Origin of the sequence: Psychrobacter sp. JB385 (assembly GCF_900163785.1) — a bacterium.
Taxonomy (GTDB): domain Bacteria; phylum Pseudomonadota; class Gammaproteobacteria; order Pseudomonadales; family Moraxellaceae; genus Psychrobacter.
The window spans coordinates 576,716-634,386 of sequence record NZ_FUKN01000014.1; the positions used below are offsets into that span (position 1 = coordinate 576,716).

The 57,671-nt window shown below is 42.6% G+C and carries 49 protein-coding genes, 1 tRNA gene and 1 other RNA gene (2 of these 51 running past the window's edge); 36 read left to right on the plus strand and 15 right to left on the minus strand.

All coding sequences use genetic code 11. The annotated features are described in order from the left end of the window. Positions 1-280, plus strand: the 3' end of a protein-coding gene (locus tag CZ794_RS13545; protein WP_087042097.1) for a hypothetical protein. 338 nt of this gene lie to the left of the window's left edge; 280 of the gene's 618 nt are visible here — the last part of the coding sequence; its start codon lies off the left edge, out of view; the stop codon is at positions 278-280. A gap of 91 nt (positions 281-371) precedes the next feature. On the opposite strand, the gene CZ794_RS13550 is transcribed toward CZ794_RS13545, so the two are convergent. Both CZ794_RS13550 and CZ794_RS13555 read right to left on the minus strand, forming a co-directional pair. Next, a complete protein-coding gene (locus CZ794_RS13550) occupies positions 372-1,151 on the minus strand; it encodes a hypothetical protein (protein ID WP_256958991.1) in 780 nt (259 codons plus the stop codon). A 189-nt stretch (positions 1,152-1,340) separates the two neighbouring features. After that, positions 1,341-1,808, minus strand: coding sequence for an Lrp/AsnC family transcriptional regulator (locus CZ794_RS13555; RefSeq protein WP_087042098.1), 468 nt, complete (start codon positions 1,806-1,808; stop codon positions 1,341-1,343). 238 nt (positions 1,809-2,046) lie between these two features. Between CZ794_RS13555 and rarD the strand changes: the two genes are divergently transcribed. Next, positions 2,047-3,069 carry an EamA family transporter RarD gene (rarD, locus tag CZ794_RS13560; RefSeq protein ID WP_256958992.1) on the plus strand — a complete coding sequence of 341 codons (1,023 nt, stop codon included), beginning with the start codon at positions 2,047-2,049 and terminating at the stop codon, positions 3,067-3,069. A gap of 240 nt (positions 3,070-3,309) precedes the next feature. Here the strand turns inward: rarD and smpB are convergent, their stop codons facing one another. Beyond that, a complete protein-coding gene (gene smpB / locus CZ794_RS13565; protein WP_087042099.1) occupies positions 3,310-3,786 on the minus strand; it encodes an SsrA-binding protein SmpB in 477 nt (158 codons plus the stop codon). Positions 3,787-4,048: 262 nt separating this feature from the next. Between smpB and coaD the strand changes: the two genes are divergently transcribed. The 19 genes from coaD to pdxJ all read left to right on the plus strand — a co-directional run bounded on the left by coaD (position 4,049) and on the right by pdxJ (position 23,765). Continuing rightward, the gene (gene coaD, locus CZ794_RS13570) at positions 4,049-4,558 is read left to right on the plus strand and encodes a pantetheine-phosphate adenylyltransferase (RefSeq protein WP_087042100.1); all 510 of its coding nucleotides are present in this window, start codon (positions 4,049-4,051) and stop codon (positions 4,556-4,558) included. Positions 4,559-4,673: 115 nt separating this feature from the next. Continuing rightward, on the plus strand, positions 4,674-4,922 hold the full coding sequence (locus CZ794_RS13575; protein ID WP_087042101.1) for a YfhL family 4Fe-4S dicluster ferredoxin: 249 nt from the start codon (positions 4,674-4,676) through the stop codon (positions 4,920-4,922). 54 nt (positions 4,923-4,976) lie between these two features. Further along, positions 4,977-6,287 carry an adenosylmethionine--8-amino-7-oxononanoate transaminase gene (gene bioA, locus CZ794_RS13580; RefSeq protein WP_087042102.1) on the plus strand — a complete coding sequence of 437 codons (1,311 nt, stop codon included), beginning with the start codon at positions 4,977-4,979 and terminating at the stop codon, positions 6,285-6,287. Beyond that, the gene (gene bioD / locus CZ794_RS13585; RefSeq protein ID WP_087042103.1) at positions 6,284-7,000 is read left to right on the plus strand and encodes a dethiobiotin synthase; all 717 of its coding nucleotides are present in this window, start codon (positions 6,284-6,286) and stop codon (positions 6,998-7,000) included. Before bioA ends, bioD begins: the two co-directional genes overlap by 4 nt. 96 nt (positions 7,001-7,096) lie before the next feature. Next, positions 7,097-7,462: RNase P RNA component class A (gene rnpB, locus CZ794_RS13590), an RNA gene on the plus strand. Between the two features lie 121 nt (positions 7,463-7,583). Continuing rightward, positions 7,584-7,660: transfer RNA gene (locus tag CZ794_RS13595), tRNA-Met, on the plus strand. 218 nt (positions 7,661-7,878) lie between these two features. Then, positions 7,879-8,691: an ABC transporter permease gene (locus tag CZ794_RS13600; RefSeq protein WP_087042104.1), complete on the plus strand. Its 813-nt coding sequence runs from the start codon at positions 7,879-7,881 to the stop codon at positions 8,689-8,691. 35 nt (positions 8,692-8,726) lie between these two features. Then, complete coding sequence (locus CZ794_RS13605; RefSeq protein ID WP_087042105.1) at positions 8,727-9,398, plus strand: ABC transporter ATP-binding protein; 672 nt, start codon at positions 8,727-8,729, stop codon at positions 9,396-9,398. Between the two features lie 67 nt (positions 9,399-9,465). After that, a complete protein-coding gene (locus tag CZ794_RS13610) occupies positions 9,466-10,482 on the plus strand; it encodes a capsule biosynthesis protein (RefSeq protein WP_256958994.1) in 1,017 nt (338 codons plus the stop codon). Between the two features lie 55 nt (positions 10,483-10,537). Then, complete coding sequence (locus CZ794_RS13615) at positions 10,538-12,310, plus strand: polysaccharide biosynthesis/export family protein (RefSeq protein WP_087042107.1); 1,773 nt, start codon at positions 10,538-10,540, stop codon at positions 12,308-12,310. Positions 12,311-12,365: 55 nt separating this feature from the next. Continuing rightward, positions 12,366-14,825 carry a capsular polysaccharide biosynthesis protein gene (locus CZ794_RS13620; RefSeq protein WP_087042108.1) on the plus strand — a complete coding sequence of 820 codons (2,460 nt, stop codon included), beginning with the start codon at positions 12,366-12,368 and terminating at the stop codon, positions 14,823-14,825. A gap of 140 nt (positions 14,826-14,965) precedes the next feature. After that, positions 14,966-16,204, plus strand: a complete 1,239-nt coding sequence (locus CZ794_RS13625) for a capsule biosynthesis protein (protein WP_179207319.1) — start codon at positions 14,966-14,968, stop codon at positions 16,202-16,204. 212 nt (positions 16,205-16,416) lie between these two features. Beyond that, positions 16,417-18,216, plus strand: coding sequence for a translation elongation factor 4 (gene lepA / locus CZ794_RS13630; protein WP_062843811.1), 1,800 nt, complete (start codon positions 16,417-16,419; stop codon positions 18,214-18,216). Between the two features lie 123 nt (positions 18,217-18,339). Next, entirely contained in the window at positions 18,340-19,242 is a 903-nt protein-coding gene (gene lepB, locus CZ794_RS13635) for a signal peptidase I (RefSeq protein WP_087042110.1), read from the plus strand. A gap of 146 nt (positions 19,243-19,388) precedes the next feature. Next, positions 19,389-19,781, plus strand: a complete 393-nt coding sequence (locus tag CZ794_RS13640; protein ID WP_087042111.1) for a DUF4845 domain-containing protein — start codon at positions 19,389-19,391, stop codon at positions 19,779-19,781. Between the two features lie 113 nt (positions 19,782-19,894). Continuing rightward, the gene (gene rnc / locus CZ794_RS13645) at positions 19,895-20,692 is read left to right on the plus strand and encodes a ribonuclease III (protein ID WP_087042112.1); all 798 of its coding nucleotides are present in this window, start codon (positions 19,895-19,897) and stop codon (positions 20,690-20,692) included. A gap of 333 nt (positions 20,693-21,025) precedes the next feature. Beyond that, on the plus strand, positions 21,026-21,991 hold the full coding sequence (era, locus tag CZ794_RS13650) for a GTPase Era (RefSeq protein ID WP_373407941.1): 966 nt from the start codon (positions 21,026-21,028) through the stop codon (positions 21,989-21,991). A 70-nt stretch (positions 21,992-22,061) separates the two neighbouring features. Beyond that, a complete protein-coding gene (locus CZ794_RS13655; protein ID WP_087042113.1) occupies positions 22,062-22,832 on the plus strand; it encodes a DNA repair protein RecO in 771 nt (256 codons plus the stop codon). 153 nt (positions 22,833-22,985) lie between these two features. Further along, a complete protein-coding gene (gene pdxJ / locus CZ794_RS13660; protein WP_087042114.1) occupies positions 22,986-23,765 on the plus strand; it encodes a pyridoxine 5'-phosphate synthase in 780 nt (259 codons plus the stop codon). A gap of 18 nt (positions 23,766-23,783) precedes the next feature. On the opposite strand, the gene CZ794_RS13665 is transcribed toward pdxJ, so the two are convergent. Beyond that, positions 23,784-24,503, minus strand: coding sequence for a Tfp pilus assembly protein FimT/FimU (locus tag CZ794_RS13665; protein ID WP_256958995.1), 720 nt, complete (start codon positions 24,501-24,503; stop codon positions 23,784-23,786). 496 nt (positions 24,504-24,999) lie between these two features. Here CZ794_RS13665 and CZ794_RS13670 point away from each other — a divergent pair, with 496 nt between their 5' ends. From CZ794_RS13670 to mscL, 3 genes are all read left to right on the plus strand, one after another. Continuing rightward, positions 25,000-26,304, plus strand: a complete 1,305-nt coding sequence (locus CZ794_RS13670; protein ID WP_087042115.1) for an OmpA family protein — start codon at positions 25,000-25,002, stop codon at positions 26,302-26,304. A 360-nt stretch (positions 26,305-26,664) separates the two neighbouring features. Then, complete coding sequence (typA, locus tag CZ794_RS13675) at positions 26,665-28,515, plus strand: translational GTPase TypA (RefSeq protein WP_087042116.1); 1,851 nt, start codon at positions 26,665-26,667, stop codon at positions 28,513-28,515. A gap of 269 nt (positions 28,516-28,784) precedes the next feature. Then, positions 28,785-29,228 (plus strand): large conductance mechanosensitive channel protein MscL, encoded by a 444-nt coding sequence (gene mscL / locus CZ794_RS13680; protein WP_087042117.1) that lies wholly within the window; start codon positions 28,785-28,787, stop codon positions 29,226-29,228. 121 nt (positions 29,229-29,349) lie between these two features. Here mscL and CZ794_RS13685 read toward each other — a convergent pair whose 3' ends face one another. The 6 genes from CZ794_RS13685 to cysM all read right to left on the minus strand — a co-directional run bounded on the left by CZ794_RS13685 (position 29,350) and on the right by cysM (position 37,506). Beyond that, positions 29,350-29,805 carry a hypothetical protein gene (locus CZ794_RS13685; RefSeq protein ID WP_087042118.1) on the minus strand — a complete coding sequence of 152 codons (456 nt, stop codon included), beginning with the start codon at positions 29,803-29,805 and terminating at the stop codon, positions 29,350-29,352. A gap of 285 nt (positions 29,806-30,090) precedes the next feature. Then, positions 30,091-31,017 carry a bifunctional DNA-formamidopyrimidine glycosylase/DNA-(apurinic or apyrimidinic site) lyase gene (gene mutM, locus CZ794_RS13690; RefSeq protein WP_087042119.1) on the minus strand — a complete coding sequence of 309 codons (927 nt, stop codon included), beginning with the start codon at positions 31,015-31,017 and terminating at the stop codon, positions 30,091-30,093. A gap of 55 nt (positions 31,018-31,072) precedes the next feature. After that, complete coding sequence (locus CZ794_RS13695) at positions 31,073-33,625, minus strand: bifunctional (p)ppGpp synthetase/guanosine-3',5'-bis(diphosphate) 3'-pyrophosphohydrolase (RefSeq protein ID WP_087042120.1); 2,553 nt, start codon at positions 33,623-33,625, stop codon at positions 31,073-31,075. A 381-nt stretch (positions 33,626-34,006) separates the two neighbouring features. Beyond that, positions 34,007-35,548: a 23S rRNA (uracil(1939)-C(5))-methyltransferase RlmD gene (rlmD, locus tag CZ794_RS13700; protein ID WP_087042121.1), complete on the minus strand. Its 1,542-nt coding sequence runs from the start codon at positions 35,546-35,548 to the stop codon at positions 34,007-34,009. A 72-nt stretch (positions 35,549-35,620) separates the two neighbouring features. After that, positions 35,621-36,445 (minus strand): 3'-5' exonuclease, encoded by an 825-nt coding sequence (locus CZ794_RS13705; protein WP_087042122.1) that lies wholly within the window; start codon positions 36,443-36,445, stop codon positions 35,621-35,623. Positions 36,446-36,552: 107 nt separating this feature from the next. After that, positions 36,553-37,506, minus strand: a complete 954-nt coding sequence (gene cysM, locus CZ794_RS13710) for a cysteine synthase CysM (protein ID WP_087042123.1) — start codon at positions 37,504-37,506, stop codon at positions 36,553-36,555. Between the two features lie 412 nt (positions 37,507-37,918). Here cysM and CZ794_RS13715 point away from each other — a divergent pair, with 412 nt between their 5' ends. From CZ794_RS13715 to tsf, 10 genes are all read left to right on the plus strand, one after another. Continuing rightward, positions 37,919-41,455 carry an ATP-binding protein gene (locus CZ794_RS13715; RefSeq protein ID WP_087042124.1) on the plus strand — a complete coding sequence of 1,179 codons (3,537 nt, stop codon included), beginning with the start codon at positions 37,919-37,921 and terminating at the stop codon, positions 41,453-41,455. 127 nt (positions 41,456-41,582) lie between these two features. Further along, positions 41,583-42,395: a crotonase/enoyl-CoA hydratase family protein gene (locus CZ794_RS13720; protein WP_087042125.1), complete on the plus strand. Its 813-nt coding sequence runs from the start codon at positions 41,583-41,585 to the stop codon at positions 42,393-42,395. 263 nt (positions 42,396-42,658) lie between these two features. Continuing rightward, complete coding sequence (locus CZ794_RS13725; protein WP_087042126.1) at positions 42,659-43,918, plus strand: multidrug effflux MFS transporter; 1,260 nt, start codon at positions 42,659-42,661, stop codon at positions 43,916-43,918. Between the two features lie 331 nt (positions 43,919-44,249). After that, positions 44,250-45,128 (plus strand): ABC transporter substrate-binding protein, encoded by an 879-nt coding sequence (locus CZ794_RS13730; RefSeq protein ID WP_087042127.1) that lies wholly within the window; start codon positions 44,250-44,252, stop codon positions 45,126-45,128. 12 nt (positions 45,129-45,140) lie between these two features. Beyond that, entirely contained in the window at positions 45,141-47,336 is a 2,196-nt protein-coding gene (locus CZ794_RS13735; RefSeq protein WP_087042128.1) for an ATP-binding protein, read from the plus strand. Between the two features lie 74 nt (positions 47,337-47,410). Beyond that, complete coding sequence (locus CZ794_RS13740; RefSeq protein WP_256959003.1) at positions 47,411-47,761, plus strand: response regulator; 351 nt, start codon at positions 47,411-47,413, stop codon at positions 47,759-47,761. Between the two features lie 30 nt (positions 47,762-47,791). After that, a complete protein-coding gene (locus CZ794_RS13745) occupies positions 47,792-48,241 on the plus strand; it encodes a chemotaxis protein CheX (protein WP_087042130.1) in 450 nt (149 codons plus the stop codon). 38 nt (positions 48,242-48,279) lie between these two features. Next, a complete protein-coding gene (locus CZ794_RS13750) occupies positions 48,280-48,729 on the plus strand; it encodes a chemotaxis protein CheX (protein ID WP_087042131.1) in 450 nt (149 codons plus the stop codon). 455 nt (positions 48,730-49,184) lie between these two features. Further along, positions 49,185-49,973: a 30S ribosomal protein S2 gene (gene rpsB, locus CZ794_RS13755; protein WP_087042132.1), complete on the plus strand. Its 789-nt coding sequence runs from the start codon at positions 49,185-49,187 to the stop codon at positions 49,971-49,973. Between the two features lie 203 nt (positions 49,974-50,176). Beyond that, the gene (gene tsf, locus CZ794_RS13760) at positions 50,177-51,058 is read left to right on the plus strand and encodes a translation elongation factor Ts (RefSeq protein WP_087042133.1); all 882 of its coding nucleotides are present in this window, start codon (positions 50,177-50,179) and stop codon (positions 51,056-51,058) included. Between the two features lie 177 nt (positions 51,059-51,235). Here the strand turns inward: tsf and CZ794_RS13765 are convergent, their stop codons facing one another. The 3 genes from CZ794_RS13765 to CZ794_RS13775 all read right to left on the minus strand — a co-directional run bounded on the left by CZ794_RS13765 (position 51,236) and on the right by CZ794_RS13775 (position 53,540). Further along, positions 51,236-52,048, minus strand: coding sequence for a lytic transglycosylase domain-containing protein (locus tag CZ794_RS13765; protein ID WP_087042134.1), 813 nt, complete (start codon positions 52,046-52,048; stop codon positions 51,236-51,238). A gap of 351 nt (positions 52,049-52,399) precedes the next feature. Continuing rightward, positions 52,400-53,089 (minus strand): LrgB family protein, encoded by a 690-nt coding sequence (locus CZ794_RS13770; RefSeq protein WP_087042135.1) that lies wholly within the window; start codon positions 53,087-53,089, stop codon positions 52,400-52,402. A gap of 16 nt (positions 53,090-53,105) precedes the next feature. Continuing rightward, complete coding sequence (locus tag CZ794_RS13775) at positions 53,106-53,540, minus strand: CidA/LrgA family protein (protein WP_087042136.1); 435 nt, start codon at positions 53,538-53,540, stop codon at positions 53,106-53,108. Here CZ794_RS13775 and CZ794_RS14110 point away from each other — a divergent pair. Beyond that, positions 53,473-53,727: a hypothetical protein gene (locus tag CZ794_RS14110; RefSeq protein ID WP_179207303.1), complete on the plus strand. Its 255-nt coding sequence runs from the start codon at positions 53,473-53,475 to the stop codon at positions 53,725-53,727. The genes CZ794_RS13775 and CZ794_RS14110 overlap by 68 nt on opposite strands. 115 nt (positions 53,728-53,842) lie before the next feature. On the opposite strand, the gene hflX is transcribed toward CZ794_RS14110, so the two are convergent. Further along, a complete protein-coding gene (hflX, locus tag CZ794_RS13780; protein ID WP_087042137.1) occupies positions 53,843-55,309 on the minus strand; it encodes a ribosome rescue GTPase HflX in 1,467 nt (488 codons plus the stop codon). Positions 55,310-55,754: 445 nt separating this feature from the next. Between hflX and CZ794_RS13785 the strand changes: the two genes are divergently transcribed. Continuing rightward, a complete protein-coding gene (locus CZ794_RS13785) occupies positions 55,755-56,555 on the plus strand; it encodes a 1-acyl-sn-glycerol-3-phosphate acyltransferase (protein ID WP_087042138.1) in 801 nt (266 codons plus the stop codon). Positions 56,556-56,812: 257 nt separating this feature from the next. Here the strand turns inward: CZ794_RS13785 and CZ794_RS13790 are convergent, their stop codons facing one another. Beyond that, positions 56,813-57,671: the 3' portion of an aldo/keto reductase gene (locus CZ794_RS13790; protein ID WP_087042139.1), read on the minus strand. The gene runs 182 nt beyond the window's last position; 859 of the gene's 1,041 nt are visible here — the last part of the coding sequence; the start codon falls outside the window, past its right edge; the stop codon is at positions 56,813-56,815.

The following is a 57,671-nucleotide window of genomic DNA, read 5'->3' on the forward strand; positions in this document are numbered from 1 at the left end:
ATTGAATGCATCAGAAAGTCGCAGTCTGTTTCAGGCTGTGCACCAAGCTGTCTCGCAGGAACGCACCTTTAAAGGGCATGTTATTCATATGGGTCAGTTTTTGGAGGGCAATCAACCACCTGTGCCTGATGATGAGTATTTGTTGAATAATGTGATTCAGCTGGTTTATGTCTGTCTGTGTGACATTGCAGGGCCTGTCGAAGCAGACGACATTTTGTTTCGAGCCGCTGAGACGGCCAAACAAAGCTACCCAAAATCCGTCGTCGAAAAGCTATTTTGACCTGCCAGTGGGGCACGCTATAAGCACTTATCGAGGTGTCTTCATAACGTGCCACACATACATACAAGCCCTGAATTGGACAAAAATCCTGTTAATTGTCTAACAATTGAAAGGGGAAAGTAACCACGTCAAAGGCGAGCGCAAAAGGCAGTAAGACCAGTTTTTGTGCCGCATTGGTGCCACTGCGGTTGCTCTGGGCTTGCTTCGTTTGGGTATAAAAGCTGACCGTATAAGGTTTGCTCAAAGCGCGATAATTTGATTGAATCATGCTCAAATTACTGACCTGCGGATAAATAGCACCTTTGACAGGAACGCTAAAACAAAAGCGCTGCGCATCAATGCGTTGATCGCTGGCAGAGGTGCAGTCACGGCCGTTGTTTTGCAAAAAGAACTGATAATCTGAACGCTTAAACTCATCCTTTAGTTTGGCGTAAGACAGCTTCATTTCTCCTTGAAAGTAACCGTCATTATTGGGCACATTAAAGCTCATGTCATTATCCACTTGAATGTTCTTTGGCGTCAAGTTGCTCAATAAGCTGACCATCTCAGTACCACCTTGGGTCAACACATAGCTGTTTTTTTCGCCCACGATGACCATCGTTGCATTGGGCATTTTTGGTAGGGCTTGAGCAGGGCGACCAAAGGCGACAATTTGATCTTCGGACAAAACAGCTTTTGTCGTTTGAGTGCTGACTCGACTATTGCTCTCTAGCAATGAGCTGGTAGCACAGCCTGAGCTGGCAAGTAATGCGCTGAATGCTGCGCCTATCACGACGGTTTTTACAGTCAACCGTGCTTGCAACGTCTTTTTGTGTTTGCTGCTATCTGTTTTTTGCTGTTTATTAAAGGAGAGGTCTTTGTACTGTCTCATAATAGGATTTCCTTATCTATACCGATATTATCTTGTAAATAATGCTGATTGATGATGACGAGTAAATATAAATCACTAATGTCGTTTTATTATCAAACTTTCGTTCACATCGTACCCTGTTTGATTGGGATTTATCTACTCATAATTGACAGTGAAGACCCATTATCTTTTATGGTCACAGACGTATTTCTAATCGAGCAAGATTTTTGTGCCGCTCTTGGTAAAGTTCATCACAAACTGACTGGTAAAGTGACGCACATTATTTTCATAGGTTAGTAGGCCGCGCGTAAACTGGTGGTAGTCATTCATATTTCTGGCGTTTACCATCAGCATAAAATCGGCATCACCAGACACCTCATAGCAGCTCATGACTTGTGGCTGTGCATGCATCAAGCGCTCAAATCGATGCTGCATAGAGTTATTGGAGCGCGCCATCTCTATCATCACGACAGCCGTCAGTCCGTAGCCAACCTTGTTTGGATCAACGATAGCCGCTTGCTTGGTAATGACACCATTACTGGTCAGTAATTGGATACGGCGTTGCGCCGTGGCAACAGACACATGAACCCGTTCTGCCACTGTTTTTAATGGCAGCGTCGCATCATCTTGTAGCAGATTTAAAATCGCTTTATCAATTGCGTCCAAATTGTCACTCATTGTGTTTCTCCCAACACGGTAGGGTTGCAAATTTCCATATCATTATAATTTGTCACTATAAATCAAAAGATGATAAATAATTCATATTTCAGTAAAAATATAATAATTTTTCTCATTACTAATAATATATAGAGAAATTTTATCTTGAAGCGTCAGTAAAATAGACGTTAACAACCAATGCTGATCTATCAAAATAATAGCCAGCTTTTTTACCTGTACTCAAACTTATGGTGCTTATATGTCTGCCTCAATGCTATCCAATGTGTTTGCCAATACGTTAGCAACCGCTATCTCGCGTGTGCCTTTGCCAGCCATTTGGACAGCAGGTAGCATTCAGCAACGCACCTTGATAGTGGGCGTGATACTGGCAGTGCTATCCAATGTGTTGTTTGGCGTACTTTACGCTTATAGCAGTTTTTTAGCGCCGTTATCAGGCACGCAAGTATTCATCTGGCGAATGCTTGCGATGTGGGCGGTGCTGATTGGGTATTTATGGGTGAGTGGCAGCTTTGGTCTACACATCAATAAACTCAAAGCGTTACGCACCGTAAAGCAATGGGCTTGGCTGCTGTTACCCACACCGATATTTCTCAGTCAGCTTTGGCTATTTGTATGGGCACCCGTGAATGGTCAAGGCGTCCAAACGGCGATGGGGTATTTTTTATTCCCATTAATGATGGTGATATTTGGCTGTATTTTGTTTGGCGAAAAATTGAGCCGCTTGCAGTGGCTGGCCGTGGCGCTGGCGGTATTGGGCGTGGGCAGTGAGATTGTACGTACGCAAAGCGTGTCTTGGGCAACGCTATGGGTGTGCGGTACGTATCCTATTTATTATATTTTGCGCCGCATGCAAGGTATCGGTGCCATCACTGGGCTGTTGGTTGATTTGACTATTTTTGCCCCCTTTGCTTTGGCCTATTTGTTTTTCTTTGAGCCAAGTAGCTTAACGCTGGTGACAGGGTCAGGTTTCTTTATTGCGATGCTAATAGGTTTAGGTGTGCTCAGTGTGTTGGCGATGAAAACCAATATTGATGCCAGCCAAATGTTACCAGTCAATGTTTATGGCATGATGAGCTATTTAGAGCCGGCACTGTTGTTTATTTTGGCCATAACAGTATTGGGCAATCCTTTTGAGTCGGCCATGATTTATAGTTATGGATTGATCTGGCTTGGTATTGTTTGTTTGATTGTCCACGGCGTCCATCAGTTCCGACAAGCTCATAGAGACATACAACTCACAAAAATGGCGGAAGCGGTTTAAAATACGGTTATCAATTAAAGCATGGCTATAAAACAGGTTTGCCAAATAAAAAAGAACGATTCACTATTAAGTTGAATCGTTCTTTTTGTTATATAGTCGGTGAAAAATAATATCAATTTTCTTGCTTACTGCGTGTGCGCAGACAGAGGCTGCAAAAATTGATATCAGCAGTACCGTATTGCTTTTGAGATATGTTGATTGTAGCGGGGTTTCATTTTTTGAACTGTAATCAATAACCTTTTACCCTAGATGCTGTTTAAAACCACGCTGCTTATCACGCTCCCAATCACGGTCTTTAAGGGTTTTACGTTTGTCGTGCTGTTTTTTACCCAAGGCTAAGCCAATTTGGCATTTGACCAGTGAGTTTTTCCAATAGCATGACAAGGGCACGCAGGCATAGCCTTTTTGATTGACTGCACCAAATAGCTTTTCAATTTCGCGGCGATTGAGTAGCAACTTACGAGTACGGATGCTGTCAGGGCTGACATGCGTTGAGCTGGATAACAACGGCTGAATATGCGCGCCAAACAAGAATGCTTCGTTGTTGCGAAAGATAACGTACGCTTCTGTGATGGTCATCTTGCCCGCACGAATCGCTTTGACTTCCCAGCCTTGCAGCGACAGACCTGCTTCAAATGTCTCTTCAATAAAGTACTCATGACGCGCCTTTTTATTGGCACAAATCTGATTGTCCGGTTTTTTTGATTTTTTTGACATAATTTCTCCATAAGAGCAGATAAAATACCGCGCTCTTATCTAATCAATCTTACTAATTCCTCATACTAATCCTATCATCAAGCTTGTTTTTTGTTTGATAAATAAGACAGATGAGTCGAACCAAGTATTGTAGCAAAGCCGCCAACGAAAAGGTAAGTCAGCTGTTAGGACAAATGTAGGAGATAAGTATTAAGTTTGAGCAAAATTTGCTAGCATATGCCCTAATATTACCGAACCGATTAGCCACGCTATGAGCATTCCTATGTCTTCTGCCAATTCATCAAAACTACACACCAAAATCTTGTATCCTGGTACTTTTGACCCCATCACTAATGGTCATGTGGACTTGGTGACGCGCGCCACCAAATTGTTTGATGAGGTAGTGATTGCTGTCGCCTCAGGACATCATAAAAAACCCTTATTTAATTTTGAAGAGCGCGTGGCCTTGGTTGAGACTGTATTTGCTGATTTGCCGCAGGTATCGGTGATTGGCTTTGAAGGGTTGCTCGTTGACTTTATGCGTGAAAAAAACGCCACCGCTGTCTTGCGCGGTTTGCGTGCCATGTCAGATTTTGAGTATGAGTTTCAACTGGCCAACATGAACCGCGAGCTTGATGAAAACTTTGAAGCCGTCTTTTTGACGCCCTCTCAAAATTACTCCTTCATCTCATCGACCATGATCCGTGAAATTGCCAAGCTTGGCGGAGATGTGAATAAGTTTGTCCCGCCCTGTGTCTCGCAAGCATTTATTGAAAAGTTGCATCTTAAGTAGTTTCAAGCGCTCAGTAAAATTAAGTACTCAATAAAGTATGTATCGATGATATGGATTGAGACAATCAAACATTATCTATGATCAATAATACGATCAAATTAAAAAGGAGCAGTTTATGGCGCTATTAATCACTGATGAATGCATCAATTGCGACGTCTGCGAGCCTGCCTGCCCGAATGAGGCGATTTCAGAAGGAGATGATATTTATGTCATTAATCCTGACCTATGTACAGAATGTGTCGGACATTTTGATGAGCCGCAATGTGTGGTGATTTGCCCTGTTGACTGTATTCCTCATGATCCAAATCATGTCGAAACCGAAAATGATTTGTTGGCCAAATATAAGCGTATCACTGGTCAATAAATGATGGGCAAAATATAGCTAAAAGTAGATATAAAGAGTTTTAGGGACAAAACCATGACGACAGATGTACTTCAGTCAACGAGCGATTTTGATCAACAACACCTTTGGCATCCGTATGCCAGCCTGCCACCAACCTATTCCAATATCGTTATTGATCGCGCTGAAGGTATTTATATCATCACTGAAGATGGCACGCGCTTGATTGATGGGATGTCGTCATGGTGGGCGAGCGTCCATGGTTATAATCATCCCAAGCTAAATGACGCGCTGACTCAGCAGTTGGGTAAAATGGCGCATGTAATGTTTGGTGGTTTAACGCACCAGCCAGCGATAGATTTGGGCAAAAAGCTACTCGACATTGTACCTGCTGGACTTGATGCGATTTTTTATGCCGATAGCGGCAGTATCGCCGTAGAAGTGGCGCTGAAAATGGCACTGCAATACCAAGTAGCCGCCGAGCGCCCAACCAAGCGGCAGTTTGCGTCAACCCATTCAGGGTATTACGGAGATACGTGGCATGCGATGAGTGTCTGTGATCCTATCAATGGTATGCACAGCCTGTATGGTAAGCAATTACCGATGCAACATTTTGTGCCAGCGCCGCCACTCGGATTTGAGCGTGCTTTAACGGCAGAGGATCGTACGGCTTTATCTGAATTCTTTGTAGAACAAGGCACGCAGCTGGCAGGATTTATTATTGAGCCGATTATTCAGGGTGCAGGTGGCATGCGTTTTTACAGTCCTGAGTATTTGCAGCTATTGCGTCAGCTATGTGACGAGCATGATGTATTGCTGATTGCGGACGAGATTGCCACTGGTTTTGGTCGTAGCGGTAAGCTGTTTGCTTGTGAACATGCTGGGATTAGTCCTGATATTATGACGATTGGCAAGGCGTTGACGGGCGGTTATATGACTTTTGCCGCAACGCTATGTACCCGCAAAATTGCCGATACTATCCATAACAGTGATTATCCAGCGCTGATGCATGGCCCAACTTTTATGGGCAATCCGCTCGCGTGTGCCGTTGCCTGTGCGTCGATTGACTTGATACTGTCTTATGATATCGAAACGCGTACTGCCAATATGCAACGCACGATGGAGCAAAAACTATCCTCAGCTGCGCAGCTAGCAGGTGTTGCCGAGGTACGTTGCTTGGGTGCAGTAGCCGTGATTGAGTTACATGAAGCGGTCGATATGCCAATATTTCAGTCTTTATTAATTGATCATGGCATTTGGGTCAGACCCTTTGGTAAGTTGGTATACATCATGCCACCTTACGTGATTACTGATGATGAGCTGACCACCTTATGCCAAGCGCTACTAAAAGTGGTGCGTACGTATTTAGAAAACCGAGGTCAACCATGAGTGTTTTATTTATCTCCGGCATCGATACTGATATTGGTAAAACCTATGCCACTGGCCTACTTGCCAAAGCACTTATGCAAAAAGGTGTGAACGTTATCACGCAAAAGTTGGTACAAACGGGCATCAGTAAACAAGTAGATGGCGAGCTAGGCATTGCAGATGATATTTTAAGTCACCGTCAATTGATGGGAATGCCATTACAGCCGTGTGATCTTGATTTTACCACTTGTCCTTATCGCTATGAAAAGCCCGCGTCACCGCATCTATCCGCAGCACTGGCCAACCAATCTCTCAATATTGAAGTGATTACTGAAGCCACCAAAGTATTGCAGGATGATTACGATGTGATATTGCTCGAAGGAGCGGGCGGGTTGTTAGTTCCCATTACTACTGAATTATTGACCTTAGATTATGTCGCTGAGCAAGGCTATCCTATCGTCTTAGTGACCTCTGGTCGATTGGGTAGCATCAATCATACGTTGCTTAGTTTGGAGGCGATAAAATCGCGCGGCTTAATGATACATAGTGTGATTTACAATCATGTCCATGATGATGCTGAGCAAACGGATGCTGAAATTGCAAACAGTACTATTGATTTCCTGCAAGCCTATTTGGCTCGTCATTACCCTAAAGCGCATTGGCTGGTCTTGGCCAAACAATCAAATGAACATTTAGATAATGCTGACATAGCGTTGCCAACAGCGTTTATCTAAGTTTTTTTAATTTATTCTTGATGCACTGATTGTCATAGCGAAAATAAGCCGAAAAGACATTCCCATACAGGCGTTAGTTTTGCTATACTAGCGCGCTTGGTAGACTAGGCGATCGCCGCTGCACACTGGCAACAGACGAGCAGGGGAGGAAAGTCCGGGCTACATAGGGCAGCGTGCCAGCTAACGGCTGGGCAGGGTAACTTGACGACCAGTGCAGCAGAGAGTAGACCGCCTTTGGTATCCTAGATATCATCGGTAAGGGTGAAAGGGTGCGGTAAGAGCGCACCGCGTGGATGGCAACATCTCACGGCATGGTAAACTCCACGCGTAGCAAGACCAAATAGGCATCGGCATGGCGCGGCCCGCGTTCGATGCGGGTAGGTTGCTTGAGCGTATTAGCGATGATACGCCTAGAGGAATGATCGTCCACGACAGAACCCGGCTTATCGGTTTACCAAACTTTTTTTATCGTTTGTCGTAGTAATATTTGCAATTAATTTGAATTACATTCATTTTTTTGCAAAAAATGCCCATTAGGGGTTGACGTCAGTCAGCAGCTTGGGCATAATGTGCAGCCTAAAACGGCGATGTAGCTCAGCTGGTTAGAGCGCATGACTCATAATCGTGAGGTCAAGAGTTCAAGTCTCTTCATCGCCACCATATATAGCAGTATCAAAAAAGCCAATCTCTCTGGGATTGGCTTTTTTTTGTATCAAATAAACGAGGAGAATACGCGTAGGCTCAGTAAAATAGAATCGATTTCCCTACTGCTTTCTTGCTAAATCATAGGTTTATCTGTTTAGAAACAGATTAATTGTTGTAACTTATGTCCCGCTTACTTATCATAGGGACTGTTTTCGGTAAAGTCCTGTAACGTCATGTCTGTACAACTACCCCCATATCGTCCTATCAAGCATCGCAGTGGCCTTAAAGTCATGGGTGCAGCATTTCACGCTCTGCTCATGCGTGAGTTACAAACGCGCTTTGGTGGTTATCGACTGGGTTATTTGTGGGCGCCGCTAGAAGTTCTATTTCAAGTACTTATTTTCTTAATCATATTTGGTGCCATTCGTGAGCGTTTGGTACCAGGGATGGACTTCTCTTTGTTTTTAGTTGTTGGAATGGTGCCATTTCGCATGTTCCAGAGAATAGCGGTAAGAGCATTAGGGGCAGCCGATGCAAACAAGGGCTTACTAATGTATCGCTCAATCAAGCATATCGATGTCATTATTGCGCGCTCATTTTTAGAGCTGGTTATTTACTTTTTCACCTCTATATTATTACTGGTTGGATTGGCATTTTTTGATATTTATGCAAACCTAGAGAATTTACATATTGTTCTGTTTTGCTGGTTCACGTTATTCATATTCAGCTTCGGTGTTGCATTGATTATGATGGTGATTGGGCATTATGGTGGCGAGATCAGTAAAGTTATCACGATATTCTTTACTATATTATACTTCCTATCAGGTATTGTTTACCCCATCCATATCATTCCTGAACCTTATTTTAGCTACCTGCTCTATAACCCTTTTATCCATAATATTGAATTGATGCGCCATGCCTTTGCTCCTAATTACCCTGCTTATCATATTGATATGGGCTATTTTTTAAAATGGATGTTTGCAGTCAATTTTTTAGGGTTATTGCTTTATAAGTATGCAGAACGTGATATGTTGCGTTCTCGCTAGATGTGATTATATAAAATAAACGGAAAGGTAAATAAATGATTGAAATTAAAAATGTTTCTAAGTCATTTATGACCAAGAAAGGTCGGCACTATCTCTTTAAAGATTTGAATCTGACCATTGGGGATAGACAAAGTGTGGGCTTATTAGGTCGTAATGGGGCGGGTAAATCCACGTTATTACGTATCATATGCGGCCTTGATCAACCAGATCATGGTGAGATCATTACTGATTCAACGATTTCGTGGCCAGTAGGAGTAGCTGGCGGTTTCCAAGGTAGTTTAACAGGTCGCCAAAACGTACGGTTTGTTTGCCGTTTATATTCAAGCGGCCCCTATATTGATGAAAAGATCCGTTTCGTTGAGGAGTTTGCCGATATTGGCAGTTACTTTGATATGCCCGTCAAAAGTTACTCATCTGGTATGAAAGCGCGTCTCACCTTTGGGTTAAGTTTGGCCTTTGATTTTGATTATTATATGCTTGATGAAGCAGGCGCCGTTGGTGACGCTGCTTTTCGTAAGCGTAGTGAAGAGATTTTGGCCGCCCGCCGTGCGCAAGCAGGATTTTTAATCGTGTCACACAATATCGGTGATATTAGGCGCAACTGCGATATTGGTATTGTACTAATGGATCAAACAGCACATGTCTTTGACGATACAACAGAAGCGATTGAGGTTTATGAAAAGCATATCCACAAAGCAAAAAAGTAAGATAATCAACTTCTCGTTGTTTATCGGCTTGGTGATCCTCCCTTGGGTACTTGTGATATTTTATGTCATGACAATTGCGCACCCACGTTTTATCTCGACTGCGGATGTGGTGGTAAAGCAGGTGAGTGATACTAGTGTGCCGTCCGGCGGTGGTTTATCAGCTTTGCTTGGTGTGAATAGTACCAGCAAAGAAGATGCGACCTATCTGACTGAATACATCTTATCCAATGATATGGTGAAGCGACTTGATAATAAATTTAAGTTCCGCGAGGCGTATTATGTAGACGGTTCGGATCCGATCAATGAAATTGATCCTGATGCCACGCAAGAAGAGTTACTGGAGTACTTTAAAAAGCGCGTTCATATTAACTTAGATGAACAAAGTTATGTGCTTTCAGTGTCAACAGAAGCCTTTGATTCAAGATATGCGTTTGAGCTGAATAAAACGATTTTGAGTGAGTCTGAGCAGTTTGTAAACCGCATCTCTCAAGAAGTTGCACGCGATCAGCTGGTGTTTGCTGAAACACAATTAGACGAATCACAAGAACGACTTAATGATGCCAAAGAACAATTATTAAAGTATCAGAATGAAAATGAGATTTATGATCCAGAATCGAATGCTCAAGTGGTTAATCAACTGATAGGCAGTTTGCAAGCGCAGCTTAGCTCGTTACGTACAGAAGAGCGACAACTATTGAGCTATCTGAATCCAGATGCACCGCAGGTGGTGTCATTGAGAAGTCAAATTAAAGCAGTTGAAGAACAAATTGCTCAAGAACAAACCAAATTGACTTCACCAAACACGACTAAATTGAACCGTCAAGCCGTACAGTTTGAGACCATCAAAGCTGATGTTGATTTCGCGACTGAGCTGTATAAGTTATCGTTGTCATCACTTGAAAAAGCGCGCTTAGAAGCATTCAAGAAAATGAAAAATTTGATTGTTATCTCAACGCCTTATGAAGCTGAAGAAGCAACCTATCCACGTCGTGCATATATAATTTGGACATCGCTCGCTTTACTCTTGATGCTTTATGGATTTGTGCGTTTAGTGATGGCAGTTGTCCGTGATCATCGTAGCTAGTTTGGATAAAACAGATATCAGTAATGATCGAGAGATCAGCAAAGGAATATGACGCATGAATATGAAACCACGTGCTATCGTGACAATGATAAGTTTGACAATGGCAGCGATGAGTATGCCGGTCATGGCAGCCACCAGTTATGCTGATCAGATATCAGGCTCTGGCTTCGGTACTAGCAACAATAATATGAGTCAGGACCAAAATCGCAACAATATTAATGTGTCAACACAAGCATTTGCAGGCGGTGTACCAGGACAAGCCACCACACAAGAAGCGGTGAATGCAGCAAGCTTACCAAGTCAGTCAGTCATCAATACCACACGCCCTTATCAGGATATTAATACGCAAGACATGATGTTTGGTGAGCAGCTGTTTCGCGGTGCGTTTTCGACCACATCAGGCTCGACATTTAATGACAGCTATGTGATTAACCCAGGGGATAACGTACAAGTGCGCATGTGGGGCGCTTATCAATATGCAGCGACCATGACCGTTGATCCACAGGGTAATATTTTCTTACCAAACGTCGGGCCCGTGCGTATCTCTGGTGTACAAAATGGTAGCTTGCAAAATGTGGTCAAAAACGCTGTTAGCCGTGTCTATCGTTCAAACGTAGGCGTTTATGCCTCCCTAGAACAAGCACAACCTGTAAAAGTGTTTGTCACAGGATTTGTCAAACAGCCAGGCTATTATGGCGGACTTGCAGCAGATTCAGTCTTGTCATATTTGGATAGAGCTGGCGGTGTTGATCCAACGCGCGGTAGTTATATTGATATTCAAATCAAACGCAATGGTCAGATGCTACAACAAGTCAACCTATATGATTTCCTACTTGCAGGTAAATTGCAGGCATTTTCATTCCGTGATGGTGATGTGATTACAGTAGCGCCGCAGAAGAAGACGTTTGCAGTAAGCGGACAAGTTCAAAACGAATATACGTTTGAATTTGACGTGAACGATTTGACCATCGGTGATGTGCTACAAGTTGCTAACCCAGCAGCCAATGCAACCAATGTCAGTATTACTCGTAGTGCAGGACGGGCGCAAACCGCAGAATATTACTCTCTTGCCGATGCGCAAAACGTGCCTGTTTATAATGGCGATCAAATGGTTGTGACCTCAGATCGCTACGCTGGCACAATCGCTGTACAAGTGCAGGGTGCTCATACAGGCAATGGCGCAATGGTGGTACCATATGGTGCTCGTCTGAAAGACATCATTCCGCAATTACAGCCGAGTCCGCTCGCCAAGCTGACACAATTGACCATTTATCGTCAATCTGTTGCTGAGCAACAAAAACGCATGATTAATGAGTCGCTTGATCGTTTAGAAGAGCTAACGCTTGCTACTCAGTCTACAACTCGTGAAGAAGCAGCGCTTCGTCAAGATGATGCCAACTTGGTCAAGCAGTTTGTGGCCAAAGCTCGTAATGTAGAAACTGATGGTCGCATTGTTGTCGTGCCAAATTCATGGCAGGACATCATTCTACAACAAGGCGATATCATTGAGATACCAGCGCAGACCTCAATCATTACGGTAAATGGTCAAGTGCGAGCACAGGGCGCGCTTACCTTTAACCCAGATTATACAGTTGGGGACTACGTTGCCAATTCTGGTGGGTTCTCCGATAATGCTGATACCAAAGAGATCTTAATTATTCATCAAAATGGTGCTAGTCAAGTGGTCAATACAGCTTACCGTATCCAGCAGGGTGATGAGATTATGGTACTGCCAAAGGTCAAAACCAAGCGCGTAGAAATCACCCGTGGTTTATCGCAAATTGTTTATCAATTGGCAATTGCTGCCAAGGTTGTTTTGGATTTATAACACTTAATAGCAGTGTTGTTGGTTGATGTAAATATAATGAGCAAGGATAGTAACGATGGCAAAAAGCGACGCAGATGAGATAAAGGTCACAGCGATATCTACTTCTGATAATGCAACGCTTTTGTCATCACCTAAGCATTCGGTACCCAAACGCCTAGCAGTCATTGGTAAAGGCATGAGTCGTAACAATCAATTGCTATCTCAGGTACTGCAAGCGGATATCCAGCGATGGTATCCGTGGTCAAGTTTACAGCAAAAAATATCGCATGCTCCAACGAAAAACCCCAATGCTTTTATTGGTTGGGGCCATAAAAAAAGCTATCAGCGAGCCAATAAGACTGCTGTTAAGCACAATTTGGCTACTTTGAGTATTGAAGATGGTTTTTTGCGCTCGTTAGATTCAGGGATTGGCAGCCGTCATGGATTGAGTGTGGTTGTCGATGATGTGGGGATTTATTTTGATTTGACAAAAACCTCACACCTAGAGCGACTTATCATTAGCCGTACTACAAGCGATGCCAACTCTGAGCAACGTGCACAAGATGCTCAGCAGTTGATGTCTCGTATATGTAACGAGAGATTGAGTAAATACAATGCAGTCATGGATTGTCCATCATTAAATGAATGGGTCGATGAACAACATCCCAGTACGCTAAAAAACACTTCCAAATCCCATGTCTTACTCATTGATCAAGTGGCAGGTGATGCTTCTGTTCAAGGAGCTGGTGCAAATAAAGGCCAGTTTAGACGCATGTTAAAAGCCGCTTGTCGCAATCATCCGAATGCGCATATTTGGATAAAAGCCCATCCTGCCGCAAAAACTGGCTATCTGACCAACTTAAAACTGCCCAAAAACGTTCGAATTTTAAGCCAAGCGCTCAATCCAATAGCATTATTAGCCCAGGTAGATCATGTCTATACGGTCAGCTCGCATATGGGCTTTGAAGCATTGATGCTTGGTAAAACCGTACATTGCTTTGGTGTCAATTGGTACAGCGGTTGGGGGCTAACCGATGATAAGGGCGCACCAAAACGTTTGCTAAAAACCGTACAGCAGCGCCGTCAAAATATTGCAAAAACATTGTTAGATAAGAAAACATTATCAAACTCAGCAGTATTCTCCTTATTACCGACCAATAAGGTTCATACAACATTAGAAACCTTATTTTATAGCGTTTATATCGACTATAGCCGATACGTTGATCCAGCCACGAGGCAGGCCTGTGACATTGAAACTGCGATTGAGTGGCTGGTCACCAATCGTCATTGGCAGTCTTGCCTTGACAGTCATTTGACCATATTTGAGTTCAGTCGTTGGAAGATTCCGTTTGTCAAAGCTTTTGTTGATCTACCGCGCACAACCTTATTTATTAAACCCAAACCCCGTCTAAAAAACCTATTGCATCCAGATCATCTCCGAGTCAATTATGAACAGCCGCTGTTAGTCTGGGGCTTAGCCAAACGTCAGAAATTACAAGAAAAGCTACAAAGTAAGGGTATCAGTCCGCCTACTATTTACTGCATGGAAGATGGATTTATCCGCTCAAATGGCTTAGGTGCGACGTTATTGGCGCCCTTGTCAGTTGTGATTGATAAACAAGGCATCTACTATGATGCGACCCAACCATCAGATTTAGAAAGCTTACTGCGTCAATGTAAGCCATTAACCTCGAAACAAAAAACACGTGTCCAAGCACTACAAAGCAAACTATTAACTCAGCGAGTGAGTAAATACAATGTTGGTGCTAGTACCAATAATTTGCCCAATTCTTGGATGCAAGAAGCCAAACTATCTGGAAAACGTCGTATTTTGATCATCGGTCAAGTAGAAGATGATTTGTCAGTACAGTATTGCGGGTCTGCTATAAAGACCAATAGTGGCTTGATTGAGCGGATTTGTAAGGACAATCCTGATGCCTATCTAATCTATAAACCGCATCCCGATGTCGAAGCAGGGCTGCGCGCAGGTCAGGTCACAGACGCTTGTTTGCGTCAGGTACAAGCAGTTGCGTATGATACGGCCATGCCTGACTGTTTGGAGTGCGTCGATGAGATTCATACCATCAGCTCATTGACAGGTTTTGAGGCATTACTTCGAGGATTGGATGTGGTCTGTCATGGCTTACCTTTTTATGCAGGGTGGGGATTAACAACAGATGTTGATGCGCATCTAACGCCAAAAGATAAGTATCTAAAAAGACGTACACGAGACACGGTGTTAACGCTTGAGCAGTTGCTGCATTGTGCCTTGATTTGCTACCCCTTGTACCGTCTGCCCAGTGGCTATGGTCTTTCACAAGTAGAACAAGTGATTGATTATTTATACCCGCTTGTAGATACGTCCAATGAATCCTTGCAATCGGAAAAAACCCATAACAAAATACGTTCAGCCTCTTCACCCATATCGACTTTATCTGCTTCTATTCATCCTACGCAGATCAAACGTCTCGCGGCCACACGTTTTATGCAGCACCGCCATCGCTGGCAGCAGCGCCTACGCAAAATATCTCGTTAGTTCGCTCTACCTAAGTGCTAGAAATCCATTGCGACAAGCAGGGGTTTTTTCGGTATAATCAACCACTTGGCATTTTTGTGCGTGCTCACAATTCAGAGCCACACTCTTTTTTATTCTTCAGTTAATGGTAATTGATTCCTATGGCAGCTTCGATGTCTCACTTGCTCACTCATCGACATGTTTTGCTGTTACAAGGAAAGATGGGCGGGTTTTTCAACCGTTTTTCAACGTTTTTACAAACCCAAGATATTAAAGTTAGCAAAATTAACTTTAATGCTGGTGATGCGTTCTTTTATCATCATCCCAATACGTATGAATATACAGACACGTTGGCGCAATTTTCTGCTTGGTTACAAGCTTTTATTGAAAAGCATGACATTGATGCCGTGGTGTGTTTTGGGGATTGTCGTCCGCACCATACACAAGCAGGCTGTGTGAGTGAGCAGTTAGGTATCTCGTTTTTTGTATTTGAAGAGGGGTATTTGCGTCCTGATTACATTACCTTGCAAGAATATGGGATTAATGGTTACTCGCGTTTGAATACTGCTGACATCAAGGCGCTCAAAAAAGCCAATGACCATCCTCTTTATACTCACAATCGTTTTTATCGTTTGAGCATTGCTGCAATTGTTTACTACATCGTTGCTTGGATATACAAAAGCCGTTATCCGCATTATTCGCATTATCGTGGTATGACCGCATGGCAAGAAGCCATCGCTTGGCTCAAAGCCCCTTGGCGTAAATTGCGAGGGTATTTCCCAGATAAAAAATTGCAAAACATGCTCACGACCCAAGAAGATGAAAATTATTTTCTCATCAGTTTACAAGTGCATAATGACTCTCAGATTACTCACCACAGTGATTATCGTGATGTGGTGCAGTTTATCGACGAGTCTATTGCCAGTTTTGCCAAGCATGCTGATCAAAAACAGCTGCTTGTCTTCAAGCATCATCCATTAGATCGTGGACATCGGGACTATCGTGAGTTGGTGTCTAGCTTGTCAGAGCGCTACCAAGTAGGCAATCGCGTTTTTTATGGCTGTGATATGCATCTACCAACGCTCATGAAGCATAGTATTGGCATGGTGACTATCAATAGTACGACAGGTCTACAATCGGTCTATCATAAAAAACCGACTAAGGTGATGGGGCGCGCCATTTATGATACGCCCAAACTCATAGATCAAAAGGCGCTCAAGGATTTTTGGCAACGACCTGAGAGCCCAGACAATGAGTTTTATCTGCGATTCCGTGAGTATTTGATCGAGCAAACCCAGCTTAACGGCGCCTTTTATGGTCGATCGCCATGGATGTATAAATACTTACAGCAAGCTGAAAATGACGCTATAGAGCTCTCTGAAACGAAGACACCCCATTAGTTGATTGATCATCAATTGTGGCTAGCAGCCATCGCATGATAAATGAATCAGGCTTTGATAAAGGTCAGACTTTCTATCTTTACTGTTTCTCGCTTGTCACTTCATCTGTTAATCACATCTCTCATAATAAAATCGCCTTACTTTGCAGTGGAAAACTGCTAGAATACCCGTTGGTTTTATTTTTCTATCACCCTTAATTTAGTAGGCGCTTTGTGACTGCATTAGCCAATATTCGTAACTTTTCAATCATTGCCCACATTGATCATGGTAAGTCGACGCTTGCCGATCGTTTTATTCAAATGTGCGGTGCCTTGCAAGATCGCGAGATGCAGGCGCAGGTGCTCGACTCCATGGATATTGAGCGTGAGCGCGGTATCACGATCAAAGCGCAGTCGGTAACGCTATTTTATGATCACCCAAATGGTGAGCGTTATCAGCTCAACTTCATTGATACGCCAGGACACGTCGATTTTTCTTATGAAGTATCACGCTCACTAGCGGCTTGCGAAGGTGCCTTGCTGGTGGTTGATGCAGCACAAGGGGTGGAAGCGCAGTCGGTTGCCAACTGCTATACAGCAGTTGATCAGGGCTTAGAAGTCATGGCAGTACTCAATAAAATTGATTTGCCGCAAGTTGAACCTGAGCGCGTCATTCAAGAAATTGAAGACATCATTGGGATTGATGCTGTAGACGCACCCCGAGTATCGGCCAAATCTGGTTTGGGCGTTGATAAACTCTTAGAAGCCTTGGTTGAGTTCATTCCAGCACCAACAGGTGACCGCGAAGCACCGCTGCAAGCGCTGATCATTGATTCTTGGTTTGACAGCTATTTGGGCGTGGTCTCTTTGGTACGTGTACGTCAAGGAACCGTCAGAAAAGGCGATAAAATTTATATCAAATCGACCAAAGAGGCGCATCCAGTCAGTTCTATCGGTGTCTTTACACCAAAACCTTTAGATACAGGGGTTTTAGAGGCGGGTGAAGTTGGTTTTATTATCGCGGGTATTAAAGACATTGCTGGGGCACCAGTTGGGGATACAATCACGCATTCTAAAACGCCTGATGTTGAGCGTATTCCGGGTTTTAAACAGATTACTCCGCAAGTATACGCTGGCATGTTCCCAGTCGATTCTAATGACTTTGAAAAGTTCCGTGAAGCGCTACAGAAACTACAGATCAACGATGCGTCACTATTTTTTGAACCAGATACGTCTGATGCATTGGGTTTTGGTTTCCGCTGCGGTTTCCTAGGTATGCTGCACATGGAGATTATCCAAGAGCGCCTAGAGCGCGAGTATGATTTGGATTTGATTACCACGGCACCGTCAGTTATCTATGAGATTGAAAAGAAAAACGGCGAGGTGATTCATATTGACAACCCGTCGAGATTGCCTGAGCCGAACAATATAGAAGAATTCCGTGAACCAATTGCGCGTTGTCAGATTTTAGTGCCACAAGATTACTTGGGCAATGTCATGACGTTATGTATTGAGCGCCGCGGTGTACAAGTAGATATGCGCTTTATGGGTAAGCAAGTTCAGCTAGTTTTTGATATTCCGATGGGTGAGGTGGTCATGGATTTCTTTGACCGTCTAAAATCTGTCTCTCGTGGTTTTGCCTCGTTGGATTATAACTTTGAGCGTTATCAAGTTGACAGATTGGTCAAAGTCGATGTACTCATCAATGGTGATAAGGTCGATGCATTGGCAATGATTGTTCATCAGGATCAAGCACGTTTTCGTGGCAACCAGTTAGTCATTAAAATGAAAGAGCTGATTCCACGTCAGATGTTTGATGTGGCGATTCAAGCCGCCATTGGTAGTCAGATTATTGGTCGCAGTACGGTAAAAGCCATGCGTAAAGACGTACTGGCCAAGTGTTATGGCGGTGATGTGTCACGTAAGAAAAAACTGCTGTCTAAACAAAAAGCAGGTAAGAAACGTATGAAGCAAGTGGGTAATGTAGAAATACCACAAGAGGCGTTCTTAGCCGTGCTAAAAGCAGACAGTTAGAGCGTAAAATCTGATAGCCAGTCGCAAAAATTTCTTTTATCTGATGTTTGCAGTTTGTGTCAAATATAGTGGGTCTTATCGTTAAAGCAGCAGAGCAAGCTGTTCATTAATAGGCAATTTGGTATGGATTTTGATTTTAATTTAATTTTAGTGCCGTTGACGATAGGCTTGGGTATTATTTGGCTATTGGATAAATTGGCGCTTAAGCAGCGTAAAACACGTGGACATGGCAAAGAAAGCTTATTGGTACGCTGGGCTTATGATTTCTTCCCTGTATTGGCAGTGGTATTGATAGTACGCTCGTTTTTGATCGAGCCTTTTAATATTCCCTCCTCCTCTATGGTGCCAACGTTGTATACGGGTGATTTTATTGCTGTCAATAAGTATGCCTACGGCGTGCGATTACCGCTAACTTATAATAAAGTGTTAGATACGGGTGAGCCTGAGCATGGGGACGTGGCGGTATTTCGTTATCCTGAAAATCCGAGTATTTATTATATCAAGCGCGTTATTGGTTTACCGGGTGATACCGTCAGCTACAACCAAGGCATTTTGTCAATTAATGATGTACCTGTTGAAACCAAGCCCGTAGATTTTGCGGCAAATGCTGAGTTGACGTCACAGTTGTATTTGCCAGGCCAAGAAGGTCCAGGCCAAGTGCTGACAGAAGAAAGTGCGGCTACCATGGGTCAACAAGAAGAAGGCGTGGCGCAGTATTTTCAAGAAACACAAGGTGAGAATACACATCTGGTACGTTATCTAAATGGTATGAATAGTGCTCAGTATGCGCCTTTTTTACAGCAACAGTCGCCAGAAGTGGTAAGCTCAGAGGGGACAGAGTGGCGCATCAAAGTGCCAGAAGGCCATTATTTTGTTATGGGTGACAACCGTGATCGCAGTGCAGATGGCAGGTTCTGGGGCTTTGTGCCTGACGAGAATTTGGCGGGTAAAGCCGTTTATATCTGGATGCATAAACCACCAGGGTTAAACTTACCAACCTTTGAACGCAATGGGTCGATCAATTAATGAGTGCAAGAGTCTCTATTGTTTGATTTACCAGTAATATTTTTATGCTAATATTATGACTATTTAATGAATAACTACTTTTAGTATTCAGATTTTTTAAACAAACGTTAGTATAAATGGTTATTGACCAGTAGAGGGCTAGGGTAATGCAACAGTTATCTGGATTGACGACGCAGCGCGGTGCAAGTGTGACAAGCATTGTTTTGACTATTATCCTTTTAGGCGTTGCGGTCAAACTGATGGTTGCGATCATACCCGCTCAAATTGGTGACTATCAATTAACAAAAACGTTAAGCACTCAGCTTAGAGAAGCAAATAATAACAACGAGACCACCAAGCAATTTATCGAGCGTGTGGATAAACAGCTGTCTATCAACGCTGACTATGACACCAAGGCTGAAGATGTTATTACCTTCACTGATAAAAAAGCAGGGCAATTGGCCATCCGTAAGCAATATGCTGTGACCAATAACTTTTTCGGTAATGTCGATATCCTCAATCGCTTCGAAGGCGATATTGATATGGCAACCACCAAATAGCTCAATCGTTTTTTAACTTTCTCAATAAGACTTAAATCTCCTTTATAGAATCAATCATTAGATAGTAGTATTTACTCAATCAGTAACACAGAAGGGATAACCATAAGCCACGCATGAAACCAACTTCGCAACATTCCCAAGCGGTTCCTATTCCCCAAAAAAATAGCACGTCTGTCGATACGCTTGTTGTTAGCTCAGAATTTATTCAACGGTTAGCGGTATTAACGCGTAAGTTGGGTTATGTCTTCAATGATTTGAGTCTTCCCAAACTTGCCTTAACGCATCGATCGTTTGATAGCAAAAAAAACTACGAGCGTTTAGAGTTTTTGGGCGATGCACTTTTAGGAATGATCGTAGGAGAAGCTTTATATCACCGTTATCCCGGTCAGAATGAAGGGCGCCTAACGCGTATGCGTGCGACTTTGGTACGCCAAGAGTCATTAGTAATTATTGCCCAAAATTTAGAGCTTTCTAATCATCTGATACTGGGTGTCGGAGAGCGTAAGGGTGGCGGTCGTAACCGTGCTTCTATACTCGCGGATGCAGTAGAGTCTTTGATTGGCGCTATCTATCTAGACAGTCAAGATATGGATATCACGCGTAATTGTGTGCTTTCTTGGTATGGCGATTTGATTGATAGTGTGAATGATCAAAAAGCGTTAAAAGATGCCAAGAGTCGTCTGCAAGAATGGCTACAGTCTAAGCAGTTTGATTTGCCAACTTATGAGCTAATGGAAACTCGAGGCAATGCGCCAAATCAAATCTTTGTTGTGCGTTGTCATGTGAATATTCACAATTGTGCTGATATTACAGAGTCTGGTGAAAGCCGCCGCATCGCTGAACAAAAAGCGGCAGAGCTTATGATCAATCAATTGCATAAATTACCAAACTCAGCCAAGAAGCGTTCGTAGTTTTTATGAGATTTACTATAACTCTAAAATGACGATACCTTTTTTAAAAATTATTTTAACAAGTATTTACTCCGCTTATATGAGAGGCTGCTTGTTCTAAAACCTTATCTATTTTCCAGCTGATACTGGTCTCACTTTTGAGCGCTGACCTAACCATATTGCTTTCGGCTGGTTATGAACCCTATAGGATTAACTATGCACAATCATACTGATTTGCCACCAAACAATGAAGATAGTGCCAACGATATGACTGAAGATACACATATGACGCCAAAGCAAGTAGACCAAGACAGTGCTGATACTATGAACGAAGATTTTGCGTCAGAGAATGACATGGCGATTGAAGAGTTCTTTGCGCCAAGCAGTCATACGCGTATTGCGGACAATTTTAAGGCTGGTTATGTCGCTATCGTTGGACGTCCAAACGTTGGCAAATCAACCTTGATGAATCATTTATTGGGCCAGAAACTGTCCATTACTTCACGTAAACCGCAAACCACCCGTCACCGCATTCATGGCATTTTATCCAATCATGAGATGCAGGCTGTGTTTGTTGATACACCAGGTATTCATCGCAATGAAGTGCGTGCTATCAATGAGCGTATGAATAAAGCGGCTGTATCTGCATTGGTAGACGTTGATTTGGTGCTGTTTGTGGTTGACTCGGATCAATGGCGCGACGATGATTTATTGACACTACAAAAGCTTGGCGATACAGACTTGACCGTGGTACTAGTGATTAATAAGTCAGATACGTTAAAAGACAAAGGCAGTGTGTTGCCACTTATCGAAACGTTCAATGACAGCTTTGACTTTGCCGACATCGTGCCAGTCTCAGCGCTAAAAAATCAAAACTTAGATCGCTTGCAAGAAGTGATTGCGTCTCATCTGCCAGTGGCTGACCCTATTTATGATACAGAGCAAATTACTGACCGCTCAGAACGGTTTCTAGCCAGTGAAATCATTCGCGAAAAGATCATGCGTAGTGCGGGTGATGAAGTGCCTTATGATTTAACCGTGCAGATTGATGCTTTTAAAGATGAACCCGCTCATGTCGATCCAAAGACTGGTCGCCCACGTAAAGCTTGTACTTTTATTGATGCTACTATCTATGTAGAACGTGGAGGTCAAAAAGCCATTATCATTGGTGATAAAGGTCAGCGTATCAAACAAGTTGGTATGGATGCTCGTAAAGACATGGAACAACTTTTTGATAAAAAAATCATGCTAACGCTTTGGGTAAAAGTGAAGCGTGGTTGGTCTGATGACGAGCGCGCGTTGACAAGTCTTGGCTATTGATAAAGCAGTCATAACAGCCTTGCGTCAGTCAATGCAAAACTCGCAAGGCTCAATGCTGAGGTAATCAGAAATGCGTAATGAAGCGTTAGTCGGCTATTTATTACATCAGCGCCCGTATCAAGAAAAGCGCGCCTTATATTATTTGTTTTCTCAGCAGTATGGCGTAATCCATGGAGTTGGGAAAAAAGGCGCGCCACTATTTATGCCTTTGCAGCTTTTTGCTACTGGCAAGCGTGATCTAAAAACATTCAGTCAAATCGGTATTGCATCGAATAGTCCTTCTCAAGTCAAAACAACGATAGAGGAAGAGGCTGTTATCAGCTCATTGCCCTACGAAAACATCACTGGTCAACATCAATATTCGGCATTGTATTTAAATGAAATACTATGGCGACTGTTGCCAACCGAAGACCCAATGCCAGTATTGTGGCAGCATTATCAAAACAGCTTACAGCAACTCAGACAGCCTCTGAGTGCTAATGAGCTGCGTTTGTGTCTGCGTCAGTTCGAACAGCACTTATTTAATGAATTGGGCTTTACCTTGGCGTTGACTCATGATAGCGTCCAAAACCCTATTGACGCCGACAGTTCTTATCGATTTTTGCCTGATGTGGGCTTAATGCCTGTTTTAACAAATGCGGCGCAATCTGAAAATTTAGAGAGTTCGACAAGCCAAAGCATTTTTGTAGGCAGGGATATCATAGCGATGGCGCAATTGGGCATTACTGAAACCACACTTAATCAATGGTCAAAACTACACCGTTATCTGATTGATCATTTGCTGGACTATCAGCCACTACAAAGCCGTTTGTTATGGCAACAGCAGCAGCGTTATCAGTAAGAATTTTATTATTGCCAACCTCGCATATACTTCAAAATAAAAACAGTGGTAGTAGAGCAGCTCTTAGCTTCTTCTAAATATAAAGCTTACTGAAAATTTTATACCAGTAAAAATTACTTATAAGCCAACTGGGCATCATCAAAAGGATTTCTTATGACCAATACATCATTAGAGTCATCAAGCAGCACACACAAAAAACCTTTGTTGGGCGTCAACATTGACCATGTCGCTACATTGCGCCAAGCGCGAGGTGTGAGTTACCCAAGTCCTTTGGATGCTGCTTTATTGTGTGAAAAAGCAGGAGCAGACGGCATCACCATACACTTACGTGAAGATCGCCGTCATATTCAAGATTCAGACGTTTACGAGATAGCAGAGCACTTAACGACCAGATTGAATTTAGAAATGGCAGCAACAACTGAAATGCTGGCAATTGCTTGTAAGGTCAAACCATATTGGGTTTGTTTGGTGCCAGAAAAGCGCGAAGAGTTAACAACAGAGGGCGGGCTTGATGTTGCAGGGCAGACTGCTGGATTAACAGAATACATTCGTACTTTACAGACCGTAGGCACGAAAGTTTCCTTGTTTATTGATCCAGATGAGACACAAATCTCTGCTGCTATCAGTTGCGGCGCAGACGCTATTGAATTACATACTGGCGCTTATGCTGAGGTATGTTTGACAGAGGATACAGACGCTCAGATTGCTGAATTAAAGCGAATTAAGCAAGCGGTTACCTTTGCTCAAAGTATGAGCCATGAGTTGTTGATTAATGCAGGTCATGGTCTGACACGTGATAATGTCAAAGCAATCGCGCAAATCGACGGTATTTATGAGCTGAACATTGGGCATGCGCTTATTGCGGATGCCATATTTGTAGGTATCGAACAAGCCGTTGTTTTGATGAAAAGCGCCATGCACGAAGACAACTAAAAGTAGGGTTCATCGATTTTAAGTATCATCGCAGTCAGTAGGATGGTTTTCATTATGTTTTTGTTTGACAATGCCTGATTGGTTAAATGATATAAGATACATGACTTTATTGTAAGCTACCGTTGGACAGTACTTGATATGACCAAAATGACCTCTAGGAGTGCCACTATCGCCCCAAAATTTGGTGTAGTGGCGCCTATTACCGACTCGTAAGCTTAGCGTACTATATTTAAGATTTAACGACTGCTGATTGATTAATACATCCACTTGAGCATCATAATTCTTACTATTACTTTTGTCTATAAATACCAAAAGCATCGTGCCACCATCTCTTTGGCAGTGTCCTTCCTTGGTAGATAGACATACAAGCACATCCTCTTTTCTGATATAACTCTCTGCTTTTGCTAAAGCAAGCGAGCGCTTTATCTGACTCTGAATACGCTTGGCTTCCATACTTGCTAGTTTTGTTTGTATAGCAGGTGCTGCGACAGTCACTAGAATGGCTAATATTGCCACGGTAATCATGAGCTCAACAAGGGTAAAACCTTGCTTGACCATATGGATCGCAATCTTCTTATTTTTGATTGCCGATTTTTTGTGTCTCTTTGTCTTAGTAAGAACCATATTTCTTTTAAACAGAGCAAAGTAAACCATAGAGTAAATCAGCTTATTAGAGAGAAGTGAGATAATGACAGACAGTTTTCTATAAGGTAAAAATCTCTGATACAGTAGTTTCACAAAATAGTGTCGTCTGTAATATATCAACCGATTTGATGGCTCAGTTTGACCTATTTAATGCGCTTTGCATTTTTATGAAATAATGTTTGGTCTTAATTATAAACAGAATATATGTCTAGTGTCAAAAAATGTTTCAATTAGTGAATGAAGGTTTTTAATAATAGAGAAAAATTATCAACTGTATTAAAATACGCTCAGACAATAGATGCTGTTACCTTTACAATCTATTGTGAACTGACATACAAAAGATAAAAAGCGTAAGGTGTGTTAGTTCTAGGTAACTTCAGCTGATTATTGTGTTTTAGTTACAACATTATCGTGTAATAATGTGTAGCTGGTTAACGAAAAAAGTTGTAAACTGAATTGATAATCGCTAAGCTACTCCTTAATTGGTTGTGCTTTGTAACTTTAAATGCGTGAAAGATGTCTACTTTAGAGCGTCTTGAAAATCGGTTTTGCTTAACGCATCACTAAAATTATCCTTTGGAGGAAGTCCATGAAATTGAATAAAATTGCCCTAGCTCTGGTTGCCGTAACAGCTGCACCTTTAGCAGCTAATGCTGGCGTAACGATTAGCCCATTGTTACTTGGTTATCACATGACTGAAGAGTTTGGTGATACGTCTGATAAGCAACGTGATATTCTTAAAACTGGTAAAGATCTTTACGTAAATGCTGACGGTCAATCAATCGACGGTCGTGCTGGTCAAGTACCGAACGGTGGCGTCGCTCAAGAAAGTGGTTTATATACTGGTGCTGCATTAGGTATCGAATTGACGCCTTCTACTCAGTTCCAAGTAGAATATGGTGTTACAAATACCAATGGTGAAGCATCAGAAAGATCTGCAGAGGCTGGTGTAAACCGCTTTGACGTAGAGCAAACCATGCTTTCTGGTAACTTCTTGATCGGTACTGAAGAATTCACTGGTTATACTGATAATGCTCTTAAGCCATATGTATTGATCGGTGCTGGTCAATCTAAAATTAAAGTAGAAAACCAAGAAGCTTACGGTCCTGATCAAGGTTCTTCTGTAGGTGATGTTCCAGCTGGTACTGAAGTATCAAGCTCTAAAGACACTATCGGTAACCTAGGTCTAGGTGCTATGTATCGCATCAACGATGCACTAAGCCTACGTGGTGAAGCTCGTGCGATTCACAACTTTGATAACAACTGGTGGGAAGGCATGGCTTTGGCCGGCTTAGAAGTAGTACTTGGCGGTCACTTAGCGCCTACAGTAGCTGTACCACCGATGCAAGAGCCAGTAGTTGACAATACTCCAGTAGTAGTTGTTGAATCTGATCTTGATTCTGATGGCGATGGCGTAGCTGATAGTATCGATCAGTGCCCAGGTACTCCAATGAACGTAGTGGTTGATGAAGTTGGTTGCCCAGTACCAGTAGATATTACTGATGAACTGAAAATGGAACTACGTGTATTCTTTGATAACGACAAATCAGCTATCAAAAACCAGTACAAACCAGAAATCGCTAAAGTAGCAGAGAAGATGCGCGAGTATCCTAACTCTACAGCACGTATCGAAGGTCATGCTTCTAAAACAGGTCCTTCAGCACGTTATAACCAACGTCTATCTGAAGCTCGTGCCGTTGCTGTTAAATCTATGCTAACTAACGAATTCGGTGTTGCTCCAAACCGTCTATCAACTGTTGGTTATGGTTATGACAACCCAATCGCACCAAACGATACTGAAGAAGGTCGTGCTATGAACCGTCGTGTTTATGCCATCATCACTGGTGACAAAACAATGACTGTTGAGCAAACTAAAGATATGGTTGTTCAGTAAGTAATCATCGATTGATTATATTGTTAAATATATAGTTACAAAAAAAGCTACCTAATGGGTAGCTTTTTTTATTTATACATTCAGAAAAGTAAGTTATTACATAAATTTATGAAGCAATAATGTTATACTACCCCCCGAAACATTCTGTAGATTGACAGAATGTACATTAGCATAGCTATCTGTATGATGAATTTATCAGTATAGATATATGATTGTATTGAAATTATCTTATTCTAAATATTTTACCTATTGTAAATTCTATCGTGAATAAACCTTCGATCTCTATCTGATTTATAAAAAACGTTTATCCAGCGGCGCTTACTGCTACTGCACTCTTTTAAGACAAAACGAGCATTTTATATGGCGAACGATATCAAACACCTGCGTAACATTGCAATTATTGCCCACGTTGACCACGGTAAAACGACTTTGGTTGATAAGCTATTACATCAATCTGGTACTTTTGGTGACCGCGCAAACATTGCTGAACGCGCAATGGACTCAGGTGATATTGAGCAAGAACGTGGTATCACTATTTTGGCTAAAAACACAGCCATTCGATGGACAGATCAAACTTCAGAAACTGAGTATCGTATTAACATTGTTGATACCCCAGGTCACGCCGATTTTGGTGGTGAAGTTGAACGTGTTATGTCGATGGTAGATTGCGTACTTCTAGTGGTAGATGCTGTCGATGGTCCAATGCCTCAAACTCGTTTTGTCACGCAAAAAGCATTCGAGCAAGGTCTAAAGCCAATTGTTGTTATCAACAAAATTGACCGTCCTGGCTCACGTCCTGACTGGGTAATGGATCAAATCTTTGATTTATTTGATAATCTAGGCGCTAGCGATGAGCAGTTGGATTTCCCAGTTGTTTATGCTTCAGCTTTGAATGGTATTGCAGGTTTAGAAGCAGACGCTTTAGCTGATGACATGACGCCGCTTTTCAAGACCATCGTTGATGTTGTACAGCCACCACAAGTGGATGCAGATGCACCATTCCGTATGCAAATCTCAAGCCTAGACTACAACAGCTTCGTTGGTGTTATTGGTATTGGCCGTATTCAGCGTGGTAAGATTTCAACAAACACGCAAGTAACGGTTATCGATAAGCATGGTAAAACACGCAATGGCCGTATCCTTAAGATTATGGGTTATCATGGCCTTGATCGTATTGAAGTAGAAGATGCGCAAGCAGGTGACATCGTTTGTATCACTGGTATTGATGCACTGCATATTTCAGACACAATCTGTGATCCTAATAATGTTGAAGCATTACCAGCACTAACGGTAGATGAACCTACAGTTTCTATGAACTTCCAAGTAAACAACTCACCGTTTGCTGGTCGTGATGGTAAGTTTGTGACGTCACGTAATATTCGTGAGCGTCTTGAGCGTGAACTGATTCATAACGTAGCACTACGTGTTGAAGATACTGAATCTCCTGATAAATTTAAAGTTTCAGGTCGCGGTGAGCTTCATTTATCTGTATTGATCGAAAACATGCGCCGTGAAGGTTTTGAGCTTGGTGTATCAGGCCCAGAAGTTATCGTAAAAGAAGTAGATGGCAAACTTCAAGAGCCTTATGAAAATGTGGTCTTCGATATTGAAGAAGAGCATCAAGGTTCTATCATGGAACAAGTTGGCTTGCGTAAAGGCGAGATGACCAACATGGAACTTGATGGTAAAGGTCGTATGCGTATTGAAGCAACGATACCAGCTCGTGGCTTGATTGGTTTCCGTTCAGAGTTCTTAACGCTGACCTCAGGTAGTGGTATCATGACGTCAAGCTTCTCACATTACGGTCCTCAAAAGATCGGTGATGTTGGTGGTCGTTCTAACGGTGTATTGGTTTCTATGGCAAATGGTACTTGCTTAGGATTCGCACTGTTTAACCTACAGAAGCGCGGTAAATTGTTTGCTGAGCCACAGCTTGAAGTTTACGAAGGTATGATTGTTGGTCTCAACTCGCGTAACGATGACATGGTGGTTAACCCTACCACTGCTAAGCAGTTAACCAACGTTCGTGCTAGTGGTACTGACGAAGCATTAACATTAACACCAGCTGTCAAGTTTACTCTTGAGCAAGCGCTTGAGTTTATTCAAGATGACGAATTGGTTGAAGTAACACCAAAAGCTGTTCGTATCCGTAAACGTTACCTCACTGAAAGCGAGCGTAAGCGTCACGGTCGTAGCAAAAAAGGTGCTTAATATCAAACAATAGATGATTATCTATTGGAGTGGTATTTGATGCTATTCTTGTTTTAAGATTGGTATCTAAATAGCTGAAAGATTAGCAGTATAGAATGAACGAAATACAGTTCATCTTATACTGCTTTTTTTTGGGCTGTAATTCTTCTATACTGTAAATAGAAGAATCAACAGTAGTAGTGTTTTTAGCTATTGTTCTTTAGGCGTAAAGTTAAGTCGATTATTGAGACCCTTATCTTGTTGTAAATCAATACTTTGAGGAGAGAATAATGAGTATGGTTTCGGAGTTTAAAGAGTTTGCTCTAAAAGGCAATGTAATGGACTTGGCGGTCGGTGTCATTATCGGAGGAGCCTTTGCGACTATCACAAAGTCTTTGGTTGAAGATATTATGATGCCGATTGTTGCCTTCATAGCAGGTGGTGAAATCAATTTCAAGAACATGTTCTTGGTTTTAGGTGATGTGCCTGAGGGCGTTGCTAGGAATTACGATGCACTCAAGCAAGCAGGTATACCAGTGCTAGCTTACGGAAGTTTTATTACCGTTCTTATTAACTTTTTAATTTTGGCTTTTATCATTTTTATGATGGTCAAAATAGTTAATAAAATGCGCCGTAAAGAAGAAGTTAAAGAAGTGGTGAAGCAGCCTTCAGAAGAAGTGCAGTTGCTTCGTGAGATTAGTGCTAAGCTGAGTAATACCATCATTCAAAAATGAAAGTTTTTTATTGATATGAGACAAAAAAGGCTAACGTGATGTTAGCCTTTTTTTGTTTTTTCGGATACTCAGTGTGCAGATATAAGTGTGTCAGATAACACTTCAACTATCTAGCAACGCGTTAAGGATTCACTACAGGTGAGACGACGACATTATCGTTGGTGTTGATTAGAATCTCTGATGGACGATCGACGACAATACGTACAAGGTTGTCATTGCTAACCACTTGTGACTTATAGTAATTGTCTTCAGCAACGGTACAGCCAAGGCAGCGACCCATGGCGTCCCAAGGTTCTACAAATAGCTTTTGCTGTGCTTGGTCTGCATTACCGCCGATCAGCGAAAAAGGGAGGCTGACAATATAAGCAGCCGTACCAGCAACGGCATTAACCAGTTGTAGAGGTTTACCTACGACAGTATCCACCATCATCGTTCCATAAGAAGGACCAAAATCTGTCTCGTCGATTTCTATGGCTGCCAAGGCAGGCTGCATACTCATGACCAGTAAACTTAAGCTTGCAGCAACAGTAAGAACTTTCTGTTTTACTGTCTGTGGCTTCTTGGCTTTGACAATCATAACGATATCCCAAAATTCGCAATTGGTAGGATTATTAGTTGGTATTATTTCTACTCAGAAGAATAATAACAACATAAATAAATTGGATATTACAGAAAAATCAATCATATGCACTATTTGTGTAAGTGTCTACTATATTAAAGCAAGATGTGTCTAAATAAGCAATAAAAATACGTGTAATCGCTTTTCAGTGATAAAAATATAAAATGCTTGATTGAAAAAGATTGGTAGTCATATTCTTTTTTTATGTCAAGAATTAACCAGTAATCAGTGTTTGGATGGCATTTAAATCAAAGGCTGACAAAGAGCACAGTAAACACTGGCTCTACCATTGAGCTTGACGTTTTCAAGTACCGTCTGACAGTGTAAACAGGCTTCACCCTGTCTGCCATAGACGTTTAAGGTTTGCTGGAAATATCCCGTTTGACCATCAGCAACGGTGAAGTCCCGTAATGTAGAACCACCAAGCTTAATTGCTTTTTGCAAAATGACCTTGATATGTCCAACCAACGTTGTTATTTGATCATAAGACAAATGATGGGCAGGGGTAGCGGGATGAATCCCAGATAAATACAAACTTTCTGTCGCATAAATATTGCCAACGCCAACCACCACTTGTTGTTCCATAATTACTGACTTTATAGGGCGCGTGGTAGGTCGTGAGGATTTGCTTGATATAGCAATCTCGACAGCTGTGTTTTTATCGGTACTCTTAGTACGTTGGATGAGATGGTACAAATAGTCTGCCGTAAATACATCTGAAAGTGGTTCGGGACCGAGATGGTCTAATAGTTTACTGCCGTAATCTTCATACCATAATACTGACCCAAAGCGTCTGGGATCATAGTAGTGCAACTGTGATCGCTCGTTATTATCGTCAGTAAATTCGATAATCAAATGATCATGTTTACGCTTATCTGTGCCGTAAGTGAGCTGTTGTAAGCTCCCCGACATTCCTAAATGAATCAAAAGCTGACGCATTTTTGGTCTATCAGCTTGCGTAGCCGTACTTGGTATTGCAGACGAAAAATTGAGTATCAGATATTTGGCCCTGCGCTCGACACTATCCAAGACATAGTCCACTAGCGCCTCTAAGTCATCTGGCATTACCCAGCGCAACTTTGGCTGAAAGATTTTGAGAGCAGTAATTTTTTGCCCCAATAGTGGGGTAAGGCTGGTTTTCGTTGTTTCTACTTCTGGCAATTCAGGCATGATATTTTATGGTAACTCTACGTTAGAATGGATAGATTGTGGTTCTACTCGCTATTTAAGCAACGGCACGACGGGCGTGTAATATGCCATGCTGCTGCTCTAATTTGGCTAAAAGCTTAGACAGATGTGCCAGTCCAGAAACTTCGATATGAAACTTTAAAAAGGCAATATTATCGTCATTACTTAACGTCTCAACTTGACGAATATTGACATTTTCTTTATCAATAATTTGGGTCAAATCGCGTAATAATCCCCGTCTGTCGTAGGCTTCTACGTGAATATCTACTGGTTGGTAGCGCCCAGATTGAACGCGCCATGCCGCCGCTATCTCACGTTCAGGATCGCGCTCGATAAGGCGTAAATACTCAGGGCAACCACGGTTATGAATGCTAACGCCACGTGATAAAGTGATATAGCCTGCAATCGGCTCACCGTGTACAGGATGGCAACAACCTGCGAGATGAACCTCGATATTATCTAAACCGTCGATACGGATTTTATAAGCATCGAGTTTGCCAGCATCTCTAGTATCTACACTGAGGACAAAATCTTCTGGTGGTTTCTCCGGCTCTAAATGCAGCTGCCGAGAAATATGGCTGGTCAATTGATTGAGACCAATATCGCCTGTGACCAATCCAACGATAATATCGTCTGTATTATTGACATTAAAATGTTGCGTATAATCGTTTAAATCAATACTGTTTGGATGTACTGACAGACGCTCAAGCTCTTTACTGAGCATTTGGCGTCCAATCTCAATATTTTTATCACGATCTTGCTTATTAAACCATTGGCGTAGTTTTGAGCGTGCACGGTTGGTATGAATGTAACCAAGCGAGGCGACTAACCAATCTCGGTTTGGCTCGCGTGACGCCTTGGTGATGATTTCAACTTGTTCGCCTGTTTTGAGTTGATAAGTCAGTGGTACGTAGCGTTGGTTGACACGAGCGGCTTGTGCGCGATTACCCACTTGCGTGTGCACATAGTAGGCAAAATCAAGCACAGTCGCACCTTTTGGTAGCTCGGTGATATCACCATCGCGACTAAAGATATAGATGCGTTCAAGTTCGTCAAAATCAACGAGCTGCTCTTCCTCGTCAAAACCCATCTCGTCTATCTCTTCACCTGTCAGTAAAGAGGAGCGCAACTGGTTTCGCGTTTCATTGTTGATTGATAATAGCTGGCGAAGAGAGCTGATTCTTTGGTTCAGATAATTGTCTTTTTTGTTCTTTAGACCTTCTTTGTAATTGACATGGGCACACATGCCAAGCTCGGCCTCGAAATGCATCTCATGTGTACGAATCTGTATTTCAAGAGATTTGTTTTCAGCAATAACAGCGGTATGTAAAGACCGATAACCATTAGATTTGGGATTGGTGAGGTAGTCATCAAACTGTTCGGGAATATAACGCCACAAACCATGCACCAAACCAAGCACATGATAGCAATCTGCCGGATTATTGACCAATACGCGTAGTGCGCGAATGTCATAAAGCTGATCAAACGATAAGCCTTTTAGCTTCATTTTTCGATAAATAGAATAAATGTGTTTGACGCGCCCCGATAGCTCAGCCTCAATATTGGCTTCTGACAACGCTTCGCTTAATTTTTTTTGTACACGCTGGATATAGGATTCACGCTCGCTACGTTTTTCCGACAAAAGTTTTGCAATTTCTTTGTAGCGATCAGGGGCAAGGTAACGAAACGCCAAATCTTCTAGCTCCCATTTGAGTTGAGCGATACCCAAACGGTGAGCCAGTGGTGCATAAATGGTCATGACCTCACGTGCCACGCGATTCTGACGCTCTTCTTTTGAAAAGGTCAACTCTCGCATGGCAAAAGTACGCTCTGCCAATTTGATCAAGACCACGCGCACATCATTAGTGACAGAGATAAGCATGCTATAAATATTTGAGAGCTGGTCACGCTGATTGTTGACGAAATGGTCTTCTAAGCGTTTATTACTTTCAATGATTTCAGACAGCTTACCCATGGCCAATGTGTCTTTGACAAGAGTTGATACGTCAGTGCCAAATTTCTTTTCGATATCATCAAGGCTAATCACAGACTTGCGCGCACTACGGTACAGCATGGCTGCGACCAGTGCGTCCTCATCTTGATATAGATAGGTTAGGATGTCCGTCATACCGATACCAGTCACATAAGCGCCTGAACGCTCAGACTCACTGGTATTCATGTGATTACGGATAAATTCACAAGCGGCACTTAGGTTGGGTACAGACTCTTGCCCAATCCGTTTGGCGACATTATCTAACCACGTCGGCACATCGATATTCACCTGATCTAAATCAATGGTCTCAAGGTCTTTTTCTGAAAAAGTCAGCTTTTTGCTGATAAAGGGATTATCAGCATAATCATTTTCAATCTTTAAATCGTCACTATGAAAAGAATGCAATACCGAGCGATCAAACGTCGTGTGTAATTTATTGGTAGACAGCTGGTATTTGATATCGAGTGGAATTTGCGCATAGCTGTTGGCAGACTGATGAGAACGTTGGCTTGCGACCAGTTGTGCGGCAAGTGCTGCACTATCGGCTTGTGTGGTCTGTCCATCCACTAGCGGCAATCCTTCACGAATTTTTACCATAGCCGACTCCTCTTAGCTATCCTGAATTGAATATAACTTCATCTACGATGTAAACACTTTGAATTGATGGTCAAAACACCAGCCACAAATCAATACAACTGCTAAAAATCTGTATTTTTGGCAACTAAAAAGCGCACGTGCAATATATAAAGCTACGAGTATGAATATTCACTATGTTTTGACTAAACAAATATAGGAAGATTGTTGGTTATTATCTCATTTTAAGGGGACAAATCAAGCGAGGCTATGTAATGTCTGTGCGACATTAGGGTAAACAGCCGTTACTCATTAGCTCAGCTTAATATAGGTTTGAAATAAGCATAAGTTATTGAAAAAACGGCTGTTTATTGTTTTGATGGGCGTGGCGGGTTCAATGAAATATTAAACGGCTACCTTTTCAAACCGAGCAATGGATTCAACGTGACCTGTATGGCAGAACATATCCATCACGCCAGCATGCGTCAGACGATAGCCTTGCTCTAATAAAGCTTTGGTGTCGCGCGCAAGCGTGGCTGGATTACAAGAAACATAAACGATGCGCTCAGCATTGAATTTGGGCAAATACTGCATAATCTCCCATGCACCAGAGCGTGGCGGATCGATTAATAGTGCATCAAAGCCTTGATTGGCCCATGGCTTATCCGTGCAGTCTTGTGTTAAATCTTGGCTATAAAATTCAGTATTGTTGATACCGTTGCGACATGCATTATCTGCTGCACGTAAAGTCATCGCTTCACTACCTTCCACACCAATAACCGATCCTGTTTCTCCAACAAGACGCGCTAATGGTAAGCTAAAATTACCAAGACCGCTGAATAGATCCAAGACGCGCTCACCCGCTTTCAAATCCAACAAATCACAAGCAAGCTTGGTCATTTGACGATTGACAGACAAGTTCACTTGGGTGAAGTCAGTAGGGATAAATTCAAAAGTAAGATCATACTCTGGTAGCTGGTAATACAAGCGCCCAAACTGCTGGCTCATGTCATCGGCATCTGTCAAAGCGATACGTTCAATACTATCAACGCCTTTAGATTGCAGATATAGCTGCCAATTGCGCGCTGCAAAAAACACTTTTAACTTATCAATATCAGCGTCTGATAATGGTTCTAAGTTACGGACAATAAGAGCAACAGGCTGATTGCCATCTGGTAGTTCAGGGATTTGCTCACCCATCGCCAATTCAAGCTGAGCGATCTTATCGCGGCTCTCTAGCGTGCCAATCAAGGTTTTGAGATTCTCAATCTCAAAGCCAATGCGCGGATCTAAAATATGACACTCATTTAACTCAGCCAAAAAGTTACTTGAGCGCTCACGGAAACCGACCAAGGCCGTTTCTTTTTTGACCACATAGCGAACACCAAGTCGAGCTTTGGTACGATAGCCTAGGCGATCACCAACGACTGGCTCAAGCCAATGGTCAGGGGCTGCATTGGCTTGATGCATGAGCATTTCTGCCAAAACAGATTGTTTAAAATTGATTTGACCAGCAGGTTCCCAATGCTGCAAATTACAACCACCGCAGACGCCGAAGTGCGGGCAGGGTGGTACAGCGCGCTCAGGATTGGGGTTGGCAGTAATGCTAATGGCATCGCCTTCTTCAAAACTGTTACGAACATTGGTTAATTTGACCACAGCGCTTTCGCCTGGCAATGCAAAGCTCACAAATATTTTTTTACCGTGTTTTTCTTCAGCATGACCATCTGCGACGCCAAACCCATTACCATATACGGCAACACCGCGACCATCGTGCGATAAGCCATCAATAGTGAATGACAATGGCTCTGCTTCTTTTAAACGACGACGTGTCTTTGACGAAGGCTTAGATTTTTTCTTGCTGGGAGGAATCGCGATGTTTTGAGTGTCACTGGCTTTTTGCGTCGCATCAAGCGCTGTTGGTGTGTTTGAATCGGTGGGTTGCATAAACCTGCCTTAATAATAAGTGATAAAGAACTAAAAAATATGTACAAAAGCCATTAGGATGGATAATGGGCTTTATGAGTTGGGTGCTGATGACCAATCAGCCATAAAATCTTGGTGGCGCGCACTACCATCCGCTTGGGTATATTTTACTAAATAGTCATAGCTTTGCTGCTGCCAAAACTCAAACCCTGTAGAGGACAGCTGACCAGTCAAACGCAACCAGCGCAGATAGATAAGCCAAGTATTCATAACATCAGACTCGCAATATATCGATAGCGTTTGCCAATCGCCATTCATCACAAGATCGCCAACCATGCTACCATCAACGTCCGTTTTACCAGGTAAGCCATACAAGCTTGCAACCACATCCATGGCCTCACGGCGACTGGCACCGTATTGGCTAAATCTATCCATCAAATCAAGATGACGAGTATGAAAGCGATTGACATAATTATCAAAGCGCATATTTTTAATACGTGCGCCTTCTTCAAATAGCCACGGCGCTGATAAATCATATTGCATGGCGCGGTATATCAACACTGGAATGTCAAAGCCTGAACCGTTCCAGCTGATAAGCTGAGGCAATGTTTCAAGGTCACTGAACGCACGAAAAAACTTGGTAAGAATGTCTTTTTCACTAAACTTATCAGCCGTCAATGAAAACAACGATAACTTGCCATCCTTGATGTACAGCGCAGAAATGCACACAATACGCTGCAAGGGTAAGCGCATAAAATCATGTCCCGCTTCTTGGGTACGTATCGCCGTCAATGCGCTCAACGTATCAGCATCATTGAGTGAGGCCAATTGAGGATAAATACGGCGAGCGGCCTCAATATCAGCAACAGTTTCAATATCAAAAACTAAGATAGGGTCAGATGGTAAGGCCTGTGACATAAGTAATCCTGACTGTTTATAAGCTTACGGTTAATCCACTATAAAAACGTTGCTACATTAACGTCTTTTATATTAAATAAACCATACTGATCGGTAGTGTCTGTACGTTAATTGACTGCGACGCTGTCATCCACATTGTATAGGCCGGTCGATAAATAACGATCACCGCGGTCGCAGACGATAAAAGCAATAACGGCATCAGGATTTGCTTTGGCTACTTGAGCGGCGGCCCATGCTGCTGCACCCGACGACACACCTGCAAAAATGCCTTCGGTCTTAGCCAGTTTGCGCATATAAACTTCTGCAATACGCTGATCGACATCCATGACCTCATCAACCAAATCTGCGTCAAAAATACCTGGCATATAAGCCGCAGGCCAGCGACGAATGCCAGCGATGGAGGCCTCTTCATCAGGCTGAAGACCAATAATTTTGATGTCTGGGTTTTGTTCTTTCAGATAGCGTGACACGCCCGTGATCGTACCTGTCGTGCCCATTGAACTGATAAAGTGAGTAATCTTGCCCTCAGTTTGCGCCCATAGTTCAGGCCCTGTAGTCAGGTAATGCGCTTGACTGTTGTCAGGGTTGTTAAACTGGTCTAATACAATACCATCGCCATTTGCTTGCATTTGCAAGGCTAAGTCACGGGCTGCCTCCATGCCTTCATCTACCTCGATCAAGGTTGCGCCATAAGCAATCATGGCGTCTTTACGTTCTTGTGTTGAGTTGGTTGGCATCAGGAGCGTCATCGGATAACCGCGCATGGCAGCCACCATCGCTAAAGCGATACCTGTGTTGCCACTAGTGGCTTCTATCAAGGTGTCCCCAGGCTTAATGTCGCCGCGTTGTTCTGCTTGATAAATCATATTAAAAGCAGGGCGGTCTTTGACTGAGCCAGCAGGATTGTTGCCTTCAAGTTTGGCCAATAAGGTTGCCCCATTGGTGATTTGCTCTTGTTCAGGCAAGCGCTGTAATTTGACTAATGGTGTCTGACCGACGCAATCGGCAAGGGCAGTCACTTGAGTGATAAAGTTGGCGTTTGACATGGCCGTAGTGGACATACAGTATCCTTATTGATTTTTAAAATTTATGTTCAAACCGTCGTATACGTTTTTTAATGATAATGCTAGCGCTCAAATCCATGCTTTAATACGGTGATTATCCATATAAGCCAATGATTTATTAGCAAATTGTAGTAAAGTGATTTTATTAAAATAATGATGCGTAAGAAGTCGCGTCATTATATCACTTTGTTTTTGACTACGCTGAGGGCATCAAGAGATTTTGGTAAATGAACAAGCTCTAGCCATCTTTAACTGTAGAATTATGGTAGACACAGATATCGTTACAATCGGTTATTAATAACGAATCACTCACTAATGCTGTTAAAATACCCACAATATCCAATGAATAAAAGCAACTTGTCACTGCTATTTATACACCGCAAAAAATCCAGTAGAGAGTAAAGATTGCATGGCATACAAAAAACGTTTTGATACCAGCAGCGCCTATGGTCAGCTCATCATCTTGGTGTTTTTGCCAATTTGTGTGCTAGCGGCGGTCGGTGGCATTTTGGTTTTTTACGAAACCATGCGTGCCAGCAATTCAGAACAAGAGGTCCTGGCTGAAGCAGTATTGATTCGTCATACGCCAGTCATTGCCGAGCTGGTTCCTGAGCTATTGGAGCAAACGCAGCAAACAGATAACGACGCCACTATCGATGAAGCAGAGGCAACCAAGCTTGAAGGCATTCGAGATAAGCTGGGTCGTATGCAATCTGAACAACATGTACAGCGCATTGCTATTATTAATGAAAGCAATCAAGTACTCATGGCGGTGGGATATGGGTTAAATGAAGAATGGCCACTGCTGGATGTCGATGTAAAAGAGCATTTTTTGTCGCAAAAACCCACGCCGATTGGTACAGCTTACGGCAGCTTATTGGGGGATTTTGAGGGGCAAAGGCTGTGGCTGCTAGTAGATATGGACAATGAGCCGCTGTATATTGCGCGGTATCGTATTGCCATGGCGTTAGTGATTACGGGCTTGTTTACCATATTGATTCTGTTGCTAAGCTTGAATATTTATTCAAAGCGCTGGATAGCACCTATCTATGAGCTGCGTTTGCAGCTGCAACGTACGGATGTCGAAAATCTATATCAGCCCATTCCTGTTGAGTCGGATGGCGAGCTGAATTTGTTGCAACAAGACTTGGTGAAGACACTGCGCCGTTTACATAGAAGTTTTCAGGAGCTAAAAGATCATGCCGAACAAACAGAGGACGATCTGCGCCTCGCGTTTGATGAGATGGAAATGCAAAACATCTCGATTCGTAATGCCCGTGATGCTGCTATTTCAACCAGCCAAGCGAAGTCGGCATTCTTGGCCAATATCAGTCATGAATTACGTACCCCCCTAAATAGTATCGATGGCTTTATCAATCTGCTCGCGCGTCATGGTGAGTTAAATCCTGAACAAGACTTGTATGTACAAACCATCCGCAAATCTTCGGCACATTTATTGGCATTAGTAAATGACGTTCTCGATTTTTCTAAGATTGAGGCGGGTAAGCTGGTACTGGATCGGCATGAGTTTGATCTTTATGACACCATTTATGATGTGGTCGATATGCTCTCGCCTGTCTCGGCGGAGAAGGGTCTGCGCATGGCAGTGCTGTTTTATAATGATGTGCCAATGCGTATCAATGGCGATGCGCTACGTCTCAAGCAAGTATTGACCAATATCGTGGGCAACGCGATTAAGTTCACAGACAGTGGTGATGTGGTCGTGCGCGTCAGCTTGGACGATCATCGTGACAATTATTTGATGATTAGTGTACAAGACAGCGGTAAAGGCATCTCGCTTGCGGATCAAAAAATGCTGTTTCAAAGCTTTAGTCAAGGCGATCCGTCGATTACTCGCCAGTATGGCGGTACAGGATTGGGTCTGGTCATCTCTAAGCAGTTGACGCGACTGATGGGTGGTGACATTGGTTTTCATGACAATGCGCAAGAAAACATCGCCAATCAAGGCGCAACGTTTTGGTTCCGTATGCCCGCCCATGTCGATGTATTGGAAGCGGCGACTGGACAAACAATTGAGTTGCCAGTGTTGGCACCATTGGCAAGTGACACTGATGAGTTTAACGTTCTGGTATGGATTAACCATACGGCATCGATCCAAGTGCTCAAAGCCAGTTTGCAGTATTTACCAATCAAACTGACACAAGCCAACTCCTTGCCAGGCGTCCTTGAATCCTTAAAAGAGCGCGGTAATTTTTGGGATTGGGTCATCGTTGATGATGATACTCAAGACGATATGATGGCGTTGCTCAAGCAAATTCGACTACATTATCAAGGCAAACTTGCGGTATTTGGTTATCAAGTGGCGGCTGATCAGGCATTATTGAACAGATACCATGCCAATATCCTATACGAGCCTTTAGACAAGCGTCAGCTTTATGCCATGCTTGATACGCAAAATCGCAGTATTCCAAAAAACATGCAAGAGCCTCGTTGGAAAGGCGTGACGGTACTGGCAGTCGATGACCATCTACCCAATCTACTGGTACTAGATGCATTGCTTAGTGAGCTTGGTATTCAGGTGATTACAGCAAGTAGCGGTTTTGATGCTATAGAAATCATCAGTAAACAACACACCAAAAACCTCAAAACAGCAAAGAGTGGCAAGCAAAGCCTTTCAAATAAAACCCAACTCTCCAAAGCCGAAGCTCGAGATGAAATCAGCAAAAAATCATCTGCTGCGCTTTATGCTGAAGAGACGAGTAGTGAAGACAAAGGGGCTGCTCAGGACAAGAGTCATATTGATTTGATCTTTATGGACATTCAAATGCCGCGTATGTCAGGGCACGAAGCGGCCAGACAAATTCGCACGATTGAAAATGATGATAACCGCGTACCCATTATCGCGTTGACCGCTCATGGTTTGGCTGATGAGCGAGACAAGTTGATTGCGAGCGGTATCAATGACTATGTCGGTAAGCCCATCAGTCAGCCGCAGTTGTTACAGGTATTACAAAAATGGCTGGGTCGTACGACAACCACACCAGAATTAACGGCATTGCCAGATACCACCTTACAAGGCATCGACTTGCAAGAGAGTAAGGCTGCGTTTACAAACTTGCAAAATCGATCTGCTCCAGATGGCTATCTCCATGAAAATGTTGAGCACAATATAGATATTGGCGAATACTCAACATGGCCTTCAGACTCCACCCTCATTGCTTATCCATTAATCCAAAATAATGAGAGTGGTCAAGAAGGTGGCTCTGATATGGTCACTCAGCGCAAAATAACTCGGCCATTATCTTTGAAAAAAATTCGTGATGATTACTTACGAGATAGTCAGCCGCGTGAAGATTATAGACGAGAAACGCCGCGTGACACGCAGCCACGTTATGAAAGCTTACGCTTACAAAAACAGGGCGCTACCTCCTTACTTCATCCAGCGAATGGTACTGTAGACAATATCAATAACGGCGCAGGAACAAGTGTAGAGTCAGCACAGTATGAACAAGAAAAAACCGGTTTTGGCAGTCATCAATCACATCCAAATCATTCGCGGATAGATGACATTAATCTTTTAGACATATTAGATTGGCAAGATGCCTTGACTCGCTCCGCAAACAAACCTGATTTGGCAGCCAAACTCATCATTATGATGTTAGATACCATTAATGATGAAAAGCAGGCATTGACGCAAGCATGGGACGCGCGTGACCGTCATATGCTGGCGCAAATTGCTCATCGCATATTGGGCGGGAGTCGTTATACCGGTGTGCCGCAACTGCGTCAGGCCAGTCAAGACTTAGAGGATAAGTGTTTATTGAACCTTCAGCATATTACGCCTGCACAGTTTGCCATGCTTGAGCCTTATTATGTGGCACTAATCACCGCATTAAATAACTTACAAACGTTAGATCTGTCGGCTTACCCTCAGCTGAACTATCATCGTTTGAGTGAAAACGACATGACATGGAAGATGATATAACTTGAATAGGTTTGATGATTAGCTAGCGAGTTTACCGAAGCAGTCAGTTATTGCTACGGTAGAACAAATAGAAGCCTGCTAACATTGCTAGTATCTACTCTATATCTATTCTTTAATAAGGACTGTTATGAACGCGATTGCCACTTATCAGTATGAGACGTTACAAGTCAGTATCACCAACCAAATATTGACGGTGACTTTGAATCGTCCCCACAAAAAAAACGCCATGAGCTTTCAGCTAATCAATGAGCTGATTGCTGTGGCAGGTCATATCGGTAAAGACAAAACCCTACGTGCCGTTATTTTAAAGGGCGCAGAAGCAACATTTTGTGCAGGTATCGATTTGGGTGATCTGAATCATCCAAAAAATAAAGCGTTTGCCTTTTGGGAGCTTGTCAAACCATGGCAGAGCGCTTTTCAACGCGTTTGTCTTGTTTGGCGTGAGTTACCAGTACCTGTCATTGCTGTTTTGGAAGGCTATTGCATTGGTGCAGGGTTACAATTAGCGCTGGCTTGTGATGTGCGTATCAGTCACCCAGATTGTCAATTGTCTATTATGGAAGCCAAATGGGGCCTAGTGCCAGATATGGGTTTAACTCAATCTGCCTTTGGCGTTGTACGACAAGATGTGCTAAAAGAGCTGGCAATGAGTGCACGCATCATTGATGCCAATGAAGGTAAGATGCTCGGTATCATCAGTCATTGTAGTGATACCCCACTTGAGCAGGCACAGGCGCTCGCCGCTGAATTTGCCGAGCGTTCTCCTGATGCGGTGCTGGCAAGTAAACGCATCATCAATGCTATGTACCAACAATCTAAGACCACATTATATAAAGAAAAAATATGGCAGCTCAAAATGATGCTCGGTCATAATCGTAAACTGGCGCTTAGAAAAGCCAAGCAAGCGAGTACCGCATTTGCCAAGCGTCAATTTAGCTAATGGTTTTCATTGAAAATAAATATGGTGACAAACGAGCCTAATAGGAGAGAAGGGCAGATTGATGCCATCCCGTCTGTCGAAACACAAGCAATCCATGCGATATAAAAATGTCTGCTGACTAATATAAAAGTAACGGTGATACCAGTAAATGTGCTTTATAATTGCGGGCGGTTGTTTATAAAGCTTGTCAAAATAATAAATAAAAAACGGTGAATAAAGAACGCATAAATCATAAAACTAACCCTATATAAAATGGTCTGAATATGTCTGCTCCAAAATCCTCTCTACCAAATAAACCCATTGCTTCTGAACGAGTGCGCTCTGCTGATTTGCCTGTTGCATGGATTATGATGCTTGGGCTTATCGTAGCGGTAGGACCCTTATCTATCGATATGTATCTGCCAGCGCTCCCGTCTATGGGTGATGATTTTGGCGTGTCAACGGCTTTTATGGCCAACTCTGTGCCCGCTTATTTTTTGGGTTTGGTATTTGGTCAGCTGTTTTATGGGCCATTTAGTGATCGGGTTGGCCGCGTCAAACCTTTATATATCGGTATGACCTTGTATGTGATCGCCTCGGTTATTTGTGCCACGACAAACAATGAATATGTGTTATTTGTCGGGCGAACGGCACAAGCACTTGGCGCTTGTGTGGGTGCGGTAGTGACACGGGCAGCAATCCGTGATCGTTTGACTGCCAAACAAACTGCCAAAGCTTTTTCTATTATGATTTTGGTCATGGGTTTAGCGCCCATACTTGCCCCATCACTTGGTGCACTGTTTTTGAAATTTTTTAGCTGGCATTCTATTTTTTGGTTTTTGGCCGCCTTTGGTGCGCTTAATTTGTTACTGACCAAGTTTTTCTTTTTTGAGACCTTAACAGAAGAAAATCGCAATGTGCGTCCTGCCAAAGAAGTGCTCAGTCAGTATTGGGATTTGTTGAAAGATCCAACTTTTAACTACCCAGCTATTGGAGGCGGTTTGCTGATGGGCGCAATGTTTGTTTATATCAGCTCAGCTTCTGAGCTGATTATGGACACGTATGGCGTCTCAGCGACACACTTTGGCTGGCTATTTGGTATGAATGCGGCAGGGTTTGTTGGTTTGACTCAGTTAAACCAGTGGCTTACCAACCGTTTTCGTATTTTAAGTATCTTGCGCTTTGGCGCGATGATGCAGGTTGTTTCTGCTGGCGTCCTGTTTACTATTGGTCTGATATTGGGTACAGACGCGTGGCTGCCCTTGGTACTGGCTTGTATTTTCTTTTGTATTGCAGGATTGGGTCTTACCCAGCCGAATGCTTCTGCCATTGCATTGGCCTTTCAAAAGCGGCGTGCTGGTATGGCCAGTGCCTTACAAGGCTCACTCATGTTTTCTGTCGGTATTTTCGGCGGCTTATTGTTAAACCTATTCCCAGTCAATCCTGTTTTAAAGGTTGGTATTGCTATGTTTGCATTGATGAGCTTAGGGACATTCCTCGTTTGGAAGATTGACCGTAATTTAAATCTCGATGAGACCGATTGATATAAAACATCCTTATTTCCATGAGAAAAGCATCCATGCATGGTGAGTGTATGGATGCTTTTTTTATGGTTTCTATATTCCTCTACGTCTCTCAAACGCCTTTCTAAATACCTGTCTGTTAAAAAAATATCACTTAGTGGATATAAACCTTGGCTTCTTTTGTTTTATTAGGGGATTATCCATAATAACTGAACATAATTATTGCAATAGTAAAATTAGATAAGTATTATCTACGTAACTTTCTGTAAGTAAACATGTAGAGATATTACTTAACCTTGCTAGATTGTCATTTACCAATAGGTACAACAACGTTAAGTTTCAAGGATAGATTATGATGCAGTTATATCGAGCGTTACCCATTTTGTTGAGCGTCGGCCTATTCGGCTGTGGCAACTCTCCCACTCAAGAAAGCGCTAGTACAGCTGGTACATCAGCAACAGAAAATAAAGACAGTTTTGTTAGCAAATTGCCTGATACCGCACCAGTCATCAAGGTTGCTACAACAGGTACGATGCCTCCATTTTCGTTCCAAGATGATTATGGCAACATGCAGGGTATTGATATTGACTCAATCCGTGCTATTGGCGAAGAACAAGGGTTCAAAGTTGAGTTTTATAAAGAAACTTGGCAGAACATGTTCGACAGTGTCGAATCAGGTAGTCGAGATTTGGCTATCTCAGGCATTTCATATAAAGACGATCGTGCTGCTAAATACGGTCTTTCAAACTCTTACTTCTTCAACCCTTCTGCTGTTATGTATGCTAAAAGCAACTTAAACATCAATGGCTTGGGCGATTTGAAAGGGTTGCACGTCGCTGGTATGGACGGCACCAAACAGGTTGATCAAGTAAAGGAAACAGGCGGGTATAGTGAACTCTCTACTACCGTTACCACTTTTTTATTATTTGAAGACCTTGTCCAAGGTAAAGTCGATGCCATTGTTCAAGATTTGCCTTTATTGCAATATACGGCAGCCAATCATCCTGATCACAAAGTAGTCATCGTGCCTTACGAAGACGAAAATAATCCATCAGCGCAGCAAGTTATATTGATGGCGAAAGGCAATACGAAGCTTATCAATCAAGTGAATGAAGGTATTGCCAAGCTTAAAAATGAAGGAACATTTAAAGAGATCGAAGGGCGCTGGTTGGGTGGAAACACTTCTTCTGAGACGAGCACTTCTGAGACTACTACTAAGCAATTGAGTTAAGGAATTCTAAAGATGGCAACCACACCTAATATCGACAATAAGCGCTATCAAGGTCTGATTATTTCAATTGCACTATTCCTATCTTTGATTGGTGCTTTGTTAGCGTTTACGTTTTATACGTCCAGTTTGTTAGAAAGAAACACGGCGTTAATTGACCAAACCAACCAAGTTGCTAACAGCGCGCAGGCAGTAATTAAAGACCTTTTTGATCTAGATGCCAGTTATGGTGAGGATACTAAGTCCCCACACATACAACGTGTGTTAGAGCGTTTGGAGCAAAACACGACGTCTATTACCAGCACTATGGCTGCTATTGAGCAAGGCGGGAAGGTCACTGATAGTAACGGCAATACTTATAATTTGCCAAAAATTGATAGCAATGCTCAGGCAAATATCGCTGCCGCTAATGAGCAATGGAAAGCATTAGAGCCTAAAATTCAGACGTATCTAAAAGATGCTGATAACATTATGGTTCCCTCTGCTGACGCATTGACACAAGCGGTTGAGCAAGCGAAAACCTCAAGTTTGTTGATTAACGATTCTTTAGATAACCTTACTGATGACGTGTTCAATAGTGCAGAGCGTGAAGCCTCTACCATTCGTCTTATTCAGGCACTAGGTGTTGTCGCAATCTTTGCCTACTTCTTGATCTTCGTATTCTTCTTCGTACGTCGCCTACGTGAAACAGATGCTGAAGCGCTTGCTGCTCGTCGCGAAACTCAAGAAATTATGGAAACGGTAAATACGGGTCTATTCTTGCTTGATAAAGACTTACGTATTGGTCAACAGCATTCTCGCGCACTAAACGATATTATTGGTGCTGATAGATTGGCTGGAGAAAACTTTACCAATGTCCTACGTGGCCGTATCTCTGATAAAGATCTAAAGACCACACAGCAATTTATTGAGCAGCTATACAATCCACGAGTCAAAGAAAAGCTGGTAGACTCTCTCAATCCTTTGCACAAAGTTATGCTTCACAATACCTCTGATAATAAAGGACTCAACGATCGCTTCTTGGACTTTAAGTTCTCACGTGTTTACGATGACAAAAACATTGCGCGTATTTTGGTCAACGTGAACGACGTATCAGATGCCGTCTATCTAGAACAGCGTCTAGAAAAAGAACGTACCGAAAACGACATGCAAATTGAGATGTTGACCACCATCTTGAATGTAAACCCGAAAATTATTAACGAGTTTATTGCAAACACGCAAACGCATATCGAGAAGATGAACAATATCTTGAAAAACCCTGGTAGCTCGCAATACGAATTAGAAGGTAAGTTAAAAGCCATCTACCGTGAAATGCATAGCTTAAAAGGCGAGGCTTCGGCGTTAAAGCTGCATAGCTTTACTAAGATTGCTTCAGATGCAGAAGACAAGCTGCATGCATTACAGAATCAGGGTCAGCTATCGGGCAATGATTTCTTACCGTTAGCTGTACATTTGGATGACTTGCTCAGCCTGTCAAATACCATTGCTACTTTGGGTGAACGTATTAACCGCTCAGCACCGCCAAGTGTAAAGCCTGCAACGGCAGGTGCATCAGCGCCGGTCAGCGATAGCTTTGCAAAAACCAGTAGCACTGAGAACCATACCATCAGTAACATAAACGCTGATCATGGGCAGAGTATTGATTTGGACGATGAGAAAGATGATCAATTATCTTTTTATAAAGAGTTTGCAAAAGATATCGCAGCAAGACAAGGCAAGCAAGTCCAACTGAAAAGCGATACTTTGACGCAAGCGAACATACCAGACCATCTGGTTAAGCCGATCAAAGAGATCAGTATTCAGTTACTACGCAATGCGGTAGTTCATGGTATTGAAGCACCAAGCGTCCGTCATTCAACAGGTAAAGATGCCGTAGGGACAATCGATGTAGAAGTAAAAGACAGCGGTTCAGACGTTTTACTAGTGGTACAAGATGATGGTCAAGGTATTGATTATGACGGTATCCGTACCAAACTGAGCAAAGAAGGTCGCTTTAGTACAGAAGAGGCAAGTCAGCTCAGCCAAAATGATCTATTGAAGCAACTGTTTTCTTCAGGTTTTTCTACCAAAGAGCATGCAGATGAAGATGGCGGCCGCGGCGTTGGTCTTGACATCATCAAAGCAAAAGTAAAAGAGTATAATGGCAAGCTTAATGTAAATAGTGAACTGGGTCAGATGACACGGTTTGTCATTACTTTACCTAAAGCTTAATCAAAAATAGCAAGGATATTGTCAAGGACGACAAGCACTTTATTAAAGGTAATAGATAAGTTATGCATAAGTTAATGATTGTTGATGATTCGAACATTATCAGAAATCGTATTCAGCGCGCATACGATTCAGGAAATTTTATGTTGGTTGCTACGGCTACTAGCGGTGTTCAAGCCATTGAAAAGTTTAATATACATCGTCCTGATGTGATCACTATGGACTTGACCATGCCACAAATGGATGGTCTTGAATGTATTGAAAAAATCATCTCGATTGATCCTGATGTCCGTATTTTAGTGGTATCAGCGTTGTCTGATAAAGCCACAGGTATTGAGGCGTTGTCGTTGGGTGCAAGTGGGTTCTTATGTAAGCCATTTTCAGAGGAAGAGCTTGTGGAAGCTTTGTACGAGCTGATGCAAGACTAATACCATTCAACGACCTAAGTAGATGTCATTATGAAAGAACAAAAACTACAGATTTTTTTAAGCATTATTAGCAATTATTTTAATCAGTTTGGGGGAGAGGAGCTTGTCGCTGATACCCCATATTTATTAGAGAATAAACAGCCAAAAGTTCATGACTATACTGGAGTGATTGGTATATCTGGTGGACAAAAAGGCGTGGTATATTTTTCGGCCACTCACCAGTTATTGTCTTCTATATTAGACAATATGGGTGAAACCGATAAAAGTGAAGAGAACTATATAGATTTGGCAGGTGAAGTTGCCAATACGATTGCAGGAAATGCACGCAAAGAATTCGGTTCAGAGTTTCATATTTCTGTACCATTCGTGTTTAAAGGTTCTCCGCAAAGTATCGTATTGCCGAATGACGAGCGCTCTTTTATTATTCCCATCACTTGGCATGCTCAAGTTGGCGAGATCGTAGTTTGTTTGCAGGACTAACTGTCCTGCCGCGTAATAAAGATGGATATTAATATATTATGGTTAAAATAGAAAAGCTGGGCGTGTTTTTAAGCTCAATTAACGCATTTTTTGTACAGATTGATGGCTCAGAAGTGGATATTGATACACCGTATCTAAGCCATAATAAGAGCGCTGTAGGCTATGATTATAGCGGTGTTATTAAGATCTCAGGCCCTCTTGAGGGCTGTGTGTATGTGAGTGCGCCTAGCGTCATGTTACGAGAGGTAATAAAAGTGATGGAAGAGCCGGATTCTTCTATCACGATGATGAAAGATTTGCTGGGTGAGATGGCCAATACTATTTCTGGTAATGCTCGTACTGAATTTGGGTCAGAGTTTATTATTTCACCGCCGCACATCGTTGAAGGTGCTCCTAGCGTGTCTTATCTACCAAAAGACCGTCAAAGCTATATTACCCCATTCACTTGGCGTAATTACAAGGCCATGATTGGGATCTGTATTGCCTAATCTAAATCCAGCGCTCTACTTTCTAAAAATCAGATTGTCTGAATAAATTGATTAAATTTGAGCCAGTTAAACGTGAATGGCGAAACAAAAAAGCGACACACTCTGTGTCGCTTTTTGTCATTTAATCTCTTTATATCTTGGGTTTATCTGTATCAGGTAACAACGATAAACTGCTGGAGATTTTAATGAATTGTATGATAAAATACGGCACAGCTATTTTCATCACTCTTTTTATCGTTTGGATTTAAGTTTTTCTTAGATCAGACAATAGCTTTTTTTTAAACCAACCAATGACACACACATCATGGCAAAAAATTGCTGGGTGTTTGGCGACTTGATTAATTTGCAACAGGGTAGTGTGGTCTCAACGAGCACTCACTATTGGCAGATGCGTGTCGCTAGATAGGCAGTTTTTGTGATGTGGAGGCATAACCCAATCAATAGGACATTTTAACATGGCTACAAAGAATCCAACCAAAATCGAAATGCGCGACCTACTACAAGCTGGCGCTCACTTTGGTCACCAAACACGTTTTTGGAATCCAAAAATGGGTCCATATATTTTTGGTGCCCGTAACAAGATTCACATCATCAACCTAGAGCACACTGTAAAAGCATTTAACGAAGCATTGACTTACGTAAATGGCTTAGCGGCTAAGAAAAACAAAGTATTGTTCGTTGGTACTAAGCGCGCTGCAAGCGGCATCGTTCGTGAGCAAGCGACTCGTGCTGGCATGCCATACGTTGACCATCGCTGGTTAGGTGGTATGTTGACTAACTGGAAAACACTACGCCAGTCAATCAACCGTCTAAAAGAACTTGAAAAGCAATCAGAAGACGGTACTTTTGCTAAGCTGACTAAGCGTGAAGCATTAGAGCGTACTCGTGACATGGAAAAACTTGAGCGTTCATTGGGCGGTATCAAAGACATGGGCGGCCTACCTGACGCTATCTTCGTTGTAGACGTAGATCACGAAGCGATCGCTATCAAAGAAGCTAAGAACTTGGGTATCCCAGTTATCGGTATCGTTGATACAAACTCAAGCCCAGACAACGTTGATTACATCATTCCAGCTAACGACGATGCAATCCGTGCTGTATCTCTATATGTAACTTCTATGGCTGATGCAATCATTGCTGGTAAAGAATATGCACAAACTCAAGCTGGCGGTAAAGCTGAGCAAGAGCCTGCTACTGAAGAAGCATCAGTTGACGCTGAAGAAGCTGCAACTCCAGCAGAATAAATAGCTGACCCAAAGGGTTTAACTTTGTCAGGATAGTTTGATGATTTATTTGTCACTATTCATAGCAGGTTATTAACAGCGTATAAGTAAGCTTATAATAGGCATGATGTAGTTTTACTCGTCATGCCTTCTTATTGATAGACAGCAAACATATTAAGTATAAGTTAAGCACTCCCATACATAACAATACTGAGGTAACTCTTATGTCAGAAGTAAAAGTATCTGCCAAAATGGTAAAAGAATTGCGTGACCGTACTGGTCTTGGCATGATGGAATGTAAAAAAGCGTTAGAAGAGTCAAATGGTGATGTTGAAGTAGCCATTGATAACCTACGTAAATCTGGTCAAGCAAAAGCAGCTAAAAAAGCAGGTAACATCGCAGCTGATGGCGCTATCATCATCGCTCAAGGTGATAACAAAGCCTTCTTATTAGAAGTTAACTGCCAAACTGACTTCGTTGCAAAAGACGACAGCTTTACTGCATTTGCAGAAAAAGTAGCCAACCTTGCATTAGAAAACAACGTCACTAATGTTGCTGCTATCTCTGAATTGCCTTATGGCGATGGTCAAACAGTTGAAGAAGCACGTGTATCATTGGTACAAAAAATCGGTGAGAACATTCAGATTCGCCGTGTTGAAACATTAGAAGGCGCTAACATTGCTTCATATCGTCACGGCCTACGCATTGGTGTGGTCGTTTCTTATGAAGGTGGCGACGCTGACACTGGTAAGAACCTTGCAATGCATATCGCTGCGTTCAATCCTGTTGCAGTTGCTGATGAAGACGTTGCGGCTGACCTACTAGCACGCGAAAAAGACATCATCGAAGCCAAAGCAAAAGAGTCTGGCAAGCCTGACAACATCGTTGAAAAAATGATTGAAGGTGGTCTACGTAAATACCTAGAAGAAGTGACTCTTCTACGTCAGCCATACGTCATGGACAACGAGAAAAAAGTTGGTGATGTCCTAAAAGCTGAAGGCGTAAAAGTACTTGGTTTCAAACGTCTAGAAGTTGGCGAAGGCATCGAGAAGAAGCAAGAAGACTTCGCTGCTGAAGTTGCTGCTACTCAGGCTGCTAACAAATAAGTCTTAATTTTACTAAAAATAACCATGAATGTTGAATACCATTTATTTGACATTCACGGTTTGGCTTTATTTTTCAGGTTATATCTACAAGATAAAGCTGCTCAGTAAAATAAGTAAAAAGCCCGTTAATTCATTAACGGGCTTTTTTATGTTCGAATTTTAAATTCAGATTTGAGTTTAGCGTAGGGCGGCATAAGCTGAATTGGTATAACTGGCACTATTGATGTTACTAGTGGTTCCGTAGCTAACATTCTGTAGACCGTCATTCATCGTTCTATTGGTTGTCTGATTGCTAGCACTCATGCTACCACCAGAAAGCCCTGCATCATTTTTATATAAGCTATGGTAGCGACTCATCACTCTTTGGACATAATTACGAGTCTCTTTAAAAGGAGGAATACCACCGTATTTATCGACATTGCCTTCACCAGCATTATAGCCAGCCACAGCGTGTTCGACATTGTTATTGAAGCGGCGCATAAGCCATGCGATATACTTAGCAGAGCCTTCGATATTGTCAGCTGGATTCCACGGATTGCTTACATTAAAACGACGAGCAGTGGCAGGCATCAATTGCATAAGTCCTTGTGCCCCTACAGGTGAGCGGGCATTCGGATTAAACGCTGATTCTGTATGCATCATGGCTTTCATGAGTGCAGGATCTACCCCATTTCGCTCAGCAGAAGCGCGAATATAACTGTCATATGCATTACGGCTACTGCTATTACTGGCAGCACTGCTACCATAATCATTGCCACTATTAGTGCCGTCATACATCTTAGAATCTTTGTAGTAAGTGACCTTTACTTTTTTCGTGAATTTATCAAAATTACCACTTGGGTTGACGTTGGTAAGGAGAACTTGTCCACCTTTGTCTTTATAGATATACATATTGCCCGCTTGGGCGGCAATAGGAAAACCAGATAAAAGGAGCGTCGTGAATAAAGCAGGAGGTAAGCAGCGATTAACTAAGGTTGCAATATTTATCATAGGGTCATCACTTTTTATAGAGTAATAGCAAATATCTTTGCTTATAGGCGTGTTTTTTTGCGCATTTAAGCGGTCATTATGTTTGTAGGATTTTGCAGCTATAGGGCCTATAGCCACCTAACAAAAATCACGTCTAACTAAAAACCACTTGCGATAGATACAAAAAATAATAGTGGCTTACTATAACATATAATAACTTTTCAACACATTTGATTGTCAAAATAAGCGCGAAATATAAATACTGTCTGTTAAATAATAATAAACAAATCAAGATGATATTGAGATAAGAGAGGTCGGTTGTACACTAAGCCTGAAAAATATAAACCAGAGGACTCAAAATTACCCATCTACTTAAACGCTAAGTGCTCCAACAAAAATTGGCACCCAAACCGCCGTCACCAAACCATTTACTGCCAATCCAAAGGCAGCATAGCGTCCAGCAGTATGGCTAATTTGCCATGCTTCTACCGTGCCAAACGCATGGGCGGCCAATCCAAGTGCCAACCCTTTGGCTCGATCATCATCGATACCACGGAATAAAAAACGCGCTAAAGTACCACCAAGTAGTCCTGACACAATGATGATCAAGTTTGCCATTGGCAATGGTGCTCGGATCAAATCTGCCACACTCAAACCGATGGGCGTGGTCACTGAGCGCGTGGCAAAGGCCAATATAGTGTCGTGGTTCAATGACATGAGGTATGCCAATGACATGGGCAATAAAGCACCAACAGCACTTGCAAGCACAACGGTCAGCGTGAGCTTTTTAATCGGTAAGCCTTTAAAATTCATCGCTGCCAGAGGGACCGCTAGTAATACAGTGACATATCCTAACAGGTGGTCAAATACAGGCTTGGCAGCGCTATAGTAATGATTGTAATCCCACTGCAATAAAAACAAGAACACAAGAACCAATACAAGGGCCGTAATGACCATCGGCAACCATGACAGCTTGCGTGCCAATACTCGAGCAATCACATGAGCCGCCAAGGTTAGTAATATGGCGACAAGGGTAGTTAGCAATACGTTATCAGTAATCATGACATCTCCTTGCAGCTCACAGCTGTCCCTTTTGCGGATCGATAGTGGTGCTATCCACATCGTTTTTATGGTTTAACCATCGATTGGCAAGTATGGCCAAGCCCCAAAGAGGAATCAAGGTACTGATAATTATCGTGAGCATCACGCCCCACAGCTCATCTCCTAAGGCAAATAGCAATAGTCCTGCTCCCGCAGAAACTGGCAAGAAAGCGAAGCCGCTATCAACAAGCAACGTATTACTGGCATGCGTCAACCAGCTAGGCAGTCCTTTGAGCAATCGCCATGTGATTAAAATGACAAACATGGTGATCAAGCCGACAATATTGGCCGCCTTTTCGATACCTGCCCACTGACAAATAATCACTGCCGACTCACGAACGCAGATGACCATTGCTAGTGTGATTATGATAGCTAACCATAAAGGTAAATGGGAGGAGGAAGTAGACTTCATAAAAATTTTGACCAAGTCAGAGATGAATAGCGTATGTGAGCGATTCAGTATAAGCGCCTATGAGCAAAGCAATGCGCCCAATGAATCAAGCGTTATTGAGCCAATTACAAACGATTATATAGAGAGCGGACAGACTAATAAAGGCTATAAGAAAACAGCGTCATGGATTGCTTTAAAAACGGCATAAAAACTAAAGGCGCTATGACATATAAAAACAGCAAAATAAAAAAGACGATATCAAATGATATCGTCTATACGCGGCTACTATCTTGCGTAATGAGCACTATTTAACACATGATGACTCAACTCTGAGAATCAGTAAGAGATGATGTCTTTGCAACAGTGTCGTCTGCGTTCGCAGTAATGGCATTTAGCGAATTAAATTCATCAAAAGCCTTTTCTTCTGCTTCCGTCAGCGTCTGCTCTTCCTCGTCATCAGATTTTTCGAACTCTTCAAGTACTGGCATGAGCAAGGTTGCTTGCGCTAGTGGCAATACCTCTAGAGGATCTAAATTGGCTTGCCCGAGCAGCTGTCGTAAGCGCTCGCTTGGCAAACGAATGGTCAAGCATTCGTGACCATTGTCATCGTAGCTCTCCTCCAAGATAACGCCCAGCTCATATAAGGTATTTTTGAAGTGACCCGCACTATAAGGTAATGTCAAATCAAAGGTCGTTAATTTACCAGTCAGCAGCTGCTGAACGGCAAGTGTTAAACCTTCCATACCGAGATTTTCTCTAGAAGACACATAAACGCGATTGGGTTTACCTTCACTCGCATAACCAATATGCGCAGGCTCATCAGTCAAATCAATTTTGTTATAAACATTGAGCACTGGTACATCATTGTCAATTTCAGCCAATACGTCTTTTACTGCCTGAATTTGTTCATGCATATCCTCACTTGAGGAATCAATCACATGCAACAATAAGTCCGCTTCTAGCGTCTCTTCTAGCGTGGCATGAAAAGATTCGACCAACTCATGTGGCAGGTGACGGACAAAACCAACGGTATCTACCAAAACGACTCGGCCAACCCCTTGCCAATCTAAGCGGCGTAACGTGGGATCGAGCGTGGCAAATAGCTTATCAGCTGCATAAATGTTTTCATCAACTAAGCGGTTAAATAGAGTCGATTTGCCCGCATTGGTATAGCCCACAAGCGAAATGGTTGGGACATCAGATTTCTGGCGACGCGCTCTGCCTTGGGCGCGTGTTTGACGCACCTTTTCTAACTTACTTTTTAACTGATTGACGCGAGTCTGTAGCAAGCGGCGATCCGTCTCAAGCTGAGTCTCACCCGGTCCACGTAAGCCGATACCACCTTTTTGACGTTCCAAATGCGTCCAACCACGTACCAAACGGGTCGATAAGTGATTGAGCTGAGCGAGTTCTACCTGTAGCTTACCTTCATAGGTGCGAGCACGCTGAGCAAAAATATCTAAAATCAAACCAGTACGATCAAGGACACGGCACTTAACCAGCGCTTCAATATTACGCTCTTGAGAAGGCGATAAGCTATGATTAAAAAGAACGATATCAGCATCATGCTCACGAACCAATTCTGCGATTTCTTCTGCTTTACCGCTACCAACAAAGTATTTGGCATCAGGTTTTTGACGTGAGCCTGTAACTAGCGCCAAACGATCAGCACCCGCTGAGTCTGCCAATAACTCAAATTCACTCAAATCATCAGGATCTTGAATCTGACGAATGTCTAAATGTACGATAATGGCGCGCTCGCCACCTTCATGTCTTTCAAAATATTCCAAAGAGTATCACCTATCAATAAAGTAAATAAATCGCCACGATACGAGTGCCTGATAATATAGTGCTAAAAAGAATGAGATTTCTCATTCTATCAAGTCAACAATCCATGCATCAAAGTAGTTACGCAGCGTTCAGATAGTTGTTTATATGTGGTCTTATTGATTGATATTAAAGCGTATTGAGACAATTAGTGATGATTTTATGTTACAGAGTTGATAAGCGAATGCTTTGTCATCGGAGAGGTTGATTATCTTCTTGGTATTTTTATCGACAATAAAATAAGTATTGAAGGAAGAAGGGCAGCCTAGTTATATTGACAGAAGCAGTATTCACTAAAGCAGTTGATAATTCAGTGCACAAATCATCACTGACTTAGCGAATTTTGTTATACTCATGGCGCTCGTTTTAGATATATAATCACAAGTTTTTTAACCACGAGGGGCACAGATGAGTCAATCTAAGTCAGGCTTTTCACTCAAACAGCAATTGGGTCGCGGCAAACAAATTGCAGGCATGACCACGACTATCGCTGGTGGACTACGCGCCGCCCAACGCATTGGAGCATTTAAACAGCCACCACGCGAAACGCTACCACGCTATATTCAAACCTTTTGTCGCAAAATGGCAGGTTCGTTTGGTGTAAAGGTCGTTGCCATTGAGCGGGTAGAGCAGCATCATGGGCTGTGGGTATCTAACCATGTGTCATGGATGGATATACCAGTAGTGGGGACGCTAAGCCCTGCCTTTTTCTTATCCAAAGCGGAAATTGGAGAGTGGCCTGTCTTTGGTAAACTCGCTCAAGCGGCTGGCACCGTGTTTATTGAGCGTGGTTCTGGTGATGCAGGTTCGGTTGCGACGCAAATTGCTAGCTTTTTAACCGAAGGGTTTTCAGTCATTTTCTTCCCAGAAGCTACCACGACCGATGGTAAAAAAATAAAACGGATTCATGGGACTTTGCTACAAGCAGCCATTGATGCTGATGTGCCTGTGCGTCCGCTTGTGATTGCTTATGTGAATCAAGACGGCACGTTGAGTGATGCGCTGCCTTATTATGGCAAGCTGACCATGAAGCAGAGCCTGAAAAAAGTGCTTGATAGTAAAGACGTCACCGCTTATGTGTTACCACTTGAGCCAATAGACCCCAAAGGTCTGAACAAAAGCCAACTGACCAATTTGCTACAAGCGCGTATGCAAGAAGGATTGGCAGAGTTGCATTCTCGGGTATTAACAACAGAGTCGAACGTGTAGAGTCTTTTTTGATTCAAAAATAGACAATAAAAAGGCGCAACTCGCAGTAATGATACTCGCGGTTTGCGCCTTTTTTATTACAACCAATTCAAAATTAAAAGTTCTACAGGGAAATATAGTTAGTGAAAAGTAATATCGCTACAACACGTACTGCTGGTACAAATTTTTCTTGCTTGCTGTGCCTTCGCAGACAGAGACGGCAAAAAATTTACACCAGCAATACGGTAGCGACTTTAGAATTTTTCAACTATATTAGCCTATGGAGACGGGTTAGGATGCTTAGCATGTACCGCTTCAATCGCATCTAACACGTCTGGCGTTAAGGTGACATTGATACTATCGATGTTGGATTTGAGCTGTTCCGTCGTCGTTGCACCAATGATATTGCTGGTCACAAAGTGACGTGAGTTGACGAAGGCCAATGCCATTTGCGCCATATCCAAACCAGCATCTGCGGCAATTTTCGCATACTGCTCAGTGGCTGATACGGCTTGATCGTTGGTATAACGGGCAAAGCGATCGTACATGGTAAGACGGGCGCCAGCGGGGCGTTTACCGCCCAAGTATTTACCAGACAGAACGCCAAATCCAAGTGGCGAATAAGCCAGTAGTCCAACGTTTTCGCGATGAGCTATTTCAGCCATGCCAACTTCATATAAACGGTTTAGTAAACTGTAAGGATTTTGAACGGTAAGGGGGGCGATGAGGCCATTTTTATCCGCTTCCCAAAGATAGCGCATCAGACCCCAAGCTGTGTCATTTGACAATCCATAAGCACGAATACGACCTTTTTTAATTTCATCGTTTAATGCCTGTATGGTGTCTAAAAAAGGCGTTAAATCGTCTAGCGATTGGGCCGCCATCGCTTCGGTATAACCGCGTTGACTAAAAAAGTTGGCTTGACGTTCAGGCCAGTGTAGCTGGTAAATATCAATATAGTCAGTTTGCAAACGTTCTAAATTGTCATCGATAGCGCTACTGATGTGCTCAGCATTAAAGCGCGTTTGACCATCACGCAAAAAGTCCATTGGTGATATTTTGCTCGCAAGAACGACTTTGTCACGCTGTTTGGTTTTATTGAACCAGGTACCCATGAAGCGCTCGGTATCACCTTGC

Coding starts and splice junctions, on each gene's coding strand:
- rarD (WP_256958992.1), top strand. CDS start 2,047: ATGTCTGCCTCAATGCTATCCAATGTGTTTGCCAATACGTTAGCAACC.
- CZ794_RS13720 (WP_087042125.1), top strand. CDS start 41,583: ATGAACGCGATTGCCACTTATCAGTATGAGACGTTACAAGTCAGTATC.
- cysM (WP_087042123.1), bottom strand. CDS start 37,506: ATGTCCACTACGGCCATGTCAAACGCCAACTTTATCACTCAAGTGACT.
- CZ794_RS13575 (WP_087042101.1), top strand. CDS start 4,674: ATGGCGCTATTAATCACTGATGAATGCATCAATTGCGACGTCTGCGAG.
- CZ794_RS13785 (WP_087042138.1), top strand. CDS start 55,755: ATGAGTCAATCTAAGTCAGGCTTTTCACTCAAACAGCAATTGGGTCGC.
- era (WP_373407941.1), top strand. CDS start 21,026: ATGGCGATTGAAGAGTTCTTTGCGCCAAGCAGTCATACGCGTATTGCG.
- bioA (WP_087042102.1), top strand. CDS start 4,977: ATGACGACAGATGTACTTCAGTCAACGAGCGATTTTGATCAACAACAC.
- typA (WP_087042116.1), top strand. CDS start 26,665: ATGGCGAACGATATCAAACACCTGCGTAACATTGCAATTATTGCCCAC.
- rlmD (WP_087042121.1), bottom strand. CDS start 35,548: ATGCAACCCACCGATTCAAACACACCAACAGCGCTTGATGCGACGCAA.
- CZ794_RS13615 (WP_087042107.1), top strand. CDS start 10,538: ATGAATATGAAACCACGTGCTATCGTGACAATGATAAGTTTGACAATG.
- CZ794_RS13670 (WP_087042115.1), top strand. CDS start 25,000: ATGAAATTGAATAAAATTGCCCTAGCTCTGGTTGCCGTAACAGCTGCA.
- CZ794_RS13770 (WP_087042135.1), bottom strand. CDS start 53,089: ATGATTACTGATAACGTATTGCTAACTACCCTTGTCGCCATATTACTA.
- mutM (WP_087042119.1), bottom strand. CDS start 31,017: ATGCCTGAATTGCCAGAAGTAGAAACAACGAAAACCAGCCTTACCCCA.
- CZ794_RS13605 (WP_087042105.1), top strand. CDS start 8,727: ATGATTGAAATTAAAAATGTTTCTAAGTCATTTATGACCAAGAAAGGT.
- rnc (WP_087042112.1), top strand. CDS start 19,895: ATGAAACCAACTTCGCAACATTCCCAAGCGGTTCCTATTCCCCAAAAA.
- CZ794_RS13715 (WP_087042124.1), top strand. CDS start 37,919: ATGGCATACAAAAAACGTTTTGATACCAGCAGCGCCTATGGTCAGCTC.
- CZ794_RS13600 (WP_087042104.1), top strand. CDS start 7,879: ATGTCTGTACAACTACCCCCATATCGTCCTATCAAGCATCGCAGTGGC.
- CZ794_RS13750 (WP_087042131.1), top strand. CDS start 48,280: ATGGTTAAAATAGAAAAGCTGGGCGTGTTTTTAAGCTCAATTAACGCA.
- CZ794_RS13765 (WP_087042134.1), bottom strand. CDS start 52,048: ATGATAAATATTGCAACCTTAGTTAATCGCTGCTTACCTCCTGCTTTA.
- CZ794_RS13555 (WP_087042098.1), bottom strand. CDS start 1,808: ATGAGTGACAATTTGGACGCAATTGATAAAGCGATTTTAAATCTGCTA.
- CZ794_RS13610 (WP_256958994.1), top strand. CDS start 9,466: ATGACAATTGCGCACCCACGTTTTATCTCGACTGCGGATGTGGTGGTA.
- bioD (WP_087042103.1), top strand. CDS start 6,284: ATGAGTGTTTTATTTATCTCCGGCATCGATACTGATATTGGTAAAACC.
- CZ794_RS14110 (WP_179207303.1), top strand. CDS start 53,473: ATGACCATTGCTAGTGTGATTATGATAGCTAACCATAAAGGTAAATGG.
- CZ794_RS13730 (WP_087042127.1), top strand. CDS start 44,250: ATGATGCAGTTATATCGAGCGTTACCCATTTTGTTGAGCGTCGGCCTA.
- CZ794_RS13705 (WP_087042122.1), bottom strand. CDS start 36,445: ATGTCACAGGCCTTACCATCTGACCCTATCTTAGTTTTTGATATTGAA.
- pdxJ (WP_087042114.1), top strand. CDS start 22,986: ATGACCAATACATCATTAGAGTCATCAAGCAGCACACACAAAAAACCT.
- CZ794_RS13745 (WP_087042130.1), top strand. CDS start 47,792: ATGAAAGAACAAAAACTACAGATTTTTTTAAGCATTATTAGCAATTAT.
- mscL (WP_087042117.1), top strand. CDS start 28,785: ATGAGTATGGTTTCGGAGTTTAAAGAGTTTGCTCTAAAAGGCAATGTA.
- smpB (WP_087042099.1), bottom strand. CDS start 3,786: ATGTCAAAAAAATCAAAAAAACCGGACAATCAGATTTGTGCCAATAAA.
- CZ794_RS13640 (WP_087042111.1), top strand. CDS start 19,389: ATGCAACAGTTATCTGGATTGACGACGCAGCGCGGTGCAAGTGTGACA.
- rpsB (WP_087042132.1), top strand. CDS start 49,185: ATGGCTACAAAGAATCCAACCAAAATCGAAATGCGCGACCTACTACAA.
- CZ794_RS13625 (WP_179207319.1), top strand. CDS start 14,966: ATGGCAGCTTCGATGTCTCACTTGCTCACTCATCGACATGTTTTGCTG.
- tsf (WP_087042133.1), top strand. CDS start 50,177: ATGTCAGAAGTAAAAGTATCTGCCAAAATGGTAAAAGAATTGCGTGAC.
- CZ794_RS13740 (WP_256959003.1), top strand. CDS start 47,411: ATGATTGTTGATGATTCGAACATTATCAGAAATCGTATTCAGCGCGCA.
- CZ794_RS13695 (WP_087042120.1), bottom strand. CDS start 33,625: ATGGTAAAAATTCGTGAAGGATTGCCGCTAGTGGATGGACAGACCACA.
- CZ794_RS13685 (WP_087042118.1), bottom strand. CDS start 29,805: ATGATTGTCAAAGCCAAGAAGCCACAGACAGTAAAACAGAAAGTTCTT.
- lepB (WP_087042110.1), top strand. CDS start 18,340: ATGGATTTTGATTTTAATTTAATTTTAGTGCCGTTGACGATAGGCTTG.
- CZ794_RS13655 (WP_087042113.1), top strand. CDS start 22,062: ATGCGTAATGAAGCGTTAGTCGGCTATTTATTACATCAGCGCCCGTAT.
- CZ794_RS13725 (WP_087042126.1), top strand. CDS start 42,659: ATGTCTGCTCCAAAATCCTCTCTACCAAATAAACCCATTGCTTCTGAA.
- CZ794_RS13550 (WP_256958991.1), bottom strand. CDS start 1,151: ATGAGACAGTACAAAGACCTCTCCTTTAATAAACAGCAAAAAACAGAT.
- CZ794_RS13735 (WP_087042128.1), top strand. CDS start 45,141: ATGGCAACCACACCTAATATCGACAATAAGCGCTATCAAGGTCTGATT.
- CZ794_RS13620 (WP_087042108.1), top strand. CDS start 12,366: ATGGCAAAAAGCGACGCAGATGAGATAAAGGTCACAGCGATATCTACT.
- CZ794_RS13775 (WP_087042136.1), bottom strand. CDS start 53,540: ATGAAGTCTACTTCCTCCTCCCATTTACCTTTATGGTTAGCTATCATA.
- coaD (WP_087042100.1), top strand. CDS start 4,049: ATGTCTTCTGCCAATTCATCAAAACTACACACCAAAATCTTGTATCCT.